The organism is Amycolatopsis sp. NPDC101161 (genome assembly GCF_044768185.1).
Taxonomy (GTDB): domain Bacteria; phylum Actinomycetota; class Actinomycetes; order Mycobacteriales; family Pseudonocardiaceae; genus Amycolatopsis.
Window position 1 is genome coordinate 204,212 of record NZ_JBIWPI010000009.1, and the last position, 54,650, is coordinate 258,861.

At 72.9% G+C, this 54,650-nt stretch carries 59 protein-coding genes and 1 pseudogene (1 of these 60 cut by a window edge); 40 read left to right on the forward strand and 20 right to left on the reverse strand.

The window, feature by feature from the left end:
• From ACIRSS_RS49520 to ACIRSS_RS49580, 13 genes and pseudogenes are all read left to right on the forward strand, one after another.
• Positions 1-475, forward strand: a pseudogene (locus ACIRSS_RS49520) (glycoprotein); the annotation flags it as partial.
• Between the two features lie 45 nt (positions 476-520).
• The gene (locus tag ACIRSS_RS49525; protein WP_400909306.1) at positions 521-2,374 is read left to right on the forward strand and encodes a dynamin family protein; all 1,854 of its coding nucleotides are present in this window, start codon (positions 521-523) and stop codon (positions 2,372-2,374) included.
• Positions 2,371-3,846 (forward strand): dynamin family protein, encoded by a 1,476-nt coding sequence (locus tag ACIRSS_RS49530; RefSeq protein WP_400909308.1) that lies wholly within the window; start codon positions 2,371-2,373, stop codon positions 3,844-3,846. Before ACIRSS_RS49525 ends, ACIRSS_RS49530 begins: the two co-directional genes overlap by 4 nt.
• Positions 3,843-5,051 carry a hypothetical protein gene (locus ACIRSS_RS49535; protein ID WP_400909309.1) on the forward strand — a complete coding sequence of 403 codons (1,209 nt, stop codon included), beginning with the start codon at positions 3,843-3,845 and terminating at the stop codon, positions 5,049-5,051. Before ACIRSS_RS49530 ends, ACIRSS_RS49535 begins: the two co-directional genes overlap by 4 nt.
• Before the next feature lie 2 nt (positions 5,052-5,053).
• Positions 5,054-6,619, forward strand: a complete 1,566-nt coding sequence (locus ACIRSS_RS49540; protein ID WP_400909311.1) for an Hsp70 family protein — start codon at positions 5,054-5,056, stop codon at positions 6,617-6,619.
• Positions 6,620-6,828: 209 nt separating this feature from the next.
• Positions 6,829-7,965, forward strand: a complete 1,137-nt coding sequence (locus ACIRSS_RS49545) for an MFS transporter (RefSeq protein ID WP_400909313.1) — start codon at positions 6,829-6,831, stop codon at positions 7,963-7,965.
• 10 nt (positions 7,966-7,975) lie between these two features.
• Positions 7,976-8,299 carry a divalent-cation tolerance protein CutA gene (cutA, locus tag ACIRSS_RS49550; protein ID WP_400909315.1) on the forward strand — a complete coding sequence of 108 codons (324 nt, stop codon included), beginning with the start codon at positions 7,976-7,978 and terminating at the stop codon, positions 8,297-8,299.
• A gap of 10 nt (positions 8,300-8,309) precedes the next feature.
• Positions 8,310-9,011, forward strand: coding sequence for an RraA family protein (locus ACIRSS_RS49555; RefSeq protein WP_400909317.1), 702 nt, complete (start codon positions 8,310-8,312; stop codon positions 9,009-9,011).
• Between the two features lie 65 nt (positions 9,012-9,076).
• Complete coding sequence (locus tag ACIRSS_RS49560; RefSeq protein WP_400909319.1) at positions 9,077-9,541, forward strand: DUF6292 family protein; 465 nt, start codon at positions 9,077-9,079, stop codon at positions 9,539-9,541.
• Between the two features lie 45 nt (positions 9,542-9,586).
• Positions 9,587-10,231 carry a response regulator gene (locus ACIRSS_RS49565; RefSeq protein WP_400909321.1) on the forward strand — a complete coding sequence of 215 codons (645 nt, stop codon included), beginning with the start codon at positions 9,587-9,589 and terminating at the stop codon, positions 10,229-10,231.
• Between the two features lie 72 nt (positions 10,232-10,303).
• Positions 10,304-10,702, forward strand: a complete 399-nt coding sequence (locus ACIRSS_RS49570; protein ID WP_400909323.1) for an ATP-binding protein — start codon at positions 10,304-10,306, stop codon at positions 10,700-10,702.
• Between the two features lie 41 nt (positions 10,703-10,743).
• Entirely contained in the window at positions 10,744-12,180 is a 1,437-nt protein-coding gene (locus ACIRSS_RS49575) for a PAS domain S-box protein (protein ID WP_400909325.1), read from the forward strand.
• Entirely contained in the window at positions 12,177-12,551 is a 375-nt protein-coding gene (locus ACIRSS_RS49580) for a response regulator transcription factor (protein ID WP_400909327.1), read from the forward strand. The genes ACIRSS_RS49575 and ACIRSS_RS49580 overlap by 4 nt, the downstream gene beginning before the upstream one ends.
• 4 nt (positions 12,552-12,555) lie before the next feature.
• Here ACIRSS_RS49580 and ACIRSS_RS49585 read toward each other — a convergent pair whose 3' ends face one another.
• Positions 12,556-12,945 carry an STAS domain-containing protein gene (locus tag ACIRSS_RS49585; protein WP_400909329.1) on the reverse strand — a complete coding sequence of 130 codons (390 nt, stop codon included), beginning with the start codon at positions 12,943-12,945 and terminating at the stop codon, positions 12,556-12,558.
• 285 nt (positions 12,946-13,230) lie between these two features.
• Here ACIRSS_RS49585 and ACIRSS_RS49590 point away from each other — a divergent pair, with 285 nt between their 5' ends.
• From ACIRSS_RS49590 to ACIRSS_RS49600, 3 genes are read left to right on the forward strand one after another with little or no spacing between them, the layout of a single operon-like run.
• Entirely contained in the window at positions 13,231-13,539 is a 309-nt protein-coding gene (locus tag ACIRSS_RS49590) for a DUF4326 domain-containing protein (protein ID WP_400909331.1), read from the forward strand.
• Positions 13,540-13,591: 52 nt separating this feature from the next.
• Positions 13,592-16,153 (forward strand): hypothetical protein, encoded by a 2,562-nt coding sequence (locus ACIRSS_RS49595; RefSeq protein WP_400909333.1) that lies wholly within the window; start codon positions 13,592-13,594, stop codon positions 16,151-16,153.
• A 9-nt stretch (positions 16,154-16,162) separates the two neighbouring features.
• A complete protein-coding gene (locus ACIRSS_RS49600) occupies positions 16,163-16,594 on the forward strand; it encodes a hypothetical protein (protein ID WP_400909335.1) in 432 nt (143 codons plus the stop codon).
• A 61-nt stretch (positions 16,595-16,655) separates the two neighbouring features.
• Here ACIRSS_RS49600 and ACIRSS_RS49605 read toward each other — a convergent pair whose 3' ends face one another.
• Positions 16,656-18,101, reverse strand: coding sequence for a phenylacetate--CoA ligase family protein (locus ACIRSS_RS49605; RefSeq protein ID WP_400909337.1), 1,446 nt, complete (start codon positions 18,099-18,101; stop codon positions 16,656-16,658).
• Between the two features lie 28 nt (positions 18,102-18,129).
• Here ACIRSS_RS49605 and ACIRSS_RS49610 point away from each other — a divergent pair, with 28 nt between their 5' ends.
• From ACIRSS_RS49610 to ACIRSS_RS49620, 3 genes are all read left to right on the forward strand, one after another.
• The gene (locus ACIRSS_RS49610; RefSeq protein ID WP_400909339.1) at positions 18,130-18,618 is read left to right on the forward strand and encodes a MarR family winged helix-turn-helix transcriptional regulator; all 489 of its coding nucleotides are present in this window, start codon (positions 18,130-18,132) and stop codon (positions 18,616-18,618) included.
• Between the two features lie 198 nt (positions 18,619-18,816).
• Complete coding sequence (locus tag ACIRSS_RS49615) at positions 18,817-19,995, forward strand: hypothetical protein (RefSeq protein WP_400909341.1); 1,179 nt, start codon at positions 18,817-18,819, stop codon at positions 19,993-19,995.
• A gap of 96 nt (positions 19,996-20,091) precedes the next feature.
• Positions 20,092-20,397, forward strand: coding sequence for a DUF1883 domain-containing protein (locus tag ACIRSS_RS49620; protein WP_400909343.1), 306 nt, complete (start codon positions 20,092-20,094; stop codon positions 20,395-20,397).
• Here ACIRSS_RS49620 and ACIRSS_RS49625 read toward each other — a convergent pair.
• Complete coding sequence (locus ACIRSS_RS49625; protein WP_400909345.1) at positions 20,366-21,961, reverse strand: amidohydrolase; 1,596 nt, start codon at positions 21,959-21,961, stop codon at positions 20,366-20,368. The genes ACIRSS_RS49620 and ACIRSS_RS49625 overlap by 32 nt on opposite strands.
• 49 nt (positions 21,962-22,010) lie before the next feature.
• Here ACIRSS_RS49625 and ACIRSS_RS49630 point away from each other — a divergent pair, with 49 nt between their 5' ends.
• The 6 genes from ACIRSS_RS49630 (at position 22,011) to ACIRSS_RS49655 (ending at position 28,378) form a co-directional block, all read left to right on the forward strand.
• On the forward strand, positions 22,011-22,487 hold the full coding sequence (locus ACIRSS_RS49630; RefSeq protein WP_400909529.1) for an MSMEG_6728 family protein: 477 nt from the start codon (positions 22,011-22,013) through the stop codon (positions 22,485-22,487).
• Between the two features lie 152 nt (positions 22,488-22,639).
• Positions 22,640-25,189 (forward strand): glutaminase domain-containing protein, encoded by a 2,550-nt coding sequence (locus tag ACIRSS_RS49635; protein ID WP_400909347.1) that lies wholly within the window; start codon positions 22,640-22,642, stop codon positions 25,187-25,189.
• Between the two features lie 22 nt (positions 25,190-25,211).
• Positions 25,212-26,354, forward strand: a complete 1,143-nt coding sequence (locus tag ACIRSS_RS49640; protein ID WP_400909349.1) for a type III PLP-dependent enzyme — start codon at positions 25,212-25,214, stop codon at positions 26,352-26,354.
• Entirely contained in the window at positions 26,347-26,706 is a 360-nt protein-coding gene (gene speD / locus ACIRSS_RS49645; RefSeq protein ID WP_400909351.1) for an adenosylmethionine decarboxylase, read from the forward strand. Before ACIRSS_RS49640 ends, speD begins: the two co-directional genes overlap by 8 nt.
• Positions 26,706-27,569, forward strand: a complete 864-nt coding sequence (locus ACIRSS_RS49650; RefSeq protein ID WP_400909353.1) for a spermidine synthase — start codon at positions 26,706-26,708, stop codon at positions 27,567-27,569. Before speD ends, ACIRSS_RS49650 begins: the two co-directional genes overlap by 1 nt.
• Positions 27,570-27,751: 182 nt before the next feature.
• Positions 27,752-28,378, forward strand: a complete 627-nt coding sequence (locus ACIRSS_RS49655; RefSeq protein WP_400909355.1) for a DUF4360 domain-containing protein — start codon at positions 27,752-27,754, stop codon at positions 28,376-28,378.
• Positions 28,379-28,433: 55 nt separating this feature from the next.
• On the opposite strand, the gene ACIRSS_RS49660 is transcribed toward ACIRSS_RS49655, so the two are convergent.
• The 3 genes from ACIRSS_RS49660 to ACIRSS_RS49670 all read right to left on the reverse strand — a co-directional run bounded on the left by ACIRSS_RS49660 (position 28,434) and on the right by ACIRSS_RS49670 (position 29,700).
• Entirely contained in the window at positions 28,434-28,853 is a 420-nt protein-coding gene (locus tag ACIRSS_RS49660) for a hypothetical protein (protein WP_400909356.1), read from the reverse strand.
• Positions 28,854-29,000: 147 nt separating this feature from the next.
• On the reverse strand, positions 29,001-29,126 hold the full coding sequence (locus ACIRSS_RS49665) for a hypothetical protein (protein ID WP_400909358.1): 126 nt from the start codon (positions 29,124-29,126) through the stop codon (positions 29,001-29,003).
• A gap of 124 nt (positions 29,127-29,250) precedes the next feature.
• A complete protein-coding gene (locus tag ACIRSS_RS49670; RefSeq protein ID WP_400909360.1) occupies positions 29,251-29,700 on the reverse strand; it encodes a MarR family winged helix-turn-helix transcriptional regulator in 450 nt (149 codons plus the stop codon).
• Between the two features lie 74 nt (positions 29,701-29,774).
• Here ACIRSS_RS49670 and ACIRSS_RS49675 point away from each other — a divergent pair, with 74 nt between their 5' ends.
• Positions 29,775-31,829, forward strand: coding sequence for an MMPL family transporter (locus tag ACIRSS_RS49675; RefSeq protein ID WP_400909362.1), 2,055 nt, complete (start codon positions 29,775-29,777; stop codon positions 31,827-31,829).
• Here ACIRSS_RS49675 and ACIRSS_RS49680 read toward each other — a convergent pair.
• Positions 31,810-32,187 carry a MerR family transcriptional regulator gene (locus ACIRSS_RS49680; protein WP_400909363.1) on the reverse strand — a complete coding sequence of 126 codons (378 nt, stop codon included), beginning with the start codon at positions 32,185-32,187 and terminating at the stop codon, positions 31,810-31,812. The genes ACIRSS_RS49675 and ACIRSS_RS49680 overlap by 20 nt on opposite strands.
• 48 nt (positions 32,188-32,235) lie before the next feature.
• Between ACIRSS_RS49680 and ACIRSS_RS49685 the strand changes: the two genes are divergently transcribed.
• Positions 32,236-33,030, forward strand: coding sequence for an MBL fold metallo-hydrolase (locus ACIRSS_RS49685; protein WP_400909365.1), 795 nt, complete (start codon positions 32,236-32,238; stop codon positions 33,028-33,030).
• Here the strand turns inward: ACIRSS_RS49685 and ACIRSS_RS49690 are convergent.
• The 7 genes from ACIRSS_RS49690 to ACIRSS_RS49720 all read right to left on the reverse strand — a co-directional run bounded on the left by ACIRSS_RS49690 (position 33,027) and on the right by ACIRSS_RS49720 (position 38,593).
• A complete protein-coding gene (locus ACIRSS_RS49690) occupies positions 33,027-33,374 on the reverse strand; it encodes an STAS domain-containing protein (protein WP_400909367.1) in 348 nt (115 codons plus the stop codon). The genes ACIRSS_RS49685 and ACIRSS_RS49690 overlap by 4 nt on opposite strands.
• Positions 33,371-34,441: a B12-binding domain-containing protein gene (locus ACIRSS_RS49695; RefSeq protein WP_400909369.1), complete on the reverse strand. Its 1,071-nt coding sequence runs from the start codon at positions 34,439-34,441 to the stop codon at positions 33,371-33,373. Before ACIRSS_RS49695 ends, ACIRSS_RS49690 begins: the two co-directional genes overlap by 4 nt.
• Positions 34,438-36,069 (reverse strand): PP2C family protein-serine/threonine phosphatase, encoded by a 1,632-nt coding sequence (locus ACIRSS_RS49700; RefSeq protein WP_400909371.1) that lies wholly within the window; start codon positions 36,067-36,069, stop codon positions 34,438-34,440. Before ACIRSS_RS49700 ends, ACIRSS_RS49695 begins: the two co-directional genes overlap by 4 nt.
• A complete protein-coding gene (locus tag ACIRSS_RS49705; RefSeq protein WP_400909373.1) occupies positions 36,062-36,457 on the reverse strand; it encodes an ATP-binding protein in 396 nt (131 codons plus the stop codon). Before ACIRSS_RS49705 ends, ACIRSS_RS49700 begins: the two co-directional genes overlap by 8 nt.
• 92 nt (positions 36,458-36,549) lie before the next feature.
• Positions 36,550-36,936 (reverse strand): STAS domain-containing protein, encoded by a 387-nt coding sequence (locus ACIRSS_RS49710; protein ID WP_400909375.1) that lies wholly within the window; start codon positions 36,934-36,936, stop codon positions 36,550-36,552.
• Positions 36,937-37,037: 101 nt separating this feature from the next.
• The gene (locus tag ACIRSS_RS49715; protein ID WP_400909376.1) at positions 37,038-38,207 is read right to left on the reverse strand and encodes a VanZ family protein; all 1,170 of its coding nucleotides are present in this window, start codon (positions 38,205-38,207) and stop codon (positions 37,038-37,040) included.
• A gap of 191 nt (positions 38,208-38,398) precedes the next feature.
• Complete coding sequence (locus ACIRSS_RS49720; protein ID WP_364466844.1) at positions 38,399-38,593, reverse strand: antitoxin; 195 nt, start codon at positions 38,591-38,593, stop codon at positions 38,399-38,401.
• Positions 38,594-38,796: 203 nt separating this feature from the next.
• Between ACIRSS_RS49720 and ACIRSS_RS49725 the strand changes: the two genes are divergently transcribed.
• The 5 genes from ACIRSS_RS49725 to ACIRSS_RS49745 all read left to right on the forward strand — a co-directional run bounded on the left by ACIRSS_RS49725 (position 38,797) and on the right by ACIRSS_RS49745 (position 43,690).
• Positions 38,797-39,717 (forward strand): NmrA family NAD(P)-binding protein, encoded by a 921-nt coding sequence (locus tag ACIRSS_RS49725; protein ID WP_400909379.1) that lies wholly within the window; start codon positions 38,797-38,799, stop codon positions 39,715-39,717.
• On the forward strand, positions 39,714-40,115 hold the full coding sequence (locus tag ACIRSS_RS49730; protein ID WP_400909381.1) for a PPOX class F420-dependent oxidoreductase: 402 nt from the start codon (positions 39,714-39,716) through the stop codon (positions 40,113-40,115). Before ACIRSS_RS49725 ends, ACIRSS_RS49730 begins: the two co-directional genes overlap by 4 nt.
• Before the next feature lie 93 nt (positions 40,116-40,208).
• Positions 40,209-41,891: a sulfatase-like hydrolase/transferase gene (locus ACIRSS_RS49735; RefSeq protein ID WP_400909382.1), complete on the forward strand. Its 1,683-nt coding sequence runs from the start codon at positions 40,209-40,211 to the stop codon at positions 41,889-41,891.
• A 110-nt stretch (positions 41,892-42,001) separates the two neighbouring features.
• Positions 42,002-43,195 (forward strand): GGDEF domain-containing protein, encoded by a 1,194-nt coding sequence (locus ACIRSS_RS49740; protein WP_400909384.1) that lies wholly within the window; start codon positions 42,002-42,004, stop codon positions 43,193-43,195.
• 165 nt (positions 43,196-43,360) lie between these two features.
• Positions 43,361-43,690: a hypothetical protein gene (locus ACIRSS_RS49745; protein WP_400909386.1), complete on the forward strand. Its 330-nt coding sequence runs from the start codon at positions 43,361-43,363 to the stop codon at positions 43,688-43,690.
• Between the two features lie 62 nt (positions 43,691-43,752).
• Here ACIRSS_RS49745 and ACIRSS_RS49750 read toward each other — a convergent pair whose 3' ends face one another.
• Positions 43,753-44,832, reverse strand: a complete 1,080-nt coding sequence (locus ACIRSS_RS49750; protein WP_400909388.1) for a mandelate racemase/muconate lactonizing enzyme family protein — start codon at positions 44,830-44,832, stop codon at positions 43,753-43,755.
• Positions 44,833-45,207: 375 nt separating this feature from the next.
• Here ACIRSS_RS49750 and ACIRSS_RS49755 point away from each other — a divergent pair, with 375 nt between their 5' ends.
• Together ACIRSS_RS49755 and ACIRSS_RS49760 are read left to right on the forward strand one after the other, a co-directional pair.
• The gene (locus ACIRSS_RS49755; RefSeq protein WP_400909390.1) at positions 45,208-46,329 is read left to right on the forward strand and encodes a S1 family peptidase; all 1,122 of its coding nucleotides are present in this window, start codon (positions 45,208-45,210) and stop codon (positions 46,327-46,329) included.
• Positions 46,330-46,430: 101 nt separating this feature from the next.
• A complete protein-coding gene (locus ACIRSS_RS49760; RefSeq protein ID WP_400909392.1) occupies positions 46,431-46,973 on the forward strand; it encodes a dihydrofolate reductase family protein in 543 nt (180 codons plus the stop codon).
• Here ACIRSS_RS49760 and ACIRSS_RS49765 read toward each other — a convergent pair.
• From ACIRSS_RS49765 to ACIRSS_RS49775, 3 genes are all read right to left on the reverse strand, one after another.
• The gene (locus ACIRSS_RS49765) at positions 46,970-47,560 is read right to left on the reverse strand and encodes a TetR/AcrR family transcriptional regulator (RefSeq protein ID WP_400909394.1); all 591 of its coding nucleotides are present in this window, start codon (positions 47,558-47,560) and stop codon (positions 46,970-46,972) included. The two genes, ACIRSS_RS49760 and ACIRSS_RS49765, sit on opposite strands and share 4 nt — an antisense overlap.
• Before the next feature lie 4 nt (positions 47,561-47,564).
• Entirely contained in the window at positions 47,565-48,434 is an 870-nt protein-coding gene (locus ACIRSS_RS49770) for an alpha/beta fold hydrolase (RefSeq protein WP_400909396.1), read from the reverse strand.
• A gap of 487 nt (positions 48,435-48,921) precedes the next feature.
• Positions 48,922-49,350: a YybH family protein gene (locus ACIRSS_RS49775; protein ID WP_400909397.1), complete on the reverse strand. Its 429-nt coding sequence runs from the start codon at positions 49,348-49,350 to the stop codon at positions 48,922-48,924.
• A gap of 50 nt (positions 49,351-49,400) precedes the next feature.
• On the opposite strand from ACIRSS_RS49775, the gene ACIRSS_RS49780 reads away from it, so the two are divergent.
• Both ACIRSS_RS49780 and ACIRSS_RS49785 read left to right on the forward strand, forming a co-directional pair.
• Positions 49,401-50,045, forward strand: a complete 645-nt coding sequence (locus ACIRSS_RS49780) for a TetR/AcrR family transcriptional regulator (protein WP_400909399.1) — start codon at positions 49,401-49,403, stop codon at positions 50,043-50,045.
• A 34-nt stretch (positions 50,046-50,079) separates the two neighbouring features.
• Positions 50,080-50,586: a VOC family protein gene (locus ACIRSS_RS49785; protein WP_400909401.1), complete on the forward strand. Its 507-nt coding sequence runs from the start codon at positions 50,080-50,082 to the stop codon at positions 50,584-50,586.
• Here ACIRSS_RS49785 and ACIRSS_RS49790 read toward each other — a convergent pair.
• Positions 50,583-51,011: a DoxX family protein gene (locus tag ACIRSS_RS49790; protein WP_400909403.1), complete on the reverse strand. Its 429-nt coding sequence runs from the start codon at positions 51,009-51,011 to the stop codon at positions 50,583-50,585. The genes ACIRSS_RS49785 and ACIRSS_RS49790 overlap by 4 nt on opposite strands.
• Positions 51,012-51,290: 279 nt before the next feature.
• A complete protein-coding gene (locus ACIRSS_RS49795; protein WP_400909405.1) occupies positions 51,291-51,623 on the reverse strand; it encodes a hypothetical protein in 333 nt (110 codons plus the stop codon).
• A 158-nt stretch (positions 51,624-51,781) separates the two neighbouring features.
• Between ACIRSS_RS49795 and ACIRSS_RS49800 the strand changes: the two genes are divergently transcribed.
• The 4 genes in view from ACIRSS_RS49800 to ACIRSS_RS49815 are tightly spaced (at most 24 nt apart) and all read left to right on the forward strand, a layout consistent with a single transcriptional unit that may run on beyond the window.
• Positions 51,782-52,471: a TetR/AcrR family transcriptional regulator gene (locus ACIRSS_RS49800; RefSeq protein WP_400909407.1), complete on the forward strand. Its 690-nt coding sequence runs from the start codon at positions 51,782-51,784 to the stop codon at positions 52,469-52,471.
• On the forward strand, positions 52,468-53,568 hold the full coding sequence (locus ACIRSS_RS49805; protein ID WP_400909409.1) for an FAD-dependent oxidoreductase: 1,101 nt from the start codon (positions 52,468-52,470) through the stop codon (positions 53,566-53,568). Before ACIRSS_RS49800 ends, ACIRSS_RS49805 begins: the two co-directional genes overlap by 4 nt.
• A gap of 11 nt (positions 53,569-53,579) precedes the next feature.
• A complete protein-coding gene (locus tag ACIRSS_RS49810) occupies positions 53,580-54,278 on the forward strand; it encodes an alpha/beta fold hydrolase (protein ID WP_400909411.1) in 699 nt (232 codons plus the stop codon).
• A gap of 24 nt (positions 54,279-54,302) precedes the next feature.
• Positions 54,303-54,650 carry the beginning of a PucR family transcriptional regulator gene (locus ACIRSS_RS49815; RefSeq protein WP_400909413.1) on the forward strand. The gene runs 903 nt beyond the window's last position, so only the first 348 of its 1,251 coding nucleotides appear in the window; its start codon is at positions 54,303-54,305; the stop codon falls past the right edge of the window.

Genomic DNA, 54,650 nt, shown 5'->3' on the forward strand with positions numbered 1-54,650 from the left:
CCAGAACGAGCAGGGCTCGGGCGGTCACGGTGGGAACCAGTTCAACGAGCAGGCTTCGTCGGGTGGCCACGGCGGCATCTTCCAGAACGAGCAGGGTTCCGGCGGTCACGGCGGCAACCAGTTCAACGAGCAGGCCAGCACGGGCGGCCACGGGAGCATCTTCCAGAACGAGCAGGGCTCGGGCGGTCACGGTGGGAACCAGTTCAACGAGCAGGCTTCGTCGGGTGGCCACGGCGGCATCTTCCAGAACGAGCAGGGCGCCGGTGGCCACGGTGGCAACCAGTTCAACGAGCAGGCCGCCACGGGTGGCCACGGCAACATCTTCCAGAACGAGCAGGCCCACCACGGCCACGGCGGCGACCAGTTCAACGAGCAGGCGTCCACCGAGCACCACGGCCACGAGCACGACCACCACGTCGACGAGCACCACCAGGACCACCACGTCGACCACCACCACGACGTCGACCACTACTGAGCCGGCGCGAGCAAGCGAGTAGCACGCAAGCAAGAGGGAGCGGTCATGCAGGAGCCGAGCGGCGGGGGGCGCATCGCCCTCGACACCCTCGACCTCGCCGTCAAGGGAGCGAAGGCCTACGGGCGGGACGACCTCGTCCAGCGCCTCACCGACGCCCGGCGCCTGCTGTCCGAACCGGACATCACCGTCTACGTCGTCGGGGAGTTCAAGCAGGGCAAGAGCTCGCTCATCAACGCCCTGCTGACCGCGAAGATCTGCCCGGTCGACGACGACATCGCGACCGCGGTGCCGACCGTCGTCCGCTACGCGCCGGAGTCCGGGGCTCTGGCGACCTACGAACCGGCCGACCCGTCGTCGCCGCCGTGGACCGAGCGGATCTCCCTCGAAGACCTGCCCACGCACGTCTCGGAAGCCGGGAACCCCGGCAACGTCCGGAAGCTCAAGTCGGTCACGGCGTCGATCAGCCGCCAGCTGCTCTCCGGCGGCCTGGCGCTGGTCGACACCCCCGGCGTCGGCGGGCTCGGCTCGCTGCACAACGCCGTCACCGTCAGCTCGCTGCCGCGGGCGCACGCCGTCCTCTTCCTCTCCGACGCCTCCCAAGAGCTCACCGGCGCCGAACTGCGGTTCCTCCGGACGGTCAAAGAACTCTGCCCCAGCGTCTTCTTCGTCCTCACCAAGATCGACCTCTACCCGCAGTGGCGGCGCATCCTCGAGCTCAACGCCGGCCACCTCGAAGCGTGCGGGATCGCCATCGACACCGTCGCCGTCTCCTCCGAGCTGCGCACCGTCGCGGCCCGCTCGGCCGACCAGGAGCTGAACGTCGAATCCGGCTTCCCGCAGCTGGTCAAGTGCCTGCAGGGCGTCGTCGGGGACGCCGAGCGGTCCGCGCTCAACGCCGTCGGCCTGCACGTCGGGTCCGCGGTCGGGCAGCTGCACGCGGCCCTGCGCGCCCGCCGCACCGCGCTCGCGCACCCCGAGCAGTCCGCCGCGCTCGTCGCGGAGCTGAGCCGGGTCAACGACCGCGTCGACGCGCTGCGCAGCCAGTCCGCGAGGTGGCAGCAGCTGCTCTTCGACGGTTTCGCCGACATTTCGTCCGATGTGGACTACGACCTGCGCGCCCGCTCCCGCGGCGTGCTGCACGAGGCGGAAGAGGCCATCGAGGACGGCGACCCCGCCAAGAACTGGGACGAGTTCGAGAAGTGGCTGCGCCAGCGCCTCGCGAACGAAACCCTCGAGAACTACACGACCTTCGTCAAGGAGGCCCGCGGCCTCGCCTCCCGCGTCGCCGAGCACTTCGAGCTCGCCGAATCCCAAGCCGTCCTGCCGCGCGAAGTCCAGGCGCCGGTGCGGGTCGTCGAGGAGATCGACATCGACTCGTCGTTCACCGGCGTCAAGACCCGCGGCACCACCGGCATGGCCGCGTTCCAGAAGGCCTACAGCGGCTTCCTGATGTTCTCCATGCTCACGAAGATGGCCGCGCTGGCCATCCCGACGCCGTTCGGGGTCGCCGCCGGCCTGCTGATGGGCCGCTCCGGTTTCCTCGACGAACGCAAGCGGCAGCTGGAGAAACGCCGCGGCCTGGCCAAGACCGCCGTGCGCCGGTTCGTCGACGAGTTCAACCTCCAGGTCGGCAAGGACTCCCGCGACGCGATGCGGACCGTCCAAAGAGAACTCCGCGACGCCTACAGCGCGCGCGTCGAAGAACTGCAGCGGTCCCTCACCGAAGCGCTGGCGAACGCCAAGAAAGCCGTCGTCGAGGACGACACCGAAGCGGCCGAGCTCAAGCGGCTGGAGGCCGACATCGAAGCCCTCGAAGTGCTCGGCCGCCGCGCCGACGAGCTCACCCTGCGCAGCGCCCCCAAAGCCGCGCCCAAGCCGGTCCCGGCGGTGACGCGATGACCCCGCTCTACGTCCAGGTCCGCGGGTTCGTCGCCCGCGCGTGCGCCGGGTACGCCGGCACGCCGGCCGAGCCGCAGCTGCGGCAGATCGCCGGCCGGCTCGCCGAGCCGCTGCGCGTCGCCATCGCCGGCCGCGTCAAGGCCGGCAAGTCCACGCTGCTCAACGCGCTCGTCGGGCAGGAGCTCGCGGCGACCGACGCGGGGGAGTGCACCCGGGTCGTCACCTGGTACCGCAACGGCCCGACCTACCGGATCATGCTGCACCCGGTCCGCGGGATGCCGCGCCAGCTGCCGTTCGGCCGCCTGTCCGGCACGCTCGGCCTCGAGCTTGGCATGGCCCCCGACGACGTCGACCGGCTCGTCGTCGACTGGCCGTCGCCGGCCCTGCGCGCGATGACGCTGATCGACACGCCCGGCCTCGGCTCGGCGCGCTCGGCCGTCTCCGGCCGCACCGAGGCGGCGCTCGTCCCCGAGGGCGACGGCGTCGGCACCGCGGACGCCGTCGTGTACCTGATGCGGCACGTCCACGGCGACGACGTCCGGTTCCTCGACGCCTTCCACGACGACCCGGCGCAGCGCCGCCCGGTGAACACGATCGGCGTGCTGTCCAAGGCCGACGAGGTCGGGCACGCCCGCACCGACGCGCTCGACTCGGCGGAGAAGATCGCCGGCCGCTACGCCCGCGACCCGCGGGTGCGGGGGCTCTGCCAGACCGTCGTCCCGGTGGCCGGCCTGCTGGCCAGCTCCGCCGCGTCGCTCAAGGAGTCCGAGTACCGCGCGTTCCGGGTGCTGGCCGCCGCCTCCGAAGCCGAGGTGACGCGGCTGCTGACCTCGGCCGACCGGTTCGCCCGCGCGGAGTCCGAAGTGGACGTTCCGGCGGCCGCGCGCGCCGATCTGCTGGACCGCTACGGCGTCTTCGGCGTCCGGCTGGGCATCGAGCTGACCGCGGGCGGCCACGTGAGCGGCGCGCGGGCGCTGTCGGGCGAGCTGCTGGCCCGCAGCGGCCTGCACCGGCTGCGGTCGCTGCTGACGTCCCAGTTCGCCGCGCGGGCCGACGTCCTCAAGGCGCGGTCAGCGCTGCAGGCGGTGGAACTGGTGCTACGGGCCTACCCGGACCGCACCGGCGGGCTGCTGCACGAGTGGGAGCGGATCGTCGCCGGGGCGCACGAGTTCGCCGAGATCCAGCTGATCGACTCGATCCGGCTGGGGGTCGTGCTGTTCACCACCGACGAGGCCCGCGACGCGGAACGGCTGCTCGGCGCGGCCGGGGTGGACGTGCCGAGCCGGCTGGGCCTGCCGGTGGACGCGGGCCGCGGCGCGGTCCGGCAGGCGCTCGGCGCGCAGCTGCTGAGGTGGCAGCGGCGCGCCGAGCACCCCGCCTCCCCGCGCGACGTCCGCGAAGCCGCCCGCGTCCTGGTGCGCACCTGCGAAGGAATCCTGCTCAGCGAAGCCCGGGCGGAGGTCCTGTCATGACCGAGCAACCCAAAGGCAAGATCAGGAAGGCCGTCACGGCCGCCGCCGGCGCCGTCGCGTCCGAAGTGGCCGGCAACGTGCTGACGCCGGGATCGCCCGGTGCGCCGCCCCCGCCGCAGCCCGAACCGGCCGCGGCCGAGACGCCGCACGCGGACACCGGCCACGAGTACGTGCCGCACGTCGAGACCAGCACCGTCACCCGGGGCGAGGACGGCTCGGTCGAGGCGCGCACCGGCACGGTCTGGCACCCGGAGACCGCCGCGGGCGCGCCGGTCCAAGACCTGCCGACCGTCGAGGAGTTCGAGCAGATCGACGTCCGCGAGGACGAGTTCGGCAACTTCGTCATCGACGCCACCGAGCGGTTCGTGGTGCACAGCCACGGCCACGACGAGGTCTACGTCGACCACCAGCACCTCGTGGTGCCCGGGGACGGCACGCCGGGCGACACGGACATCGACGTCGTCCAGGACGCCGACGTCGTGGTCCACGAGAACCCGGACGGCACGATCTCCGTCGAGCACGGCGGTTCGCTCACCTACGAGCTCACCCCCGACGCGCCGGGACACGGCGACATCGAGGTGTTCCAGGACGAATCGGTGACCCTCGACGAGGCGGCGAGCGGGCCGCCCGGGATCGCGGTCGGGATCAGCGTCGACGAGCAGGCGAAGGCCGACGACCCGTTCGGCGAGCCCGCCGGGCCGGTGATCCACCAGACCGAGACCGTGGGCGACAAGGCCCGGGGTCCCGCGGTGACGACGTCGGTCACCGTTCCGGCACCGCCCGCGGCGCCGGTCGCCGTGACCATCGGTCGTGTGTCCACAGTGGACCCCCAGCCGGCCGCGGCGGAGACGGCCGCGCTGGCCGCGTCTTCGTCGCTGGCCGAGCACCCGCCGGCGAAGCACAGCTTCGCGACGGAGCCCGAGCCGAAGCACCACGACGCCGGCGAGGTCACCGGCTCCCGGGCGCACCCGGCGGAGCGGGAGCACCCGTTCGAGCCGCCGCGGCACCCCGAGCCGGAGCACCTGCCGGACACCGGCCACCTCCCGGACGAACCGCCGCCGGAGCCGCCCGAAGCGACGCCGCCGGCGGAGCCGCCACCGGAGCACGAAGACCACCACGACCACCACCTCGCCGACCCGGACCCGGAGCGGGTCCCGGACGAGCACCCGACTTTTGACCACGCGCACGCGGATGGCGGAGGCTGACAATGGGCTACGGACTGGGCATCGACCTCGGCACGACCTTCACGGCCGCCGCCGTCGACAGCGCCGGCCACGTCGAAATGGTGTCGCTCGGCGACCGCACGGCGGCCATCCCGTCGGTGGTGCTGCTCCGGGCCGACGGCGGCGTGCTGGTCGGGGACGCGGCGAGCCGGCGCGCGGCGGTCGAGCCGGACCGCGTCGCGCGGGAGTTCAAGCGGCGCCTCGGCGACCCGACGCCGGTGCTGCTCGGCGGCGCGCCGCACTCGGTGGCGTCGCTGATGGCGCACCTGCTCGGGTACGTGGTCCGGACGGTCGCCGGGCAGCAGGGCGGGCGGCCCGACCGGATCACGCTGACGCACCCGGCGAACTGGGGACCGTACAAGCGGGAGCTGTTCGAGCAGGTGCCGCGGCTGACCGGGATCGACCGGGTCGGCCTGATCACCGAGCCCGAAGCGGCGGCGGCGCACTACGCGGCGCAGGAACGCCTCGACGACGGCGCGGTCGTCGCGGTGTACGACCTGGGCGGAGGCACGTTCGACGCGACCGTGCTCCGCAAGCGGGGCAACGGTTTCGAGATCCTCGGTTCGCCGGAGGGCATCGAGGGGCTCGGCGGCGTGGACTTCGACGAGGCCGTGTTCGGGCACGTCGACCGGGCGCTGGACGGGAAGCTGTCGCAGATCGACCCGGACGACCCGGGCGCGGTGGCGGCGGTCGTGCGGCTGCGCCAGGAGTGCGTGCTGGCGAAGGAGGCGTTGTCGGCCGACACGGAGGCGGCGGTCCCGGTGCTGCTGCCGTCGGTGCAGACGGAGGTCCGGCTGACCCGCGGCGAGTTCGAAGAGATGATCCGCCCGTCGATCACGGCGACGATCGGGTCGCTGCACCGGGCGCTGCGGTCGGCGAACCTCCGCCCGGCGGACCTGGGGGCGGTCCTGCTGGTCGGCGGCTCGTCCCGGATCCCGCTGGTGTCCCAGCTGGTGTCGGCCGAGCTGGGCCGCCCGACGGCGGTGGACATCCACCCGAAGTACGGGGTGGCGCTCGGCGCGGCGGCGCTGGCGTCGGGCCGGTCCGGGCTGGTGCAGGCGACGCGGGCCCAGCCGGTGCCGGTGCCGCCGCCGGTCCCCGTCCCGCGAGTGCCGGCACCCCGTCCCGAGACCCGTGAGCTGGCGACCCCCGGTTTCGGCGCGGGGGCACCGCCGCCGTCGCTGGGCCGGACCAAGTCCGACGCGAGCCCGGGCCGCCGGGCCTCGCGCCGCGGGGTGGTCGTGGGGCTGTGCGCGGTGGCGGTGGTGGCGATCGGCGGCGTTGCGGTGGCGGTGAGCAATTCGGGTGGGAGCGGCTCGGGAAGCACCCCGCCGGCGTCGAGTCCGGCGACCGACACGCCGACGCTGATGACGCTGCCGTCGCCCGAGGCTCCGGAAACGACGCACGCCACGGTGGCGGCACCGCACACGAACCCGCCGGCGACGACCCGGCGCAAGACCCCGCCGCGGACGACGACGCCGACGCGCACGACGACGCCGACGACGACCACGACCGCGCCGACCACGACGACGGCTGCGCCCACGACGTGATGCAGCGGGCGGTTGCCGCGACGGCAGCCGCCCGGCCCTCACAACCGCCACGCCCGGCCGGCTGCCGGGGACGGCCGCCCAGCGCCCAGACCCGCCCGTCACCGAAACGCCACTTCCGCGTCCAGGATGTGAGAGGTTTTCCAGCTCAACGAGTGAAGCCGCGCCCCGCTCCGTTGACCGCGCCTCCGGCGCCCCCGCAACTGGATCCCGTGATCACCACCCCGGCGCACCGGCCCACCACCGGCGTCCGCCAGCTCGCCCTCCTCGCCGCCGTGCAGGTGTGCGCCATGAGCCTGTGGTTCTCCGCCTCCGCCGTCGTTCCCGCCCTCCGTGTCGAATGGGGTCTCTCTCGGGAGCTCGCGATCCTGCTGACCGTCACCGTCCAGGCCGGGTTCGCCGCCGGGGCCGTCTGCTCCGCCGCGCTCACCCTCGCCGACCGGTTCCCGCCGCACCAGCTCATCGCCGGCAGCTCGCTGCTGGCCGCCACCGCGACCGGGCTCCTGCCGTGGTGCCCGCACGGACTCGCCGGCCCTTTGCGGTTCCTCACCGGCTTCGCCCTCGCCGGCGTCTACCCCGTCGGCATGAAAGTCGTCGTGAGCTGGTTCCCGCGGAAACGCGGCCTCGCGCTCGGCGTCCTCCTCGGCGCGCTCACCGTCGGGTCGGCCCTGCCCAACCTGCTGACCCCGTTGCCCTGGCGAGCCGTCCTGCTCTCGAGCGCCCTCCTGGCCGTGCTCGGTGCCGCCCTCGCCGCGGCCTTCGTCGAAGCCGCTCCAGCCGAAGCGTCGCCCTGGCACCCCCGCTACCTCCTGGAGATGGCGAAGGACCGCCGGCAGCGAAGGGTCTGCCTCGGCTACTTCGGCCACATGTGGGAGCTCTACGCGTTCTGGGCCTGGCTCCCGGCCTACCTCGCCGCCACCGGCGGCCCGCGAGGACCGGCCGCCTTCGTCGTGACCGGCCTGTGCGGACTCGCCGGCTGCCTGCTCGGCGGCGCGCTCTCGGACCGCTGCGGCCGGGCCGTCGTGGCGGTCGCCGCGATGCTCACCAGCGCCGGCTGCGCGCTGGTGTCCTTCCTCGCCGCCGGCACCGGCTGGCTGCTGCCGGTGCTGGTCGTCTGGGGCGTCGCCGTCATCGCCGACTCCGGCCAGTTCTCCGCCGCACTCGCCGAGACGGCCGATCCGCGCTACGTCGGTACCGCACTCACCGCGATGACCGCGCTCGGGTTCCTGCTCAGCGCCGGCACCATCCAGCTGCTGCCGCTCGCGGCGGACGCGCTCGGCTGGCGGGCCGCCGTCCCCCTTCTCGCCATCGGACCGCTGCTCGGCGCGCTCGCCATGCGCCGGCGGTAGCCTCGCGGACATGGCGGCAGAGCACGTGATCGTGACGTCCACGACCGACTCCGAGACCGCGGCCCGCGAGCTGGCCGCGAAGGCGATCGAAGAACGGCTGGGTGCCTGCGCGCAGGTCGTCGGTCCCGTGACCAGCGTCTACCGCTGGGACGGCGAGGTGCGGACCGACCGGGAGTGGCGCGTCGAGATCAAGACGACGGCCGGCCGCGTGCCCGCGCTGACCGAGCGCATCGGGCAGCTGCACGGCTACGACCTGCCGGAGGTGATCGCGACGCCGATCGTCGGCGGCAGCGCCGCCTACCTGTCCTGGCTCACCGCCGAAACCGCTGGCTAGATTCGGCAGCATGGAAGACCTTCGCCAGCGTTTCGAGTCCCTCACCACCGCCCACCTTGCGGACGCCTGCATCCGCGCCGGCCTCGCCGTGCGCTGCGCCCCGGCGCCGACGCGCGCGGTCGTGTCCGGCACCCGCCTGCTCGGGCCCGCGCTCCCGGCCCGGCACGTCGGCAGCGTCGACGTCTTCCTGGAGGCCCTCGAGCACGCGACCCCCGGTGACGTCCTGGTGGTCGACAACGGCGGCCGCCTCGACGAAAGCTGCGTCGGCGACCTGGTGGTCCTGGAGGCGCGCGCCGCCGGGCTGGCCGGGGTCGTGATCTGGGGCCTGCACCGCGACACCGCCGACGTCCGCGCGATCGGCCTGCCGGTGTTCAGCCTCGGCTCGATCCCCACCGGACCGCTCAGCCTCGGCCCGCGCGTCGACGGCGGCCTCGACGAGGCGGTCGTCGGGACCTGGCGCATCGGGCCGCGGGATCTGGTGGCAGGGGACGACGACGGCGTCGTCTTCCTCCCGCTGGACCGCGCGGCCGAGCTGTTCACCCTCGCCGAAGGCATCCGCGACACCGAACGCCGCCAGGCCGAGCGGATCCGGGCCGGCGAGCCGCTGCGGCAGCAGCTCCGCTTCGCCGACTTCCTCGCGGCGCGCGAAGCGGATCCGGCCCTGACCTTCCGCGCGCACCTGCGGGCCGTCGGCGGCGCGGTCGAGGAGTAACCCGGAAGTGTGATGTTCGCCCGACCGGGGTATCCCCGCGCAGCGGCGGCGCGGGAGGCGAAACCATGGACACCCTCATCGACTTCGGCAGGGACATCGAGTACCACTTCGCCCGCGGTCTGCGGGCCTACCTCGCCCGGGTCGCCCGCGCCGTCGGTGTCGGGTTCGAGTCGTGTTCGCTCGACCTCGACGTGCCCACCTCCGGCTACGTCGCGCTCGACCGCGCGCTGCCGGACCAGCCCGGGCACGACCTGGCGCTGATCTGGGACGAGGTGCACGGCTGGTCGGTGGCCGTCGAGCCCGCGGGCGGCGGCGCGCCGGAGGTGCTCGCCTACCTCGGCGGGCCCGAGGTCCTGCCGTCGCCGCGCACGGTCGCGCGGTTCCTCGATCTGCTGCGGTCCGCCGGCCTGCCCGCCGGCTCGTGCCGCCCGCCGGTGTTCCGGACGGCCGGGCGCCACGAAGACCTCGTCGACTGGCTGCCGGTCACCGGCCCCGAGGGACTGCTGCGGCCGAGCTCGCCGGGCTGGTGACGCCTAGGATGGGTCGGCCAGCGTCCCGTCCACCGAGGGAACCCCGTGACCAGCGCCGAACCGAGTCCCGTCCGCGTCCTCCTCGTTGAGGACCACGACATGGTGGCCGAGGCACTGCAGCTGGCCCTCGACCGCGCCGACGGGATCACCGTGGTCGGCCGCGCCCGCTCCCGGGCCGAAGCCGTCCCCGACGCGCGGGAACACCGGCCGGACGTCGTCCTGCTCGACCGGCGCCTCTCCGACGGCGACGCCCTCGGCGTCATCGCGGAGCTGGGGGAGACCGGAGCGCGGGTCCTCGTCTTGACCGGCGACGCGACGCCGTCGGTCGCCGTGCAGGTGGCGAAGGCGGGCGGCGCCGGGCTCCTGCTCAAGTCGTCGCAGCTCGGCTTGCTGGAGTCCGCGGTGCGCGACGTGGCCGCCGGCGGCATGGTCTTCGACCCCGAGCTGCTGCCCGAGATCTTCGACCGGCTCACCGGCCGGGCTCCCGCCCGCGGCGCGGACCTGACCGCGCGCGAACGCGAAACCCTCGACCTGCTCGCGGAAGGCGCCACGACCGAGGAGATCGGCGAGCGGCTCGGCGTCTCCCGCAACACCACCCGCAACCACGTCCAGCGCGTGCTGGAGAAGCTCGGCGCGCGCTCGAAGCTCGAAGCCGTCGCCGTGGCCCGCCGCGAGGGCCTGATCGGCTGATGCACCTGCACCAGTGACGCGGCCGGGGTTTGCATCTGGTTCCCCCGCCGGCCGCCCGGCACGCTGGACGCCGTGGACATCCCGGCGCCGCTCACGGCCGAGTGCGCCCTGACCGATCCGGCGGGCGGCTTGGCCGTCGTGCGCCGGTTCGCGCGCCTCACGCTGACGGCCTGGGCCTGCGACTCCGTCGTGGACGACGCGCTGCTGCTGCTCACCGAGCTCGCGACCAACGCCCTCCAGCACGGCGCCGGCCGCCCGGTCCTCCGGCTGAGCGTCGGGGCCGGGCACGTGCGCATCGAGGTGTACGACGACGACCCGGCGCCGCCCGTGCGGCGCTCGCCCGGTGCCGACGGCGGCTGGGGCCTCGCCCTCGTCGAGCGGCTCTCGCTGGCCTGGGGGACCGCACGCCAAGGGCTGGGGAAGGTGGTCTGGTGTGCGCTGTCCGCGCCGTCGGCCGAACTCGCCGGCTGACGCGCCGTGCCGGCCGGGCGCCCATCCGGCAGAGTTGCCCCATGGACGACGACGGGCGCGGCGAGGACCGGTTCCGGCTGCTGGTGCGCAGCGTCCAGGACTACGCGATCTTCCTGCTCGATCCCGACGGCCGCATCGAGAGCTGGAACGCGGGCGCGGAGCGGATCAAGGGCTGGCCCGCGGAGGAGATCATCGGGCAGCACTTTTCGGTTTTCTACCCGCCGGAGGACGTGGCGGCGGGGAAGCCGGCGTGGGAGCTGGAGGTCGCGGCGCGGGAGGGCCGGCTGGAGGACGAGGGGTGGCGGGTCCGCAAGGACGGGACCCGGTTCTGGGCGAATGTGGTGATCACGGCGTTGTTCGACGAGCGGCATCGGCTGGCGGGGTTCGGGAAGGTCACGCGTGACATGACCGAGCGCCGGACCGCCGAGGAGGCCCTGCGCGAGAGCGAGGAGCGGTTCCGGCTCCTGGTGCAGAACGTGCTGGACTACGGCATCTTCATGCTGGACCCGGGCGGGCGCATCTCGAGCTGGAACGCCGGGGCCGAGCGGATCAAGGGCTGGCCGGCGGAGGAGATCATCGGGCAGCACTTTTCGGTTTTCTACCCGCCGGAGGACGTGGCGGCGGGGAAGCCGGCGTGGGAGCTGGAGGTCGCGGCGCGGGAGGGCCGGCTGGAGGACGAGGGGTGGCGGGTCCGCAAGGACGGCACTCGCTTTTGGGCGAATGTGGTGATCACGGCGTTGTTCGACGAGCGGCATCGGCTGGCGGGGTTCGGGAAGGTCACGCGGGACATGACCGAGCGCCGGACCGCCGAACAAGCCCTGCGCGAACGCCGCCGGCTCGTCGGCCACCTCGTCGACGCCCAGGAGGTCGAACGGCGCCGGATCGCCTGGGACGTCCACGACGAGTCGATCCAGTCCATGGTCGCCGTCGGGATGCGCCTGCAGCTGCTCGCCTCCCGGCTGCCGGAGCCGCACGCGAGCGCCGTCACGGGCCTGGACGAGTCCGTGCAGGCTGCCATCGGCCGGCTGCGGGGCCTGGTGTCCCGGCTGCGGCCGCCGGAGCTCGACCGGCACGGCCTGGTGGAGGCGGTGTCCGGCTACGTCGACGACGTCGCGGGCCGCTGGGGGCTGGCGCACTCGGTGCGTGACGAGCTCACCGAGGAGCCGTCGCCGGAAGCCGCGATCACCGTGTACCGGATCTGCCAGGAAGCGCTCAGCAACGTCCACAAGCACGCGCGCGCCACCCGCGTCGACCTCCACCTGTCCACAGTGGACAACGGGACGTCCGTGCGGATCACCGACGACGGCGTCGGCATGGCCGGCGAGGACGCCGCCGCGGGCCACTTCGGGATGGTCGAGATGCGCGAACGGGCCGAAGCGGCGCACGGCTGGCTGTCGGTGACGAGCACGCCCGGCCGCGGCACGGTCGTGGAGTTCTGGCTGCCGGCGCTGCCCGACGTGGCGGGGCTGGAACCGTGACCGAGGTGCGGGTGCTGATCTCCGACGACGACGAGATGATCCGCGCCGTCCTCAAGGAGGTGCTCGACGCCGAGGCCGACATCGCCGTGGTCGCGGTCGCCGAAGACGCCGACGAGGCGATCCGGCTGGCCGAGCACCACCGGCCCGCGGTGGCGGTCCTCGACGTCCGGATGCCGGGCGGTGGCGGGGCCCGGGCGGCGCGCGAGATCGCCCGGTGCAGCCCGGACACGGCCATCCTGGCCTTCTCCGCCTACGCCGACCGGGCCTCGATGGCCGGCCTGGCCGCGGCGGGCGTCACCGAGTACCTGGTGAAGGGCGTGCCGAACGTGAAGATCGTCGAGGCCGTCCGGCGGCTCGGGCGGGCGTCGTGAGCGGTCAGCCGACCGGCCGGGGGCTCATCACCCCGTAGAAGTCCATCGGCAGCACCGTGAACAGCCGCCGCACCGCCCGCGACTCCCCGGGCTCCACCGTGAGGCGCGCGCCGGCGGCGTCGGCGAGGAGCTGGGCGCGCAGCAGCGAGTTCAGCCCGGCGACGGAGATGAACGTGACGCCGGAGAGGTCGACGACGACCTCCTCGACCTGGCTGCGGATGCGGGTCCGCAGCAGCTCGTCGAGGCGGCGGGCGGTGCTCAGGTCGACCTCCCCGCTCACCCGGACGAGGACGGTGCGCGGGGCGGGGCGCGAAACGCGCAGGGTCATGCGGCCGGCGTCGATCCAGCCGGGGGAAGTGAGCTCGTGGTCGGCCGAGCGAGGTTCGGGAACCATCGCGGCACACCCTTTCGTCAGGCAGCGGGGGCGGGCCGGACGTGAGGGCGAACGGGTGCCAGTCGAGGCAGCCTGCCGGCCCGGGCGCGGAACGTCCGGCAGCGGCTGACGGCTCAACCGTGAGCCTTCAGCATAGTGCACCTGCACTAGGTGGACCAGCGGGGCGCACTTTGCCGACCGGAAGGGGGGACGGACGACGATCCACACCGCGCCGCCGCCGACCGCCGGTCCGGCTGGCGTCCCCGAGCCCGGGCCGCCAGGCTGGCCACCGAGGAAGGAGCGCGCATGCCCACCACCGTCGTCAACCTCAAGGGCCACCGCGACGACCCGGAGTACGCCGACGTCGTCTACGTCGGGCGGCCGATGCACCGGGGCGGCTGGCACCTCGCCGGGTCGCGGCTCGCCAGCCCGTTCCGGCCCGGCCCGGACGGCACCCGCGAGGAGGTCCTCGCCAAGTACCGCGAGCACCTGCTGGCGCGGCCGGACCTGCTCGCGCTCCTGCCGGACCTGCGCGGGAAGCGGCTGGGGTGCTGGTGCGTCCCCGAGCTCTGCCACGCCCAGGTGATCGCCGAGGTCGCGGATCACGGGCCGTAACGAACCCCACCCCCTCCGCGAGTAACCTGGCGACACGAGGGGGTGATCGACGGTGTCCGCGCGACGACTCGGAGGCTTCGATCAAGCGGAACTGCCGGCGGCTCACCGGATCCGGTGGTGGGTCGCGGCGGTGGCGGCGGGGCTCGTCGCGACCGGGTTCGCCGTCGTGCCGTACCTGCCGTTCTTCCAGAGCTGGACGTTCGTGCGGGACCCGAAGGTCGCGAGCGTCATCACCTGGACCGTGCTGCAGACGTCCGTCGTGGCCGTTTCCGCGGTGCTGACGCTCTACTTCATCGGCCGGGCCCGCCTCGAAGCCGCCGCCTTCCGCGCGAACCAGATCGACATCCGGCTCTTCGCCGACGAGCGCCCCGAAGGCAGCCACGACCGCGAGATCGACTCCGCGGTCGAGCTGACCGCCGCGTTCAAGCGGATCCTCAACGACTCGCGGCTCTACACACCGACGCCGGTACCCGGGGTGGGGAGCTCCTACGACTTCATCCAGATCGTCGAGCACGCCGGCGACGCCGCGGAAGGCTGGTGGAAGGCCGCCACCAAGCTGGTCCGGCTCGCGCAGCCGCCCGCCGCGTTCACCGTCACCGGGACGGTCCGGCCCGGCAACACCTCCGGCCGCTACCAGCTCATCCTCGAGCTCGTCCGCGTCCCGCGGTTCGCCGCGAGCCCGCTGGTGATCGAGGACGAGAACTGGCCGCGCGTGCTGCACCGCGCGGCCAACGCGGTCGCCGCGCTCGTCATCCCGCGCAGCGCCTACGTCCGCACGAACATCCACTGGGCGGCCTGGCGGGGCGCGAAGATCCCGTACGAGCTGTTCGACGCCTACCAGCGCGCCAACCACTTCATCACCCACCGCCGCTACGACGAAGCCCTCGCCGAGTACTACCGCGCGGTGAGCCTGGACCCGTCGAACGTCTACATCAGACTCGAGATCGCCGCCCTGCAGGAGCAGCTCGACCTGCACCTCGACGCGCTCGCGACCTACGACGACGTGATCACCGTGTGCAGCCGGGGGCACCCGGCGCTGGCCCGCTGGTGGATCGGCCCGGACTTCGCGCGCCAGCCGCGGCACGCGGGCCGCGGCCGCGGCGTCGCGCTGCTGATCGCCCGCTACCGGCACGCGCTGGTCCTCGGCCACGGCGACTCCGTGGCGGGCTCCTGGTGGGTGCGGCGCACGACGGCGGGCGCGCCCGACGACGCGCGGGCGTTGCGCCGGGCCGAGCTGCGGACGGCGCTGGAGCTGCGCTTCCGCCGGTACGTCGAGCTCGACGTGCGGGTGCGGCCGTACGCGATCCCGCCGGAGAAACGCCTCGAACTGCACCGCCGCGTGCTGAAGGTGCCGGTCGAGGAGATCGTCGTCCACGAGGCCACGCCGGAGCGGCTGGCGGAGTACAACCAGCGCGCCGCCGAGATGCGGTCGTACCTCGGCGCGCTGTCGCAGTACGAGATCGAACGGCTCATCGCGGACTACCGCCGGTTCGGCAGGCGCTGGCGCAGCAGCTGGCACCAGCTGACCAACCGCGCGCTGGACCTGTCCCTGGTCTGGGCCGTGGTGCGGCGGGCGATGGCCGACGTCGAGCCGGTGACCGGCGCGGTCCCGGTGCCCCAGCCGGCCTACCCGGCCAGCCGCGTGCGCCTGGCCGACGTCTGCCCGGACCGGCGCTGGCCGCCGGATCCCCAAGCCCTCGACGACACCGTCGAAGCCGCGGGCCCGCGCAAGTCGTGGGAAGAGTGCTACAACGCGGCGAGCGTGTACGCCGTGGCGATGCTCGAAGTCGGCCCGCGGGGCGAACGCGACCTCCGCGACCGCGCGCGCAATCCGCGTCTGGTCGGCGAAGCGCGGGACGAAGTGGCCCGCCGCGCCGTCCGCGAGCTCTACCACGCCGCGACGATCAGCCACAGCGGCCGGCTGCCGGAGCGCCGGTCGTGGGTGATGGGGGAGGACCCCGACCTCGTGGCGCTGCGCGGGCACGAGCTGTTCCGGGTGTTCGAGATGGTGACGTTCTCCCCGGACCGCGCGGCGCCGCTGCGGCCGCAGCGCGTGCACGTCTGGGAACAGGTCAGCTACGTCCGGCGCCTCGTCGGCGAGATCGCCGCGTGCCGCGCGCACTTCTGGCGCGCCCGGGCCGCCGAAGCCGCACCGGACGACCGGACGCTCGACCGCTGGCGCTCGGCCGACCGCGACGCGTGGCGCAAGCTGGCCGAGCTCGCGACCGGCAAGCAGGACTGGTACACGCGCTACCAGGCGATCCGCGCGTTCCGCGCGTGGTCGGCCGACTCGGGCTACCCGGGCGCGATCGAGGGGTTCCCGCTGTACAGCGAAGAACGGCTGCACGCCCAGCTGCGCGGCGCGGCCGGCCCGCGCGGGAGGACGGGCCTGGACGCGAACATCGTCGTGCGCGAGTACGTCCGGTTGTGCGACCAGCGGCTCGACCAGCTGGCCGCGGACATCGCGGCACTGGCCGAGCCGTCCCCGGTGACGGGCTTCGCGGCGTGCGCCGACCTGTGGACGGCCCTGAGCGCGTGGTTCGACGACGACATCGCCGACGGCTCCTCGGCCGACGAGCGGCGCGAGCGGTTCCGCAAGCTCGCCCGGCCGTAGGGTGGTCCGGTGCGGACGAGGTTGCGGACACTCCGCGTCGGGGAGCGGACTTGCACGTGGCTGGCCACTATCGGCCAGGTTGCGGGCGACGGCGTCGACGTCCACCGCTGCATCAGGGTGCGCGTGTGGGGTGCTGGGAAGAACGGCCGCGCCCTGGAGGCCGACTTGCTTTCGAAGGCCATGAGCGTGGGCTGGACCCCGGCCGCGACGGACGGCTCCTACCCGGCGGCGGCCGACGTCCGGCGCCTCGTCGAGCACGCGCTGACCCTCGGCTGGGACCCCGCCGCGGTGGGCGGGACCTTCCGGCTCACCGAGGACCACGGGCTGGAGCTGCCGGGCTTCCTGATCACCGATCGGGTGCGCGACCCGCGCGCGCCGGACCCGACCGCGCGGGTCATCCGGGCGTTCGAGACTGCTGCTTCAGAACTTGATCGGCATTGATCCTGGTACGGGCGCGAGTGCCGGAAGCGCGGCCAGGACCGACAGTACCCGCCAAGTCGCCTCAGGAGCGCCGCGTGTAGCGGTGCTTCACCCCGACCGGGAAGTACTCCGGGTCGCCCGCCGGGCGCAGCACGATGTCCGGCCGCTGCCGCTCGGGCGGGACGTAGTGCGCGAACTCGCTGTTGAGCCGGCGCAGCTCGTCGCGGACCGCGTCGGCGATCGTGGCGGCGTCGGCCGTCGCGCCCGGGGCCGTCTCGACCGTGATGCGCAGGCGGCGGTCGCGGTCCTCGTCCTCGACCGACTCGATGACGAACTTGCCCGTGACCGTGTCGCTGATGCCCGGCCGCTCCAAGCCGACCGTCACGTTTTCCGGGTAGACGTTCGCGCCGAAGAACGACACCGTGAAGAGCGACCGGCCGAACACGTACACGAACGGCAGCTCCGGCCCGGGCGGCGGCGTGAAGCCGTGGCGGGCGCAGAAGTCCAGCAGCTCGGCGTGCGGCAGGACCCCGCCGTCGTCGGCGATGTGGTAGCGGATCAACGGGATCCCGCCGTCGCCGGTGAAGACGAGCGTGCCCTCGTGGACCTCGAAGAAGCGGCTCGCCGGGTCGTACTGCACCAGCGTCGGGAGCCGGGCGTCGCCGAAGACTTCGCGCGCCAGCTCGGGGCGGTCGGCGAAGAAGCGGCGGATGCTTGCCGACAGCGGCGTTTCGGTGCCGAGGACCCCGGCGTCGGCCGTGCCGTACAGCGACGCGACGTCCCGCACCGGGTCGGCCACGCCGGCCCGCCGGGCCACCAGCTCGCGCCACTGCTCGCTGAAGACCTCGCCGGCCAGCACGAGCTTGATCGCGTACGCGGCCCAGTCGACGCCCTCCGCGACGCCGGTGTCGACGACGTCCTTGACGAACGGTGGGTAGCCCAGCAGCACCACCTGCTCGAAGTGCGGCGCCAGTTCCGGGAGCACGCGCAGGATCTCGGCCTTGTTGTTGCCCGGTGCCACGACGGTGATCGGGCAGCCCTTGGCCGCGAGGTGGCGCACGCACGCCGTCGTGAAGAGGCCGCCGACCCACGTGCCGAGCGGGAAGCAGACGACGGCGAGGGTGCGGCGCCGGTCGGCTTCGAAGGCGTCCACCAGGACCGTTTCGAACCGGCGGGCGACGTGCAGCTCGTCTTCGAGGGCACGCGGCCAGATCGTCGGGTGGCCGCTGGAGCCGGACGAGACGGCGATCATGTCGAGCCCGTCGAACGTGCCGCCGCGGCACAGCTCGGGCAGCGGGTACTTCCGGTGGTAGCCGTCCTTGTCGAGCAGCGGAAGCGTCCGGAAGTCGGCCATGGTCCGGATGTCCCCGGGCGCGACGCCGTGCTCACGGAGGAACTTCCGGTACGCGGGCACGGTTTCCGCGGTCCGGCGGAAGAGGTCGAGGACGTGGTCGCCGTCCGGAGGCTCGGGCGGGCCGAAGAAGGTGTCGAACGCCTGCCGCACGCGGGTCTGCCGGCCGAGGTCCATGATCGGAGCATAGCGGCGGGCACGTGTCATGATGTGCGGCGTGAGCACGTCCGCGGAGCAGGAGCCCGCCGGCTCGCCGTTGACCCTCTACCTGGTCAAACGGCTCGAGCTGGCGATCAGGGCCCTGCTGGACGACGCGCTCCGGCCGGTCGGGCTCACGACGTTGCAGTACACGGCGCTGTCGGTGCTGGAGGCCAGCGGCCCGCTGTCGTCGGCGCAGCTGGCCCGCCGCTCGTTCCTGCGCCCGCAGACGATGCACGAGATGGTGCTGGCGCTGGAGAAGCGCGGCCTGATCGCCCGGACGCCCAAGCCGGACAACCGCCGCGTCCTGCTGGCCGGCTTGACGGACGCGGGCCGCGCCCTCCTGGCCGGCTGTGCCCCGGCGGTGGCGGAGGTGGAGGGCGCGTTGCTGGCGGAGCTGAGCCCGGCCCAGCGCGCGACGTTCCGCGAGGGGCTCCAGCACGGAGTGCTCGCGCTGGGTGCCCTGTCGTCGCAGCGGCGTTCTCAGGAAGGCTGATTCCGCGCGGCCTCCTACCGGCGTACTGGTGACGGCCAAGTGGCGGAGGTCTTCAGGCTTGCCGATAGGCCGGTCGAGTGGTCGCCGAAGAGGGCGCGTTCCCCGGGTGTGGGAAGGGGCGTTGAGGGGTAAGTCCCAGACCTGCTTTCCGCATGTGGAGGTTCGCCGACCGTGACCAGGGCTCGCGACAAGGGTGGCGTGAGAACCGCCACCCGGCGCGTGCTGGTGGTCTTCGCAGCAGCGGCGGGGTTGTGGCTGGTGTCTTGGCTGTTGTCGGGGCACGCGGAGGCGGCGGGCCGGGACGCGGATCCGCTCGGCGCGGTGGTGGCCGGGGTGCTGGGGGAGCCGCCATCCGGTGGCGGCGGTCCGGTGGCTGATCCGGTTTCGCACGCGGTCGCCCCGGCGACGAAAGCCGTGGCCAAGACGGCGCCGCGAGTTCTGGAGCCAGTTGCGCGCGCCGCCACGCCGGTGCCGCCAGTGGTTGCGCCGGTGGCGCGAGCTGTGCCGCCAGTGGCCGAGCCGATTTCGCAGGTCGTGCGGGCGGCAGCGCCCGTAACCGCGCCCGTTTCGCATGTGGTTTCCACTGCGGCGGCGTTGGTCGAGCCAGTTTCCCAGGCAGCAGCGCCCGTGACCGCCATCGTGCCGCGTGTTGTCGCGCCAGCGACCCAGCCGGTCTCGCAGGTGGTTGCCGCCGCCGCGCCCGTGGTTGAGCCGGTCTCCCGGGTCGTGCAAGCGGCGGCTCCCGTGGTCGAGCCGGTCTCGCAGCTGGTGGGCGGCGCCGCGCCGGTGGTGCGCTCACTCAAGCCGGTCCTCGAACCGGTCTCCCAGGTCGTACGTGCCGTCCAGCCGATCCTCGCGCCCGTCGATCGGGTCATTCGCGCGGCTGCTCCCGTGCTCGACCCGGTCGGGCAAGCCGTCGAGCCCGTTGTGCGCCCGATCGAACCGGTCAGCGGAACCGTCGTCACCCCCGTCGGTGACCCCGCTGCCGCGACCCCGGCCACCAAACTGCTGCTCTCGCCCCCGGCTCTCCAGGTGAAAAACCAGCCACCGGCGGCAAAACCCGAGCTACCACCGACCGAACCGCAAACCACCACCGCCACACCGGCCGCCCACGCCCAGCCCTGCACCCGCACCGAAGCGCGTCTCGCCGCGAAAGCCCAGGCCACAAAACACATCGCGGCGCAGACGCCCGGCCCCTCGCCGGCGCCGAGGTCCCCGGCGGTTCCCGCCGACGCCGCCTGCGGGACGGGTCCGACCATCCCGCCCGCCTTCCTGACCCCCGACCACGGACCCCGGGCGACCCGGGCGTTCACGCGGTCGCACGGGCACTTCGTGCCGCTCTGGCGCCCCTGCAAGCCCGGTACCGGCCCCGGCTGATCTCGCCCCGATCAACTTCGCCGTCGCGGTTCGCGGCGCGTTCCGCGCTGCCCGCGACCAGTCACCACCACTACCCATGCGTGAAAAGGGGCGAAAATGGAAGCGAATGTGTTCGATCTCGGGAAAGTGCGAAGAGACTCGGTGGTCACCATCCGGCTGGACGCGATGGCCAACGTCAGGCTCCTGACGAAGGTCAACTTCCAAGCCTACCGGCGCCGGCAGTACTACCGGATGCACGGCGGGGTGGCCACCGCACCGATGTTCAAGATCCACATCCCGGCCAACGCGCACTGGTTCCTCGTGCTCGACGTGGAAGGGCTGGAGAACCTGCCGCTGCGGCCCCGGGTGAGCGTCGAACCGGAGCCCGCCGTCATGGCTCGTGGACGCACCGGCCCCCGGTGAACGTCATCGCGACCTTCGCGGCCCCGATCTCCCGGTCGGGGCCCGCGAAGGGGTCGCGGTCGAGCACCACCATGTCGGCGCGGTGGCCGGGCCGGATCACGCCCGTGTCGTCGAGGTGGTTGACGTGGGCCGAACCGGCGGTGTACGCGGTGATCGCCGCGGCCAGGCCGATCCGCTGGTCCGGCAGGAACGCGGGGACGTCCTCGCCGTACGGGACGCGGTTGACCGCGACGTGGATGCCCTGCAGCGGGTCGGGGCTGCTCACCGGCCAGTCGCTGCCGGCGGCCAGGGTGGCCCCGGCCTGCAGCAAGGCGCCGAACGGGTACTGCCACGCTGCCCGTTCGGCGCCGAGGAAGGGGATGGTCAGCTCGTCCATCTGAGGTTCGTGCACGGCCCACAGCGGCTGGATCGTCGCGGTCGCGCCGAGCCGCCCGAACCGCGGGACGTCGTCGGGGTGCACCACCTGCAGGTGCGCGAGGTGGTGGCGCCGGCCGGTGCCGTTCGCCGCGCGGGCGGCTTCGACAGCGTCGAGCGCGTCCCGCACCGCGCGGTCGCCGAGCGCGTGGAAGTGCACCTGGAAGCCGTGCGCGTCCAGGAGCGTCACGTACTCGCGCAACGCCACCGCGTCGACGAAGCTCAGTCCATTGTGGCCGGTGCCCAAATAGGGGCCGAGCAGTGCCGCGGTGTGGTTCTCGGCGACGCCGTCCAGCATGATCTTGACGGTCTCGGCGCGGAACCCGCTGCGGCGCAACGACTCCCGGCGGTCGAGGAGCTCCGGGAGCTGTTCCGCGCCGCGGGCGCGGTCCCACCAGAGCGCGCCGGTGACGCGGGCGGTCAGCAGCCCGCGTTCCGACGCGGTCGCGTACGCCCGCGACGGGTCCGGCATGCCGCCGTACTCGCCGAGCAGCGCGTCCTGCCAGGCGGTGACGCCGAGCGAGTGCAGCAGCCGCTGCGCCCGCAGCAGCCCGGCGAGCTCGTCGACCTCGGTCACCGGCGGCAGCAGCCGGGTGACCAGGTCCATCGCGCCCTCCTGAAGGACGCCGGTGGGGCCGTCGGCGTCCCGCTCGACGCGGCCGTCCGGCGGGTCCGGGGTGTCCGCGGTGATGCCGGCGCGGGCGAGCGCGGCGCTGTTCAGCCAGGCGCCGTGGTGGTCGCGGTTGACCAGGACGACCGGCCGGTCCGCGACGACGGCGTCGAGCAGCCGGCGGTGGGGGAGGCCGCCCGCGAAGGTGTCCAGGGACCAGCCGCTGCCGGTGAGCCACTCGAGCCGCGGGTTCGCCCGCGCGTACGCCGCAACGGCGTCGAGGCAGCTCACAACGCTCGTGGCGCCGGTGAGGTCGCACTTGCCGAGCTCGACCCCGCCGCCGACGGCGTGGATGTGTGCGTCCTGGAACCCGGGCAGCAGCAGGCGCCCCCGCAGGTCGACGACCTCGGTGCGCGGGCCGAGGTGCGGGGCCGGGTCGGCGCCGACGGCGGTGATCCGGTCGCCGCGGACGGCCGCGAACCCGGCCCGGCCGCCGGCCGTGAGCACGGGGCCACCGGTGAAGACGAGGTCGGCGTGCATGCCCTCGATCTTCCCGCATCGACGGGCCGGCGCGGGGTACCCGGCCGGGATGCAGACGTTCCTGCCGTGTGCCGACTTCACCGCCAGCGCCCGCGCGCTCGACCGCCGCCGGCTCGGCAAGCAGCGCGTCGAGACGCTCCAGGTGCTGCGCGCGCTCGTGATCCCGGGCTACGGCTGGCGCCACCACCCGGCGGCGAAGATGTGGACGGGGTACGAGGAGGCGCTGACGCGCTACGGCCTCGAGGTGTGCGCGGTGTGGTGCGAGCTGGGTGCGGCGGACACGTGCGCGGTGAAGCTTTCCGACGAGTTCGCGCACGCGATCGGCCGCACGGCGGTCCGCACCCAGGCCGAACTCGCGGCCACCGGCGACTTGCCGCCTTGGCTGGGCGACGAAGCCCTGCACCTCAGCCACCAGTCCGCACTGGTGCGGAAGGACCCGGAGCACTACGCGGCGCGGTTCCCGGGGGTGCCGGACGACCTGCCGTACGTCTGGCCGGCGTCGGACCGGCCGCCACGCGCCGCCTGAGCGGAGCCCGCCGGCCGGAATCCGCACCGGACCTGCGCGTCGAGTGGTCCGTCAAACAATCACCACACCGACCAACGGCGGATTTACAACGTTGTACCAACGATGTAAAAGTTATCCCCGCACGAGCTCGCCCGCCGTGGAAGGGGCCACCGATGTCCTCCCGAGAACGCGCTCACCTGACCCGCCGGGACCTGCTCCGGCTCGCCGGAGGCACGACCGCCGCCGTCGCCGCCGCGCTGTGGCTGCCCGGCACCGCGGCCGCCGCGGGCACCTTCAGCCCGATCCGGCCGCCCGCCACCCCGCTCATCGTCCGTTCGCCCTACCTGTCCACCTGGCAGCCCGCCGACAACCTCGCCGGCACGTGGTCGAGCTTCTGGACCGGGCACATCACCGCGTTGTGCGGCCTCGCCCGCATCGACGGCGCCGCGTACGTCTTCGCCGGTCAGCCCGCCCTGCCGGCCGGGCCCGCGCTCACCCCGATGACGCAGGTCAGCCTGCAGGTCACCGGCACGCGCTCGACCTACGTCCTCACCGGCGGCGGCGTGAACCTCACCGTCACGTTCTTCTCGCCCGTCGACCCGGCGAACCTGCAGCGCCAGTGCGTGCCCTTCGGCTACGTGACCCTCCAGGCCGCGAGCGCCGACGGCCGCGCGCACGCCGTCGACCTGCACTTCGACACCTCCGCCGAGTGGGTGCACGGCGACACGTCCACGCCGGTCACCTGGACCCAGCAGCAGTCGGGCGGCTACACCCTGCTCAGCTGCACCCCGGCGAGCCCGGGCGTCCTGCAGGAGAACGGCGACCAGGCGAGCTGGGGCCGGCTCGTGCTCGCCGCGCCGACGTCCGGGACCAGCTGGCAGATCGGGCAGGACACCGTCGTGCGCGCCGCCTCGGCGGGCCAGGGCGCTTTGCCCGACACCAGCGACACCGCCCAGCCGCGCGCGATCAACGACCGCTGGCCGGTGCTGGCCTTCAACAAGGACCTCGGCACGATCCCGGCCGGCGGCACGTCGGCCCCCTTCACTCTGTCGATCGGGCACGTCCGCACGCCCGCCGTCCGCTACCTGGGCACCCAGCTGAACCCCTGGTGGACGCACTACTGGGGCAGCTGGCCGGACATGACTGTCTGGTTCGGCAACGACTACGCGGCCGCGCTGTCCGCCGCGACCGCGATCGACCAGCGCCTGCACGACGACGCCGTCGCCGCGGCCGGCGGCGGCACCACCGGTGAGCACTACGCCGGGATCTGCGCGCTGGCACTGCGCCAGGCCTTCGGTGGCACCGAACTCGTCGACCGCGGCGGCGCGCCGTGGGGCTTCTTGAAGGAGATCTCCTCCAACGGCAACATGTCCACAGTGGACGTCACCTACCCGGCGTTCCCGGCCTACCTCTACCTGTCCCCGGCCTACCTGCGCTTGGTCCTGGAGCCCCTGCTGGACTACGCCGAGCGCGGCGGCTGGCCGATGCAGTTCGCCGAGCACGACCTCGGCACCCACTACCCGGACGCGACCGGCCACAACGACGGCAACGAGGAGAGCATGCCGGTCGAGGAGTCGGCCAACCTGCTGATCATGGCGGCCGCGCTGGTCCAGCGGCTGCCGTCGGCGGACGCCGTCGCCTTCGCGACCACCCACTACCGGATCCTGCGGCAGTGGGCCGAGTACCTGATCGGCAACACCCTCGACCCCGGCTTCCAGAACCAGACCGACGACTTCACCGGCTTCATCGCCCACAGCGCCAACCTCGCGCTGAAGGGCATCATCGGCGTCGGCGCGATGGGGGTCATCGCCGCGGCGACCGGCAACACCGCCGACGTCCAGCGCTACCGCTCGACGTCCCGCAGCTACATCAGCCAGTGGGTGACGCTCGCCCAGGACTCGTCGAACCAGCACCTCAAGCTCGCCTACGACCAGGCCGGCACCTGGAGCCTGAAGTACAACGGCTTCGCCGACCGCGTGCTCGGCCTCGACCTGGTCCCGCTCGGCGTCGCGGCGCAGGAGGCGGCCTGGTACCAGGGCCGCGTCGGCGCCCACGGCGTCGTGCTCGACCCGCGCAACAACTACACGAAGGCCGACTGGGAGCTGTGGACCGCGGCGTGGCTCACCGACCAGCCGAACATCCGCAACTCGCTGGTCGAAGGCGTCTACAGCTACGCGAACGTCACGCCGCAGCGGGTGCCGTTCAGTGACTGGTACGTCGTCGCCGACGCCACCCAGCGGGGCTTCCAGGCCCGCCCGGTGGCCGGCGGCTACCTGGCCCTGCTGACGCGCCCGGCGGCGTCGGCCACGCTCTGGCGGAAGCTGCAGAACCAGCGGTCGGGCAAGGTGCTCGCCGTGTCGAACATGTCGCTGGCCGACACCGCCGAAGTGACCCAGTGGTCGGACAACGGCACGGCCGACCACCTCTGGACGGTGGTCGACAACGGCGACGGCACCGTCCGGATCGTCAACCGCAACAGCGGCAAGGTCCTCGCGGTGCACGACCAGAGCCTCGACAACGGCGCCCACGTCCAGCAGTTCCAGGACAACGGCACCCCCGACCACAACTGGCGGATCGTCGACGCGGGCGGCGGCTGGTCGAAGCTCGTCAACGTCCGCAGCGGCAAGGTGATGGCGGTCGACCAGCAGTTCACCGCGGACGGCGCCCAGGTGACCCAGTGGGACGACAACGGGACACCGGACCACCTGTGGCGGTTCGTCTGACGCGGTTTGCGACACTGGCGCCGTGTGCGCCGACCCCCTCCGCCGGTTCCTCGACGAACGGGACCCGCCGACCCCGTGCCTCGTCGTCGACACCGACGCCGTCGCGGCCCGGGCGCGCGAGGTCCGGGCGGCGTTCCCGGGCGCGCTGATCCGGTACGCGGTCAAGGCCAACCCGGCGCCACCGGTGCTCGACGCGCTGGTGGCGGCCGGGCTCGGCTTCGACGTCGCCGGGCCCGCCGAGGTCGCGCTGTGCCTGGAGCGCGGCGCGGACCCGGCGGACCTCGCCTACGGCAACCCGATCAAGAAACCCCGGGACATCGCGTACGCCTTCGAGCGCGGCGTCCGCGAGTTCACTTCGGACGCCGCGGCCGACGTCGACCACCTGGCCGCGCACGCGCCCGGCTCGGCCGTGTCGATCCGGGTGCTGCTCGACGCGCCCGACTCGGTGACGCCGTTCGGCCGGAAGTTCGGCTGCGAGCCGGCCGAGGCCCTCGACCTCGTGCTGCGGGCGGCCGCGCGCGGGCTGCGGCCGGGCATCGCCTTCCACGTCGGGTCGCAGCAACCGGACGCCGGCGCGTGGGAGATCGGCATCGCCACGGCGGCGAAGCTGTTCGCCGAGGCCGCGGCGCAGGGTGTCGCGATGACGCGGCTCAACCTGGGCGGTGGCTTCGCGACCACCCACCGGACCGCGGTGCCCACCCTGGCCGCGTACGCGGCGACCATCGAGTCGGCGCTCGATACCTATTTCCCCGGTGAGCGACCCGAGCTGATGCTGGAGCCGGGCCGGGTGCTCGTCGCCGACGCGGGCCTGCTCCGGACCGAGGTCGTGCTGGTCGCGCACCGCGGCGAGCGGCGCTGGGTGTACCTCGACATCGGCCGCTACAACGGGCTCGCCGAGAGCGAGAACGAGGCGATCGCCTACCGGTTCGAGCCGGTGGCGGCCCACGACGGCCTGAGCGGGCCGGTGGTGCTCGCCGGGCCGACCTGCGACGGCGACGACGTCCTCTACCAGCGGACGCCGTACGAGCTGCCGCTGTCGCTGACCACCGGCGACCGGCTCGACCTGCCGGGCACCGGCGCCTACACCGCGAGCTACGCCTCGGTCGGGTTCAACGGCATCGAGCCGTTGCGCACCCACTGCCTCGGGCGGTGGGGCGATGCCTGAGATCGGCCGGTTCACCGGGCGCCACGTGCTCGCCGAACTGCACGGCGTCGACCCGGGCCTGCTCAACGACGCGGTTCGCCTCGGCGAACTGCTGCGGGCGGCGGTGACGGAGGCGGGCGCGACGGTCGTCGACGTCGTGGCCAAGCGGTTCGTGCCGCAGGGGGCCACGGTGATCGCGCTGCTCGCCGAGTCGCACGCGTCCGTGCACACCTACCCCGAGCACGGCTCGCTGTTCGCCGACGTCTTCACCTGCGGCTCGCGGGCCGACCCCGAGCACGCGCTGCGGCTGCTGGCGAAATCGCTGGACGCCGCTTCGGTCCACCTGTCCGTCCTGCACCGCGGAGAACGCTGATGCCCCTGATCCACGAACCGGTCGGCGCCGGCCTCACCCGCGTCTGGGAGGTCGGCGACGTGCGCTTCCACGAGCGCACGCCGTACCAGGAGGTGCTGATCGGGACGACGGCGCAGGGCATTGCGCTGTTCTGCGACGGGGAACGGCAGAGCACCGAAGCGAGCCAGCTCGTCTACCACGAGGCGCTGATGGTGCCCGCGCTCCTGCTGGCCGAGCGCGTGCGGCGGGTGCTGATCATCGGGTCGAGCGAGGGCGTGGCCTCCGAGCTGGCGGTCGCCGCGGGCGCCGGCCACGTCGACCACGTCGACATCGACGAGCGGGCCGTGCGGGCCTGCGCCGAGCACCTGCCCTACGGCTACACGACCGCCGACCTCGCCCGCGGCACCGGGTCGATCCGGGTGTCCTATGAGGACGGCTGGGCGTTCCTCGCCGCGGCCGAAGACCGCGGCGACACCTACGACGTCGTCGTGATCGACCTCCCGGACGAGAACACCGACCCGGACGCGCAGCACAACCGCTTGTACGGCACGGACTTCCTCGGCCGGTGCGCCCGCGTCCTCGCGCCCGGCGGGGTGGTGACCTGCCAGGCGGGCTGCCCGACGCTGTGGCGCAACGAAACGCTGCTCGCGGCGTGGCGGCGGTTCCGCGAGGTGTTCGGGACGGTCCTGTACTTCGGTTCCGACGAGCACGAGTGGGCGTTCCTGACCGGCCGCGCCGACGTCGTCGACGACCCGGGCGCGCTGGTGGCGCGGCGGTTCGCGGAGCGGGGGAGCGGCGCGGCCACGCTGGACGCCGAAGCGCTGCTCGGCGGGACGATCCCGCCGTACTCGCTCCGGCACGCCAGTGGTCCGGACCAGCCGTGACCGATGATTGTCCGACCTAATCGAGTATTCAAACGATAAAAACCGGGAAATGGATTTCCCGCACTCCGCGTTGTCGTGTTACTCCGTTCAGTGGCCGTCGAAAAGGTTGCGATCGCGCTACGATCCGTTCCGCGCGCGATCATCGTGATCAAAAGGCACCGTGGCCCATTTGGAGGAGCGTCATGCTCGGTATGTTGGTCGTAGCCGGAATGGTTCTGTCCGCCCTCGCCGCACCCGTCGATTCCCCGGCGACGTCGGCTCCGGCCGAACGGATCACGCTCGACGTCAAGACCATCAACGGGTCGGGCTGCCCGGCGGGCACGGCCACGGCGACGGCCGACGTCGCCTCCGACAACACGTCGTTCACGGTGCACTACACGAACTTCACCGCCAAGGCCGGCGGTGGCGCGTCCGCGCTCGACGCCCGGAAGAACTGCCAGATCAACGTGCTCGTCCATGTACCGCAAGGGTTCACGTACGCGATCGCCGAAGCCGACTACCGCGGTTTCGCGCACATCGAGAGCGGGGCGAGCGCACTCGAGCAGGCCAACTACTACTTCACGGGCACGGCGCCGACGGCCCGGGTCCGCCACACGTTCCCCGGCCCGTTCCACGGCGTGTGGCGCGCGACGGACACCACCGACGTGGCGGCGCTCGTGTTCGCGCCGTGCGGTGAGGACCGCAACCTGAACATCAATGCGGAACTGCGCGCGGACGCGGGCACATCCGGGGGAACGAGTTACATCGAAATGGATTCCGAACACGCCAGCGTGGACACGATTTACCACTTCGCGTGGAAGACCTGCTGAATTGCGGGAAATGGCCCGCTCATCGGAACCGGGCCGGTGAGCGGGCCGCTTCGCACTAGACGTGGGTGACCAGGAGTGTCACTCCCGCTTCGCCGCCGCAGTCGACGAAGACCGGCCCGACGCCGTTGCCGATGTGCTGCGCCACGTTCGCCTTGGCGACGAAGTGGTCCGGCCCGGCGTCGACGATCCGGATGTTCTCCAGCGCCGGGTGCTCCGGGAAGCCGCCGAGGACGGACTTCAGGCCGGTGCCCCCGCCGCAGCTGCCGGTGATGGTCACTTCCTGGCCGCGGTGCGTGGTCGGGTTCGGCGTCACCTCGACGGTGGCCCGCGCTCCCTTGGGCGGCTGAGTGGTCATGGTCCCCTCCGTGGTCCCCGCGGCCGCCGACGTGCTGCCGGCGATCCCGATGGTCACCGCCGTGACGAGCCCGGCCGCGGCGGCCAGCCCGGTCACCGTGCGGGTGGTCCTGCTGCGCATGGTGTTCTCCTCCCTGGATCCGGGGTTCGCCGGATCTGCTTCGTCAGTCGCCGCGGGACGGGCCCGGGGTTCTCGGCGAAGGGGAGTGAGACGTGGATCACAGTCGGCAGGGAGCCACTCGCACGTCCACAAGGGACGGAGGGGCCGCTAGTCGAGCGCGCCCGACGCCGGCAGGTCGGCCGGTTCGCCCTTGGCGGCCGGGGCCAGCGTGCATCGTCGTTCGAACCGCTCCATCAGGACGGTAGCGATCAGGAGGGCCACTGGGGTGCTCACCGCGATCCACATGCCAGAAGAGCTACCCAGGCCCGCCGGAGATGAATCGCCGCGATGACGGCGGCGGGGGCCGTCGGTGGCCGCCGAGGGCCCGCTGATCCGAGCCTGGCCTGGGCGGAGCCGGTCAGGTCACCGGTTGGTCTCGATCCGCGGACAGCCGGGTGATCACCTGCAGCAACCCGGCCCGGAACGCGGCGTCCTCGCTCAGGTCGCCGAGCACCGCGGGCTCGGCCCGCACCGCCCGTTCGTGCACCGCGCGGCCGCGGGCCGTCAGCCGGGTGACGTGCCGCCGGGCGTCCGCCGGGTCCGGGGTGCGCGTGACGAACCCCGCCTTGGCCAGCCGGTCGAGGGTGCGGCTGATCGTCTGGTCCGTCACCTGGCAGCGCTGGGCCAGCGTCCGCTGGGGGAGCGGCCCGTCGCGCAAGGTGTGCAGCGCGATCAGCCCCGCGTGGGTGAGCCCCAGGTCGTCGAGCACCGCCGCCCAGCGGTGCTCGACCAGGCGTGCTGCCACGGCCAGGAGCCGGCCGGTCGGCCACGTGCTCAGGTCGGGTTCGGGGGTTGTGCTCACCGTCACTCCGGGTCGTCGTGCAGAATGTTCAGCTTGCTGAACAATTGGGCGTGTTCGCCCTCGAAAGGACCTTAGCGACCATGGACGACAAGCCGCGCCGGCTCCGCTGGCTGATCCCCGCCCTCCTGGTGATCGCCTGGCTCGGGCTGGGCGGGTTCGGCGGCCCGTTCGCCGGGAAGCTCGGCGAAGTCGCGAAGAACGACAACGCCGCCTTCCTGCCGCGTTCGGCCGAGGCCACCGAGGTCTCCGACGAGCAGAAGGCCTTCAGCCCGCGCCAGGTGCTGCCCGCGACCGTCGTCGCCGAGCGCACCACCGGCCTGACCGCGGAAGACCGCCGGTTCCTCGACGCCAAGGCCCAGGAACTGGGCACCGTGCCCGGCGTCGTCGGCCCGCTCGGGCAACCCGAGAAGGCGCCGCGCGACGACCAGGCCGTGCAGCTGGCCGTCCCGATCCTCGCCGGCGGCAACCCCGCCGACGTCGTCAAGGAGGTCCGCGCGAAGCTGACCGGAGCGCCGCCGGGGCTCACCGTGCTGGTCACCGGGCCCGCCGGGCAGATCGCGGACCTGGTGACGGCGTTCGGCGGCATCGACGGCATCCTGCTGCTCGTTGCCGGCGGCGTCGTCGCGCTGATCCTCATCGTCGTCTACCGGAGCCCGCTGCTGCCGTTCCTCGTGCTGCTGTCGGCGGTGTTCGCGCTCGGGCTGGCCAGTCTCGTCGTCTACCTGCTGGCGAAGAACGACGTCCTCGCGCTCAACGGGCAGAGCCAGGGCATCCTCTCGATCCTCGTCTTCGGCGCGGCGACCGACTACGCGCTGCTGACCGTCGCCCGGTTCCGGGAACAGCTGCGGGACACGCCGAGCCGCTTCGACGCGCTGAAACTCGCGTGGCGCGCGACGCTCGAACCGATCGCCGCGTCCGCGGGCACGGTCATCCTCGGGGTGCTGTGCCTGCTGTTCAGCGACCTGAACTCGAACAAGGGCCTCGGGCCCGTCGCGGCGATCGGCATCGGTGCCGCGCTGCTGGCGTCCACCACGTTCCTGCCCGCCGTGCTGGCGCTGTGCGGCCGCGGCGCGTTCTGGCCGTTCAAGCCGGCGCTCGGCTCGCCGCACCCCGAGACGTCCGGGATCTGGGGTCGCGTGGCCGGGCTGGTCGGCCGCCGCCCGCGCGCGGTGTGGGTGACGACGGCGCTCGTCCTCGGTGTGGGTGTCGCGTTCCTGCCGCAGCTCAAGGCGTCCGGCACCGCGCAGTCCGACGTCTTCCTGACCCAGGTCGAATCCGGCACCGGGCAGGACATCCTCGGCAAGCACTTCCCGGGCGGCCTCGGCGCGCCCGTCATCACGATCGCCGACGCGGACGCGGTGCCCGCGGTCCTCAAGGCGTCCACAATGGACGGAGTGGCGCAGTCCGTGCCGCTGCCCAAGGTGGTGAACGGCCGCGTCCAGATCCTGTCCGTGCTGAACGACCCGGCCGACTCCGAGGCGGCGGTCGCGACGGTCGGGCGGCTGCGGGACGCCGTGCACGCGGTCCCCGGCGCGAACGCGAAGGTCGGCGGCCCGACGGCGATCCAGCTCGACACGCAGAAGACGTCCGAGCGCGACCGCGCGCTGATCATCCCGATCGTGCTGCTGGTCATCTTCCTGGTGCTGGCCCTGCTGCTGCGGTCGCTGCTCGCCCCGCTGCTGCTGATCGCGACCGTGGTGCTCTCCTTCGCCGCGACGATGGGCGTGTCCGCGGTGGTGTTCAACCACATCCTGGACTTCCCGGGAGCGGACCCGGTGGTGCCGCTGTTCGGGTTCGTCTTCCTGGTGGCGCTGGGCATCGACTACAACATCTTCCTGATGACGCGGGTCCGCGAAGAGGCGCTGACCCGGGGCACGCGCGACGGGACGCTGCGCGGGCTGTCGCTGACCGGCGGCGTGATCACCTCGGCGGGCGTGGTGCTCGCCGCGACGTTCTCGGCGCTGGCGGTGATCCCGATCCTGTTCCTCGCCCAGATCGCGTTCATCGTCGCGTTCGGCGTCCTGCTGGACACGTTCCTGGTGCGGTCGCTGCTGGTGCCCGCCCTGACGGTCGACGTCGGGCGCCGCGTCTGGTGGCCGTCGAAGCTGGCGAAGGCTACGAAATCGCCCGCTTGAAGTCCGGGCACTCGACGAGCGGCACGTGGTCGCAGCCGGCCGCGTGCCGCAGGCTGTCGCGCATCCGGGTCAGCCGGCCGATCGTGTCGTCCAGCTCGATCGCCTTGGCCGCCATCCGCTCGCGCAGCGCGTCGTCGCTCGGGGTCGCCACCAGGAACCGGGCGATCTCCGCGATCGTGAACCCCGCCCCGCGGGCGCAGGCGATCAGGTCGAGGCGGCCCAGGACGTCCGGGTGGTAGGTGCGGCGCAGGCCGTTGCGGCCGGCCGGTTCGACGAGCCCGCGCTTCTCGTAGAACCGCAGGGCCGAGGGCGCCAGCCCGGACTTCTCGGCGACTTCGGCGATGTCGAGCAGGGTCATCAAGGCCTCCTTGACTTGAAGCGTAGTTCAAGTCGGACGATGGCGGCCATGAAGATCCACCACCTCAACTGCGGGTCCGTGCGGCAGATCGAAGCCCCCGGCCTGCCGCCCGCGCCCGCGGTCAACCACTGCCTGCTCGCCGAAACCGACCACGACGGTCTCGTGCTCGTCGAAACCGGCCTCGGCCTCGACGACGTCCGCGACCCCGCCGCCACCCTGGGCGGCGACTGGGTGACGATGGCCCAGCCGCTGCTCAGCGAAGACGAGACCGCCGTCCGCCAAGTCGCCCGGCTCGGCTTCGCGCCCGAAGACGTGCGGCACGTCGTCGTCACGCACCTCGACGTCGACCACTGCGGCGGCCTGCCCGACTTCCCGGCCGCGCGGGTCCACGTCCTGGCCGCCGAGCGGGACGCCGCGCTGGCCGAAGCGCCGAGCTTCCGCTACCGGCCCGCGCACTGGGCGCACGGGCCGCAGTGGGAGACTTACGAGCCGCCCTCCGGCGACGACTGGTTCGGCTTCGCGTCGGTGCGGCTCAGGGGCGTGCGCGCGGACATCCGGCTGGTCCCGCTCGGCGGGCACACCGCGGGCCACGCCGGGGTCGCCGTCCACGACGGCTCGCGGTGGCTGCTGCACTGCGGCGACGCGTACTACTACCACCGGGAGCTCGAGGTGGCCCCGATGCCGCACCCGGTCCTCGACGTCGTCCAGACCCGCTCGGAAATCCACCACGACCTGCGCCTGGGCACGCAGGCGCGGCTGCGCGAGCTCGTCCGCGGCCACGGCGACGAGGTGACGGTCTTCAGCGCCCACGACCCGTGGGAGCTGGCCCGCCTGCGCGCCTAGGAGTCGAGCCGGGCGCGGGACTGCCGGGTTTCGCCGGTGAGGTACGCCGTCGTGCCCGTCAGGGCCAGCAGCCGGTCCAGCGACGCCGGCCGGTTGTCCAGGTGCAACCGGGCGCCCGCGCCCGTCACCGCGCGGTGCACCAGCAGCAGGGTCGACAGCCCGGAGGAGTCGCAGAAGGCGAGCCCGGCGCAGTCGAGCCGCACGTCCCGCACCCCTGGGTGGTCGGCCAGCCGGTCGGTGACCAGCCGCAGCAGCGACCCGGCCGTGGCGAACTCGAGCGGGCCGGTGATCGTGACGCGGGCCGGTTCGCCGTCCGGCGCGGCCCACGTGCAGGTCAACGTCATGCCGAGACCGCCGATCCGGCGGCCGGGCCCGCCACGTGCGTGCGTGCCGCGCGGAGCAGGCCGGTGGCCCGCGGGAAGTCGCGCAGCTCCGCCTCGAGCAGCTCGAGGGCGGGAACGAGCGAGGCGGCCGGGACGCCGCGCGCGGTGAGGATGCCGGCGGTCCAGCTCAGGAAGCCGCTGAACAGCTCTTCGTCGCCGACGTACAGCGCGGTCGCCAGGAACTCGACGATGTGCGCGAGGTCCTCGGCGGTGTGCTGGCGCTGCAGGTCGGTGTAGGCCCGCATGGCCGGGACGCGCTCCTCCAGCCCGGCCAGCACCGCCTTGACCAGCCGGGCCGCGCTGCGGCTGACCAGCGTGTACTCCTGGTCGGCCAGGTGCGGCAGGTCGTCGAGCGGCTGGTGCCCGGCGTGCGGGCGGGGGAGCGGCTCGGTCAGCCGGTCGGCCGCCGAGCGCGCGTCCGGCGCCCACGCCTCGGCGCCGAGCAGCCGGGCGTACCGGCCGTCGGGCCCGAACGCGGCACCCCCGGCGATGACCGGCGTCGCGGCCGCCTGGCACGCGGTGATCGTGGCGTGCGCGGTCGGCAGCCGGGTCGCGATCGACCCGGACAGCGCGACGGCGTCCGGCCCGGTGCGGTGCAGGTGGGCCACCAGGTGCGGGGCGGGCACCTGCGCGCCCAGGTAGTCGACGCGGAAGCCGCGCAGCCGCAGCACCTCGGCGAGCAGCCGGGCGGGCATCGCGTGCCACTCGCCGTCGACGCACGCGACGGTGATCCGGCCGAGGTGCGGCTCGGGCCGCTTCAGCACGTACCCGAAGGTCGCGATGACGCGGTCGTTGATCGCGGTCGCCGCGTGCTCCTGCGCCACGGTCAGGCGGTTGGCCGCCCACTCCTGCCCGACCTTGCGCTGGACCGCGCCGATCACGTCGAGCAGCAGGCTCTCCGGGTCGGCGCCGGCCCCGAGCGCCTGGACCACGACATCACCGGCGGCGTACTCGTCGCCGGTCGTGACGGCGTCCCAGAGCCGTTCGGCGTGCTCGGCCACCCCGGGCGTGCGGGTGGGGGTGCTCATGCCGTGTACCTCCCGCGACCGTGGCCGCCGACCGCGGCCAGGTGCTGGCCGCGCGGCGCGGTGATCGCCAGGACGGCCATGTCGTCGTGGGCGCCGCGGCCGATCCACTGCGACGCCAGCATCTGGATCCGCTCGACGACGGCGTCGGCGGGCATGTTCGCGCACTCGGTGAGGGACTGCCGGAGCCGGTCCTCGCCGAACATCGCGTCCCCGAGCGGGCCGCCGCGCGCCTCGACGATCCCGTCGGTGTAGAGCAGGCACGTCTCGCCGGGGTCGAGCGTGACGTCGGCGCCGGACGACTCGATCTCGGGCAGCACGCCGATCAGGCTCCCGCGGGTGTCGGCCTCCTCGACCCGGCCGTCGGCCCGGACGATCAGCGGCGGCGGGTGGCCGGCGCAGGTGACCCGCAGCCGGACGGTGGCGCCCTCGCGGCGCGCCGAGGCGAGCACGAGCGTGACGAACCGGGCGTTCCGGCCGTCGGCGAGCGTGCGGTTCAGCAGCTTCAGCAGCCGCTCGTGGTCGTCGGCCATCGGCAGCAGGGCGCGCAGCGTGGTGCGGATCTTGCCGGTCAGCACCGCGGCCTCGAGGCCCTTGCCGCAGACGTCGCCGAGCACGGCCAGCGACCCGTCGCCCTCGGTGGTGACCGCCGAGTGCACGTCGTAGAAGTCGCCGCCGATGCGCTCGCCGTCGCGGGCCGGGCGGTAGCGCCCGGCGAACTCGACCCCGCCCAGCTGCTCGAGCGTCGGCGGGAGCAGCTCGCGCATGAGCGTGTCGGTGATCGACGCCTGCAGCGCGAACACGCGCGCCGCCGACATCGCCGCGCCGGCCCGCGCCGCGAACAGCCGCGCGAAGAGCTCTTCGGAGTCGGTGAACGACGCCCGGTCGCCGCGGCGGAGCAGCACCAGCGCGCCGGCGGGGACGCCGTGGCCGGGCAGCGGCGTGACGACGATCGAGCCGACCGGGCCGAAGCCCGCCGGCAGCACCCAGGTGGGTGCCGCGTCCGGGTCGAGCCAGCGCGACGGCACCGGCGGGAAGCCCTGCAGCGCCTCGCCGAGGCCGGGCAGCTCGTCCGGGTCGATCTCCAGGCGGGACCGCGTCGGTTCCCCGTCGCGCAGGCACGTGACGGCCGGGTAGCTCCCGCCGGTGGTGGGCGCCACGACCAGGGCGGCGTCGGCGAGGTGCTGCGCGGCGAGCCGGGCGGCGACCTCCATGCAGCGGTCCAGGTTGAGCGAGCCGAGCAGCGCGGCGGAGGCGTCGCTGAGGAACGCGGTGCGCTCCCGCTCGCGGGCGAGGGAGTCCCGGGCCGCGCGGGCGTCGGTCTCGTCGACCAGCCACCACGTGACGGACTCGCCGTGCCGGATCGGGTGGGCCGCGAAGGACCGCTCGCCGACGTCGCCGCGGACGACCTCGTCGCCGTGGTGGCCGTCGTGGGCGCCGGCCAGCCAGTCCGCCACGGTCTCGGCGAGCCGGCGGCCGGGCTCGGCCGCGGGGAAGAGCGTGCGGGCGGCTTCGTTGAGGGCGAGGACGACCCCGGTGGTGTCGGCGCAGACCGCCGCCACGGGCGCGGCCGCCCAGCCCCGGTCGCCGGTGTCCGGGACGGCCGGCGCGGTGCGCGCCGGGTCAGCCACGCGCACCCGCGGGGTCGTCGGTGGTCAGCTCGGCCCACAGGGTCTTGCCGCTGGGCCGGCGCAGCTGGCCCCAGGCCGCCGCGCAGCGCTCCACCAGCAGGAGCCCGCGGCCGCCCTGGTCGGACGGCGTCCGGCGGCGGGCGGGCTCACCCCCGCCGTCGTCGACCTCGATCCGCAGCTTCGCGGCGCCGGGCAGCAGGCGCACGTGGTAGGGCGCGCGGCCGTGGCGCAGCGCGTTCGAAGTGAGTTCGTCGACCACCATCACCGCGGTGCTGACCACGTTCGCCGGGAGCTCCCGCAGGACCGTGCGGACCCAGTGGCGGACCTTGGCCAGCTCGGTCAGCTCGGCGGTGATGCCGAGCTCGTGCCGGATCGGTCTCCGGTTCACGTCCGCCTCCTTCGCCGCGCCGGGCTCCGGGGAGAACCCTGCCCCTTCTTCATGCCCGGATCCGGGCCCGCCGACACGGGTATCGGAGGAGGTCATGCTTCTTCGCCCCAGGAAGCGCGGACCGCGGCGACGCTCGGGTGCACCGGCATGACGTCGCCGAGGCGGAGCAGCTCGATCGGCCGGAGCACGGCGGGCACGGTCGTCACGACCGCCAGCCGGCCACCCGCCGCACGCAGCCGGCTGCCCAGCAGCAGCAGGACCTGGAGGCAGCTGGAGTCGCAGTACTCGACGTCGGCCATGTCCAGCACGACGCGGTCGGCGCCCGGCTCGGCCGGCAGCGCTTCGGCCAGCTTCGCCGAAACCGCGAAGTCGAACTCACCACGCAGGGTGATGATCCGCGGGTCCCCGCCTTCGCCGACGTCGAGCGACCAGCCGTCACCGGAGTACCGCTGCCGAGGCCGCGTTGCGTCGGTCGTCATGCAGGCTCCAGGATGGGGGATCGGGAACGCGGGCTGGCGGCTCAACCTGCTTCCGACGCAATCTACCAGCGCCGCCGGGCCCAGGCAGCCCGGTGCCCCGGTCACCGTCCTTTGAGGACTTCCTCCCGGCGGGCCGGTTCGGGGGCCGTGCCGGGCTCCGGAACGTCCGGCACGATGGCCGTGTTGACCGTCCGCGTCAGCCGTTCGTAGGGCGCCCGGTGCTCGCCGTCGAGCAGCACGGCCAGCGGCGTCCAGACGCCCACGACGAACACCGACGCGGCCAGCGCGACCGGCAGGAGCAGCCGCTCGGGGTGGCTGCCGAGGTCCCAGTGGTCCAGGTCCAGCACCAGCCACGTCAGCCACAGCGGCGACAGCAGGACGCCGTTGCGGACGAGCAGCGCGATCGGCCCGGCCCGGCGCCGGCCGCGGCGCACCACGCGCAGCAGCATCGCCCGCTTCCCGGGCGTCGACCCGGTCACCGCGGGCAGCACCACGAACCAGACGAGGGCGAGGATGACGACCGGTGTGTCCCGGTGCGTCAGGTCCTCGCCGAACAGCGTGAGCAGGCCGAACAGGAAGCCGAGCAGCGCGGCGAACCCGAGCAGGTCGGTGGCCAGCGCGAAGAGCCGCCGGGTGAACGTGACCTTCGCGGCGTAGCGACGCCGGTCGTGCTCCGGCTCGGGCGAGGGCAGCAGACGGCCGAGCGGCCCGGCGACGAGCCAGCCCACGACGACGCCGGCGGTGTTGAGGATCAGGTCGTCGACGCTGAAGAGCCGGTACGGGCACGGGTAGACGAACCACAGGCCGGTCAGCTGCGTCAGCTCGAAGAACAGCGAGACGCCGAAGCCGATCAGCGTCGCGGGCACGAGCCGCATCCGCTGCGCGTAGCGGACGTAGAACCCCAGCGGCGCCAGCATCACGACGTTGAGCGCGGTGGTCCAGACCGCCGGGTTGTGCAGCAGGGCGCCGGGGCTCCAGTGCCCGCGGGCGCGCTGGGAAACGACTTCGACGAAGTAGAAAGGCCGCAACTGCGGAGAACTCGCGTACGTGTGCCCCGCGCAGTACGCCGGGTCGGCGGGCAGCGGCAGCACCGTCTGCATCGCGATCGCCAGCAGGTAGAAGAGGAACGCGTAGAAGACGAACGTCGGCCAGCCGCCGGCGCGGCCGCGCCGGCGGTAGCTGACGAACGCGGCGGGCAGCATGACGGCCAGTACTAGGAACGGAAAGAGGATCAGGGCCGTCCGCACGGGGACGAGGTAGGTGGCGACCACGGAGCCGGTGGTACCCAGCCGGACGGGGAACGAAGCGTGCTTCCCCCGGACGGCTGGGCGCGCACCGGATCGGGCTCAGCGCACCGCGGGTCCGGACACCGTGGCCGGCGCGGCGGGGAGGCCGGGTCGCGGCCCCCCGCTGCGCCGGCTGATCTCCGCACCCGGCGCCGCGGGGTGCGGCCGCGTCGGGCTCACTGCGGGGGCGCGTCCTGCTGCCCGCCGCCCTGGTTGTGCAGGTAGTCCTTCACCTTCTCGGAGCCCTGGTCGATCTTGTCGGCGTGCTCGCCGAACCGCTGCTTGGCGGCGTCGGCGGCCTTGTCCACGCCCTGGTCGGCCTGGTCCGGGTGCTTGCCGAGCGCTTCCTTGGCCTTGTCGAACAGGTTCATCGGTGCCTCCGTTCGGAATCCGATCTTCGGACACCCCGAGGAGACCACCGGCGCAACCGGCTCGCAACCGAATGGCCGCATTCCCTCACCTGTCGTGGGTATTAGCGCCCCTTTCCCGGGTGAAAGCTCTTCGGCGGGGTTTGGAACCGGCGTGTCCGGGTAGCGGCCGATTCCTTTCCGGCGTGGGCCCGGTCGGTACGGGCATGAGCACTTCCCCGAAAGAGAAACGCGTGGTCGCCGTCGTCGGCGCCACCGGGCGGCAGGGCGGCGGGCTGGTCCGCTCGATCGCCGCGGACCGCGACGGTGACTTCACCGTCCGGGCCGTCACCCGCGACGCGGGTTCGCCGCGCGCGAAGGAACTGGCCGGGCTGGGCGCCGAAGTCGTCGCCGCGGACCTCGACGACCCCGCGTCCGTCGAGGCGGCTTTCACCGGCGCGTACGGCGCTTTCTGCGTCACCGCGGCCCAGGAACACCCACCGGAACGGGAAACCGCGCACGCCGCCACAATGGCCGCGGCCGCCCGGGCCGCCGGTGTCGCGCACGTGGTGTGGTCGACGTTCGAGGACACCCGGACGTTCGTCGCGCCCGGCGACGAGCGGATGCCGGTGCTGCCCGGCGGTTACCTGGTCCCGCACTACGACGCCAAGGGCGCGGCCGACGCGGAGTTCGACGCCGCGTCGACGACCTTCCTGCGGACGGCGTTCTACTGGGAGAACTTCTTCGACGGCGGCCCGCACCGCGGCGAAGACGGAGTTCTCACCTTGGCGCTGCCGCTGGGTTCGGCGCGGCTGCCCGGCATCGCGGTGGCGGACATCGGCCGCTGCGCCCACGCGATCCTCCGCCGTCCGGAGCTGGCCGGGAAAACGGTGAGCGTCACCGGCGAAAACCTCACCGGTGCCGAGCTCGCGGCCGCGTTCGCCGAATTCCTCGGCGAACCGGTGCGGTTCCAGGACGTCCCCGCGAGCGTTCTTCCCGCCGAATTGGGCAACATGTTCCGGTTCACCCAGGACTTCGAAGCCGCGTACGCGGGTGCGCGCGATCCGGCCGCGGTCCGCGACCTCCACCCCGGCCTGCTGACCTTCCGGCAGTGGCTGGCCGAAACCCCGGAAAGGACGTTCCGATGACCCTGTCCCTGTCCGAAGCCGCCCGTGAAGTGCTCGACGGGCCGCACACGGCCGTGCTCGCCACCTCGAACGCCGACGGCCGGCCGCAGTCGTCGGTGATCTTCGTCAAGCGCGACGGCGACACCGTCGTCTTCAGCACCATCAAGGGGCGGCTGAAGACCCGGAACATGGAACGCGACCCGCGGGTCAGCCTGCTGGTGTCGGCCAACCCCGGCCGGTGGGTGGAGCTGCGGGGGACCGTCGAGATCGCCGACGACCCGGAAAAGGTGCTGCTGCACGAAATGTACGACCGGTACATGGGCGGGAAGACACCGCCGCCCGAGCCGGACGCGCAGCGGGTGATCGTCCGGATCGTCCCGGAAAAGCAGTACGACTGGCCGCCGGCGGAGGCCGCTTGAACCAGCCGGGGCCCCAGGCCGTATACCGGGTGAGGATCGCCGGTCCCGCCGCACGGGCCGGGCGGTCACCGCCGCGATCGACGTGAGGCCCGCATGTTTGGAAAGCCCGTCCCGGCCACCCCGGCCGCCGTACCCCTGCCCGACTTCGGGTTGCCCCGGACCGGGCGGCGGCACGCCGTCGCCGGGGTGGTCGTGACCGTGCTGGCCGCGCTGCTGGTGCTGTTCGCGTTGCTGTCCCCGGACGACCTGACGTCCTTCTCGGCCGAAGCGCTGGTGCGGGTGCCGGTCGAGGGGGTCGTCGCCGCCGCGTTGCTGCTGGTCCTGCCGCCGCGGCCGCGGCGGGTCGTCGCGGTGCTCACCGGGCTGGTGCTCGGGCTGCTCGTCGTGCTGAAGGCGCTGGACACGGGCTTCTACGCGACGCTGGAGAAGCCGTTCGACCCGGTCTACGACTGGAGCTTCTTCAGCGCCGGGGTCGAGTTCCTCGCCGGGCAGATCGGCGAAGCGGGCGCGATCGCCGCGCTCGTCGGCGCCGGGGTGCTCGCGGTCGCCGTCGTGGTGCTGATGGTGCTGGCGGTGCTGCGGCTGAGCCGGATCGCCGCCGGGCGCCGGACCGGCGCGACGCGGGTGGTGGCGGTGCTGGGCGTGGTCTGGATCGTCTGCTCGGTGCTGGGGGTCGAGATCGCGCCGGGGCAGCCGGTCGCCGCGCAGAGCGCCGCCGCCCTCGCCTACGGCGACCTGCGCCAGGTCGGTGCCGACCTGCGCGAACAGCGTCCGTTCGGCGAGGTCGCCGCCGAGGACGCGTTCCGCACCACCCCCGGCGACCAGCTGCTCACCGGCCTGCGCGGCAAGAACGTCGTGCTCACCTTCGTCGAGAGCTACGGCCGGATCGCGCTCGACGACCCCGCGATCGCCCCGAAGATCGGCGCCACGCTCGACGCGGGCACGGCCGAGCTGCGCGCGGCGGGCATCGGCGCCAAGAGCGCGTTCCTGTCCTCCTCGACGTTCGGCGGCGGCAGCTGGCTCGCCCACTCCACCGTCGAGTCCGGCATGTGGATCGACAACCAGCAGCGGTACAACAAGCTCCTCGACAGCGACCGGCTGACCCTCGGCGGCGCCTTCCAGAAGGCGGGCTGGAAAACGGTCTGGGACGTCCCCGCGCACACGAAGGACTGGCCGGAGGGACAGCGGTTCTACCACCCGGACGCCTACTACGACTTCCGGAACATCGGGTACAAGGGACCCGGGTACGCCTACGCCACGATGCCCGACCAGTACACGTTCTCGATGCTGCGGCGCAACGAGCTCGCGAAGAGCGCGGACAAGCCCGTGATGGCCGAGGTGGACCTGGTCTCCAGCCACGCGCCGTGGTCGCCGCGGCCCTGGCTGGTGGACTGGAACCAGGTCGGCGACGGCTCGGTCTTCGCGCCGCAGCCGGCCGCGGGCGAGGCACCGGAGTCGGTCTGGAAGGACCCGGCGAAGATCCGCGACGCCTACCGCGACGCCACCGACTACTCGCTGAAGACGGTGATCTCGTTCATGCAGCACTACGGCGACGACAACACCGTCCTGGTGTTCCTCGGCGACCACCAGCCGCCGGTCGTCACGCCGCAGGGCGCGGTGCACGACGTGCCGATCACGATCGTCGCCAAGGACCCGAAGGTGCTGGACCGGATCTCCGGCTGGGGCTGGACGGACGGCCTGCACCCGGCCGCGCAGGCGCCGGTCTGGAAGATGGACTCGTTCCGCGACCGCTTCCTGACCGCGTTCGCCCGCTGACCGTCCACTGAGGACACTCCGTCCGGTGGCTTCCGGGGACGCGCCCCGTGCGCCTATCCTGGAGCCGCCGGGCGGGGGAGCCCGGCCGATCCACGGACACGGGAGGGTAAGTGGATCAGCAGGGGGAGTCTCGTTTCGCGTACCGCGGCGCGCCGCCCGGGGTCGTGCCCTACTACCTGGCGATCGAGGCCGGCGCCGTCGCGCTGCTGGTCCTGGCCGTGCCCTCGACGAAACCGGCCCCGCGGGAGTGGTTCTTCTTCGCCGTCCTGCTCGCCTCGGCGGTCGTGCAGACCGAGCTGTCGGCGAAGGCCGAGCGGATGCGCCGGTTCCTGTCCCGGAACCCGCACGTCAGCGTCGCGTCGGTGTGGTACTTCGCCGGGGCGCTCGTGCTGCCGCCGGTCCTGGCCGCCGTCCTAGCGGTGCTGGTCTACGGCCACCTCTGGGGGCGCACGGCGGGCGGGGTGCCGGGCAGCCGGCTGTACCGGGCGACGTGCTCGGCCGCGACGCTCGTGGTCACCGTCTTCGCGGCCGGAGCCGTCGCCGGCGTGGCCGGGCCGATCGCGTCCGGCCTGACGCTGGGCCTGGTCAACACGCTGCTCGTGATGGTCGGGTTCAAGCTCCACGAGCCGGGCCGCCCGTTCCTGTCCTTGGCGGGATCGGTGTCGGAGAACCTGCTCGACGCGGCGACGCTGTGCCTCGGCATCGTGGCGGCGGCGCTGCTGCCGGTGCAGCCGTGGCTGGTCCCGCTGCTGGTGCTGCCGGTCGTGCTGCTGCACCGCGGCGAGCTCGGGCGGCGGCTGGAACTGCAGGCCCGGGACCCCAAGACCGGGCTGCTGACCAGCGGTGAGTGGCGGGCGCGGGCAGAGGCCGAGCTGAGCCGGGCGGCGCGCGCCGGCGGTGACTGCGGGATCCTGATGCTCGACCTCGACCACTTCAAGCGCGTCAACGACACCTACGGGCACCTGGCGGGCGACGACGTCCTGCGCGCGGTGGCCGACGCGGTCCGGGGCGAGGTGCGGGTCTACGACTCGGTCGGCCGGTTCGGCGGCGAGGAGTTCGTCGTGCTGCTGCCGGGCATCGGGCAGGTCCACTCCGTCGCGGTCGCCGAACGGATCCGCGACGCGGTGGCGGGACTGGCCGTCGTGGCGGCGGACGGCACGCGGATCGCCGGGCTCTCGGTGTCGGTCGGGGTGGCGGTGCACCCGGCCGCGGGCCGCGCGGTGGACGAGGTGCTGGGCGCCGCGGACAAGGCCGTTTACGCGGCGAAGAACGCCGGCCGCGATCGGGTTTGCGTCAGCCGTTGAGGAATTGCGGCCCCGGCCGCCATCCGTCCAGGGTCGCGGGCTAGCCCGGATGGAGCAGCGTGGTGACTTTCCGCTGCGCGCATTCACTGGCCCGATGAATTGCCGGTAATTCTTCCGCGCTTCTACGCTTCATAACGTCGGGTTTCTCCGCGTTGAGGAGTGTGCATGCGAAGGAAATTGGCGGTTCTCGGGGTCGCTGTGTTTTCGTTGTTCGGGTTGTCGGTCGTGCCCGCGGCCGCGGCCGGCGGCGACTTCGCGCCACCCGGCTGTTTCGGCGAGCGCTACGGAACCCTCTTCGGCGAGGGCGTTTCGGTGAGCTGCTTCCCCGGTGAGGGCTACGGGTACCGCGTGCTCGCGCAGTGCACGAACGGCAGTGCGTTCTGGTTCGTGGCCGGCGATTTCGTGCCGTACGGATTCGGTCCGGCGGTGGCGGAATGTTCGGGCGCGCTGCTGGTCCCGGCGCGGGTGGTGGCCTACCGGGTCGACGAAATCTGATTCGCGCGCGGAACCGTCCGGTCGCCCATTCCCGGGTGGCCGGGCGGTGCCGTGTCCGCGTTTCACGAGGTGCGCCGGTCGTCCATCGCGTCGCGGTCCCAGTCGATTCCGAGCCCGGGCGTTTCCGGGGGCACCGCGTGCCCGTTTTCGACTTTCAGCTCGGTGCGCGTGATCGCGCGCAGCTGGGGGATGTGCTCGACGTACCGCCCATTCGGCACGGCCGCCGCGAGGCTCACGTGCAGTTCCATCAGGAAGTGCGGGCAGACGTCGACGGTGAAGGCCTCGGCCAGGTGGGCGACCTTGAGCCACGGCGTGATGCCGCCGACGCGCGCGACGTCCGGCTGCACGATGGACGCGGCGCCGCGGTGCAGGTAGTCGCGGAACTGCGCGACCGAGTACAGCGACTCGCCCACGGCGACCGGGATCGCGGTCGCGGCGGCGAGCCGGGCGTGCCCGCTGACGTCGTCGGCCGGCAGCGGCTCCTCCAGCCAGAAGAGGTCGAGCGGGGCGAAGGCGGCCGCCCGCCGGACGGCCTCGGCGGCCGTCATCGATTGGTTCGCGTCCACCATGAGGTCCAGCCGCGGCCCGACGGCTTCGCGGACCGCGGTGAGCCGCTCGAGGTCGTCGGGCTTGCCGATCTTCACCTTCACCCCGCCCCACCCGGCGGCCGCGGCGGCTTTCGCGCCGGTGACGAGCTCTTCGGTGGTCAGGTGCAGCCAGCCGCCTTCGGTGTCGTAGAGCGGAACGCGCGGCCGGAACCCGCCGGCGACGCGCCACAGGGGTTCCGCGGCCCGCCGGCATTTGAGGTCCCACAACGCGGTGTCGACGGCGGCGAGGGCGAGTGAGGTGATGGCGCCGACGCTCGTCGCCCGCGTGGCGGCGAAGAGGTCCCGCCACAGCGCTTCGACCAGCCGCGAGTCCCGGCCGAGGAGCCGGGGGAGCAGGTGGTCCCGCAGCAGGGCGACGACGGAGCTGCCGCCGGTGCCGATCGTGTAGGAGTAGCCGAGGCCGGTGTTCCCGTCGGCGGTGGTGAGCTCGACGAAGACGGTCTCCTGCGAGGTGAACGCCTGCACGGCGTCGGTCCGGGTTTGTTCGACCTCGACATCGACCAGAAAGACTTCAGCGCGCGTGACGACGGTCAACGGTTCCCCTGACGCAAGATCCTATAGGAAATACGATTCTTGCCGGGTGAGGCGTGGGCTGTCAACGGCCGGTCTCTCGGGGGACGGTCATGCACGTCTGCTGCCCCGCAGACTCTGGTTCCCGCCGCGCCCCGCACCCACGTGCTGTACTTGGTCCAGACCTTCGTCGGCGCGGACGGGTGACACCGGTTCGCGCTTTTCTCGCGCGCACGAAAACCCTTCTCCCGCAATGCATCCACGCCGGAAGTCCGCAATGGACGGTCGTTCGCCTCCGCGAATTCCGGACAGAAGACCGGACATTTCTGGACCGCCCACGCAACCGCCCGCACACTCGGCCCACGGTGTGTTTCTTTCCCCCTGCCCGAAGGAGACCTCATGCGTCGAAGAATCGCCCTCGCCCTCGGCGGCGCCGCCGTCCTGACCGCGTCACTCGCGTCCTCCTCGCTCAGCCCGGCCGTCGCGTCGCCGGGGTTGATCGCCGCCATGCAACGGGACTTCGGCCTGACCGCCACCCAGGCCGAAACCCGGCTCGGGCAGGAAGTCACCGCCGCGCGCGTGATGCCGGCCGCCCAGAAGGCCGCCGGTGCCGCGTTCGGGGGTGCCTGGTTCGATCCCGCGCTCGGCAAGCTCGTCGTCGGCGTGACCGACCCGGCCGCGGCGAACGCCGTCCGGCAGGCCGGCGCCGAAGCCGCGCCGGCCAAGGTCAGCGCCGCCAAGCTCGACGCCGCGAAAGCCGCGATCGACGCTTCCGCCAAGGCGAACCCCGCGCCGGCGGCGGTCAGCGGCTGGCGCACCGACCCGCGCGCCGGCAGCGTCGTCGTCACCCTGCGGCCGGGCGCGCACGGTGCCGACGTCGACGCCTTCCTCGCGAAAGCCCGCCAAGCCGGCCCGGTCACCGTCGCGACGACTCCGGCCGCCGAGCCGTTCTCGGCCGGCACCGTCGGCGGCGACCCGTACTACATCAACGGCAACACCCGCTGCTCGATCGGCTTTTCCGTGCAGGGCGGCTTCGTCAGCGCCGGGCACTGCGGCGGCGTCGGCAGCTCGGTCGTCGGCTGGGACGGCTCGGCGATGGGCACCTTCGCCGGCTCCTCCTTCCCCGGCAACGACTACTCGTTCATCCGGATCGGCAACGGCTGGTGGACCGCGCCGGTCGTGCTCGGCTGGGGCACGGTGAGCGACGCGCTCGTCCGCGGCTCGTGGGTCGCGCCCGTCGGGACGTCGGTCTGCCGTTCGGGCTCGACGACGCACTGGCACTGCGGGGTCGTCGAAGGGCTCAACGAGACGGTCAACTACTCCCAGGGCGCCGTCTACCAGGTCACCCGCACGAACGTCTGCGCCGAACCGGGTGACTCCGGCGGCTCGTTCATCACGGGCGACCAGGCCCAGGGCGTCACCTCCGGCGGCTGGGGCAACTGCAGCTCCGGCGGCGAGACGTGGTTCCAGCCGGTGAACGAGATCCTGCAGACCTACGGCCTGTCCCTCGTGACGGCGTAGGGAAAAATCTCCGGCGGCGGCCGATGAATCCGGCGGCCGCCGCCGGTAGGTACCGGTGAGGCCGCGCCACCAGGGCGCGGCGAAGACCACCGGGAGCAGTCATGAGCGTGATCGTCGTCGAGTTCCTCACCCTGGACGGCGTCGTCGAGGACCCGGACGGCTCCGGGGGCACGGCCACCGGCGGCTGGGCCTTCCGGCACGGCCCGGAAGCCGTGGCGGGGGACAAGTTCCGGCTCGGCACCCTCCTCGAGACCGGCACCCTGCTGCTCGGCCGGAAGACGTGGGAGCTCTTCTCGAAGATCTGGCCCGGCCGCACGGACGAGTTCTCCGTGCGGCTCAACAACGCCGCCAAGCTGGTCGCCTCGACCACCCTCACCGACGTGTCCGCCTGGCAGAACTCCACGCTCCTGCACGGAGATCTCGTCGCCGGGGTGGAGCGGCACGAGGGCGACATCATCGTGATCGGCTCGCTCGGGATCGCGCAGACCCTGGCCCGCCACGGCCTCGTCGACGAGTACCGGCTGCTCGTCTTCCCGACCGCCGTGGGAGCGGGCCGGCGGCTGTTCGAATCCCCCGCGGACCTCACCCTCGAGTCCACCACCCGGGTCGGAGCCGCGATCCTCAGCACCTACCGGACGCGCTAGGTCCGCAAGAGGCTCGCGAGCCAGCCGCCGAGGACCTGCTGGACCTCGGCGCGGGTCCGCCCCGGGTCGTCCGCCGCGGCGATCATCCGGGCCGCTTCCATCACCGCGCTGAGCACGAGCTGGGCCAGGGCCCGGACGGGCATCTCGACGATCAGCCCGTCCGCCCTGGCCTGCTCGAGCACGGCGACGATCAGGCCGAGGCCGTACTCCGCCTCGATCTCGCGCCAGACCTCCCAGCCGAGCACCGCGGGCGCGTCGGTGAGGGAGATGCGGCGGACCTCCTCGCGCAGGCACGCGTCGAGGAAGACGCCGAGGCCCTGCAGCATGCCGGTCAGCGGGTCCGCGCCGCCGGCGAACGCGGCCTGGACCTCTTGGGTCAGTTCGCGTTCCAGTTCTTCGACGACGGCGCGGAACAGACCCTGCTTGTCGGCGTAGTGGTGGTACAGCGCGCCGCGGGTGACGCCGGCGGCGCGGGTGATCTCGTCCGCCGGGACGGCCTGGTAGCCGCGGGCGGCGAACAGTTCGCGCGCGGCGGCGACCAGCGCGGCCTTGGTGCCGGCGGAACGGTCCTGCTGGGTACGTCGCACCCGCCTAATCTGCCATGACGCCCGCGAACTCGACGATGTGCCCGGCCAGCGCGGCGGGCTGGTCTTCGGAGATGAACGTGTAGGTGTCCGCGATCTCGACGAGCTTCGCGTCCGGCAGCAGCGCGGCGAGCCGGTGGGCCAGCCGGATCGGGAAGAGCTTGTCCTCGGTGGCCCACGCGAGCAGCACCGGCCGGTCGAAGGTCCGCAATGCCTCGGCGGCGGCGAGGGTGTGGCGCGGGTGCACGTCCCGCAGCAGCTTGCGCAGGTCGCGGCGCACCCCGGCCGACTTCCGCAGCTGCCCGAGGTAGGCCTGCGCGACGGCGTCCGGCAGCGGCCGCTTGGTCACCCAGCCGAAGAGCAGCGGCAACGGGTACAGCGCCTTGATCCGCAGCAGCTGGCCGAGCACCGCCATCGACCCGGGGATCCGCGCGATCGGCGGCAGTGCTTTGAAGATGGGCGGGAAGAAGTACTCGAAGCAGTCGGACGGAGTGAGCACGACCCGCCCGACCCGCTCCGGCCGTCGGCTGAGCATGATCTGCGTCAGCGCCCCGCCGGTGTCGTTCGCGACGAGGGTGACGTCCCGCAGGTCGAGCGCTTCGAGGAAGTCGGCGATGAGGTCGGCGGCGCCGGTGGGGGAGAGGTCGGCGTCCGCGCGCATGGGGAGGTCGTGCGAGCCGAGCGGCAAGTCGGGGGCGAGGCACCGGAACCCGGCCCCGGCGACGTCCGGCACTACCTTCCGCCACAGTTCCGCGTTCGTCAGCACGCCGTGGACGAACACCACGGGGGCGCCCTCGCCCCGCTCGAAGTACCGCACCTCACCGGCCGACAGCCGGATCCGGCGCTCCTGACCCAAGGACTCGCTGCGTGTCGTCATACGGGCAGAATACATACATGGTGTATGTATGTAAATGAGTCCGGGATCGGCGAGGGTGAAGGGGGCTGCGGGGCTGGCTCGGTTGGCCGTCCGCGCCGAGGCTGCCCGGGCTTGGTGGAAGGGCGCCGGGGCGGACAGCCGGTGCGCCTCGCGGCCCGGCGGAAGGGGGCCGGTTCGGGCGGCAGGCCGCGCCGGGGGCCGACCGCGGCTCGGGGAAGGGGCGACTCGTGCAGCCGTTCGCGCCGAGGCTGTCAACTGCTCAACCCCGCGCGCTGCCAGGCCGGGCCGGTCGCCTGCGCTACTCGAGGCGGTAGTTGCGGTGATGCCCCGGGACTTGGCTTCGGGGAAAGGTCGGATCCGGGGGCATCACCGCCCGCGGGACAGCTGACACGGTGTCCTGCGGTGGACTCACCCTACGAACCGCCGGCGCGCCTGACCAGGGCCTCGATGCGGTGTCGAAGGTTTGTCGCCCGGTCGGTCACCGGACCTACCGAGAGTGGAGCGGCGCGGGTTCGTCGGGCGGCCGGTCGCCGTGGCGGTGGACGATCCTCCATTCGCCCTCTTCTCTCCGGTACACGTGGGTCACGCGCAGGGTGTACGTCGCCGGTTTCCCGTTGAGCGTCACGGCGTTGTGCTCGTAGCCGATCGTGTAGGCGAGGTCTCCGCTCGCGCCGGCCGCGACGACCTCGAAGCGGTACTCGCGGGAGTCGGAGAACTGCGCGGCGACGCGGCGGAAGGCGTCGCTCACGTCGGCCCAGCCGGTGCGGATCGGCAGCCAGGCACCGAAAAGGCTCACCGGGTCGGCTTTCGACCACAGTGCGGTGCGGGGTCCGGCGTCCCCGTTGTGCATGGCCTGTTCGGCGGCGGTCTGCCGCGGCAGCATCTCGGCCAGGAACTCCTCGGTGGGTGATGGCATGATGACTCCAATGCAGTCGTGCTGTTTTCAATACAGTGAGGATGTATCGGATGGGCGAGCCGGTCAAGAGGCGGTACGACTCGAGCCGCCGGCAGGAGCAGGCGCGGGAGAACCGGCGGCGCATCCTGACCGCTGCGCACGACCTGTTCGTCACGAAGGGTTACGGCCGGACGACCATCGCCGACGTCGCCGCCGAGGCGGGCGTGGCGCCGGAGACCGTCTACTCGGCGTTCAAGAACAAGCCGGCGCTGCTGCACCGGACCTGGGACGTGACCGTCGGCGGGGACGACGAGGACGTCCCGATGCTCGACCGGCCGGAGCTGCGGACCCTGTTCGCCGAGCCCGACCTGCGCACCCGGCTCACTGCGTTCGCGGTCTTCAACACCGCCACCATGCGCCGGACCGCGCGGCTGCACCTCGCCGTGCGCGGCGCGGCGGCGAGCGACCCCGCGGCGGCGGCGATGCTCGCCGAGATCGACCGGCAGCGGCTGGAGAGCATGGACGGGCACGCGCGCGAGGCCGCGGCCACCGGTCAGCTGGCGGTCTCCGAAGAGGAGTGTCGCGACGTGCTGTTCTCCACGACGGACGGGACGCTGTGGCACCACCTCGTCGAGGAGCGCGGGTGGTCCGACGAGCGGTACGCGGCCTGGCTCGGCCGGCTTTGGGTGGCGTCGTTCGTGCTACCCTTCGGTTGAAACTTCAACCGATTTCCGCGCACGGGGGCCGTCGATGTCGATCTTCCGTCTGAACCACGCCGTGCTGTACGTCCGGAACGTCGCCGAAAGCGTCGCGTTCTACCGGGACGTGCTGGGCTTCGACTACATCGAGGGCGGCGACGTCCACCGCGGCGCGGCCTTCCTGCGCGCGCCCGGCTCGACGAACGACCACGACCTCGGCCTGTTCGAGCTCGGTGCGCACGCCGCCGACTCGGGCGCGGGGGAGACGTCGGTCGGGCTGTACCACCTGGCGTGGGAGGTCGACACACTCGGCGACCTCGAGCGGCTCGCCGGCCGCCTCGCCGAGGCCGACGCGCTGGTCGGCTCGTCCGACCACGGCACCACGAAGTCGTTGTACGCCAAGGATCCCAGCGGGCTGGAGTTCGAGGTCGTCTGGATCATCCCGCGCGATCTGCTGACCGAAGAGGACCGGGCGAAGAGCGGGCCGCTCGACCTCGCGCGGGAGCTGGCGAAGTACGGTCCCGACGCGCGCAGCGGCGTCGGGATCTCGCGCCCCTAGGCCGTGACGCGGGTCCGCGCCGGTTCCGACGAGGTCCGGTGCAGGGCCGGCAGGTTGCCCAGGGCGAACCGGCCCGGGCCGATGAAAGCCACGGCGAGCAGTCCCCAGCAGAACAGCGTCGCCGCCTCGCCGCCGTTCTGGATCGGGAGCAGGCCGGTCGGCAGGTGCACGGTGAAGTACGCGAAGGCCATCGAGCCGGAGCCGACCACCGCGGCCGCGCGGGTACCGAGGCCGACGCACACCAGGGCGCCGCAGACGAGCTGGATGACGGCGGCCCACCACCCGGGCCACGCCCCGACGGCGGCGGGTGCCTTCGCGCCGAGCACGCCGAAGAGCGTTTTCACGCCGTGGCAGGCGAACAGGAAGCCGATCACGATTCGGTAGAGCCCGATGACGTGGTCGCGGGCCGGGTCCAAGCGGTGCACGGGCGCCTCCGGGCGGCATCGGGCCGGCCGGTGGTTGCGGCCGGCCGGTGCGGGTTCGGTGGAATCAGATATACCGCTCGTGAGAAGTTGACACACCCCCCGAAAGTTGCTTAACCGGTTTTCCGAATGAAATGCGGAACCGGGGTTGACCCAGTGGTCTGGACCTCTGCGTCCCCTTGTGGTAGAACGGGAAACCGCCAGACGGGTGATCTTCGCAGAGTGGTCCAGACCAGCTCGTCGAGTGGTCCGTGTTTCGCGATTGTTTCCGATTCTTTTCGATTATCGGCGCGGTAGGGCCCGCTGGGCTTCGGCGATCAGCTCGGCCACCCGCGGCGCGTCCGCGATCGCGTAGAGGTCCGGCACGAACGGCGCCCAAGTGCCGGCTTGCGGTCTGTTGGCCAGCTGCCAGCGGATCCACCGGCTCGTGCCGAAGGTGATCGTCCCGATGCCCCGCTCGTCGGGCTTGACTCGCGGTGGCCCGAGTCGGCTGAACCGCACCCAGCGGTACTCGGCCCCGGTCGGCCACTGCGCCGCGAAGATGATCCGCCGATCGGTGACGAGGTAGGTGGTCGCAAAGGCGCGGGTGCAGCGGATTTGTGCACCGCGATCCACGTGTCGAAGATGCCGAACACCGCAACCGTGCCCATCAGCGAGGTGAAACGCTCCGGAAGCCAGCGTTTCGGCCGCTCGGGTCCTGCCTGTGACGGAGCCCGCACGAACATGTTCGTCCCGAACGTGCTCGTAACGAACATGTTCGCTACAGTGGGGTCATGGCTCCGGAAAGCACCTACAACCGCCGGGAACGACCGGCCAAGCCGGCGTTGTCCCGCGAAGGGATCGTGGCGACGGCCGTCGCTGTCATGCGCGCCGAAGGCGTCGAGCGGGTCACCATGCGACGGCTCGCCAAGGAGCTGGACACCGGCCCCGCGTCGCTCTACGTGTACGTCAAGGACACCGAAGAACTGCACGCCGCGGTGCTCGACGAACTGCTTGCCGAGGTCCGGCTCGACGGTGCGGGGGACTGGCGTGAACGGCTGTGGGCCGTGCTGGACTCCTACCGGTCGGTCCTCTTCGCGCACCCGAGCCTGGCCCGCGTCGCGCTGGTGACCCGGCTGAGCGGGCCGCACTACCTGGAGCTCGTCGAGGCGGTGCTCGCGCTGCTCGACGAGGGCGGCATGGCGCCGGGGCAGGCCGCCTGGGCGGTCGACATCCTGCTGCTGACCGCCACGGCGACCGCCGTCGAGCACGGGAGCCGCCGGGAGAAACCGGGGGCCGCGCGCGAGCACGACGTCCTGGTCGAGTCCGTGGCCACCGCTTCGCCGGACACCCACCCCCACATCGCCGCGCTGGCCGCCGACCTGGTGTCCGGTTCCGGCCCCACCCGCTCGCGGTGGGCGTTCGACGCGCTGCTCAACGGCGCGCTCGCCACCCCGCGCTCCGAACCCGAGGAGACCCGATGACCCGGATCGCCATCGTCGGCGGTGGCCTCGGCGGCCTCACGCTGGCCCGCGTCCTGCACACCCGCGGGATCGCGTCGACCGTCTACGAGCTGGACGCGTCGCCGACCGCCCGCGACCAAGGCGGCACGCTCGACCTGCACGAAGAATCCGGGCAGCGCGCCCTCGCCGAAGCCGGCCTGACCGAGCAGTTCCGGGCGATCGCGCGCGAAGAGGGCGAGGCGCTGCGCATCCTCGACCGCCACGGTGTCGTCCGGTTCGAAGAGGCCGCCGACGCCGCCGGCGGCACGCGGCCCGAGGTCGATCGCGGCGCGCTCAAGCGGATCCTCGTCGAGTCGCTGCCGGACGGCGTCGTCCGGTGGGGCACCAAGGTGACCGCGGTGGACGCCGGCCGCCTCACCCTGGCCACCGGCGAGGTCGTCGAGGCCGACCTGGTCGTCGGCGCGGACGGGGCGTGGTCCAAGGTCCGGCCGCTGCTGTCGGCCGCCGTCCCGGGCTACTCCGGACTGTCGTTCGTGGAAGCACATCTGTCCGATGTGGACACCCGGCACCCGGCCGCCGCCGCGCTCGTCGGCCCGGGTTCGATGTTCGCGCTGGCCGACGGCCTCGGCCTGATCGCCCAGCGCAACGGCGGCGGCCGCATCCGCGTGTACGCCGCGGTCAAGAACGACGACCCGGCGGCGGTCGTGGAGCTGGCCGACCGTGACCGTCTCCTCGACGCCTTCGCGGGCTTCGACGCCGGGTTGCGGGCCCTCCTCGAAGACAGCGACGACCCGCTCATCCCGCGTCCGATCCACGCGCTGCCGGTCGGCCACCGCTGGGCCCGCGTGCCGGGGGTGACCTTGCTCGGCGACGCCGCGCACGTGATGTCGCCCTTCGCGGGCGAGGGTGCGAACCTCGCCATGCTCGACGCCAGCGAGCTGGCCCTCGCACTCGCCGCGCACGACGACGTCGAAAGCGCTCTCTCGGCGTACGAAGCCGAGCTGTTCCCGCGAGCGGAAGAAGCCGCCCGCGAGTCGGCGGACAACCTCGAAGCCTGCTTCCGGCCGGACGCGCCCGCCGCGATGGTCGAGCAGATGCTGGCCCACACGCACTCCTGAAAGGACACCCGATGACCCGGACACTGCGTCCCCACCCGGGACTGGACATCCCCCTCGTCGACACCGGCAGCGGTGACCGGACGGTGCTCGTCCTGCACGGCGGCGCCGGCCCGCAGGGTGTCGAGCCGATCATCGAGCACTTCGCGCCGCACGCGCGGGTGCTCGCGCCGACCCACCCCGGGTGGGCGGGCACGCCGCGCCCGGACTGGTTCTCCGGCGTCGACGACCTCGCCGTGACCTACCTCGACCTGCTGGACGACGAGGACGCCCGCGACGTCCTGGTGGTCGCGAGCTCGTTCGGCGGCTGGGTCGCGTCCGAAATGGCCGTCCGCGACCGCGGCCGGCGGATCGGCGAGCTGGTCGTGCTCGACGGCATCGGCCCCGACGTCGAAGGCCACGAAATCAGGCTGCCGCAGCCGCCGCCCGGCGCGCCGGGACCGGACCCCGCCGACCTGGCGGCGATGCGGGCCTACACCGGGCCGCGGATCGCCGACCCGAAGCTGCTGCGCCGCCTCGCCCGGGTAAGGATCCCAGTGCTGCTGATCTGGGGCGAGGACGACGTCGTCGTGCCGCCGGAGTTCGGCAAGGCCTACGCCGCCGCGTTCGCCGACGCGCGGTTCGAAGTCGTCGCCGGCGCGGGGCACGTGCCGCACGTTCAGGCTCCGGCCGAAACGTTCGCCTTGATCGACGAGTTCGCCGGACGAGCTTGATCGTCCACCCCGTAGAGTAGCTCCATGGTGGACGAAGAAGTCGTCTCGGACCGCATCCGCCAGATCGCCGCCACCCTCGCGGACCGGGCGGTCGAGCTGGCCGGGGAGCTGGTCCAGCTGTACGCGGCCGACCTGCCGCAGCTGGTCAACGACGACGAGCGCATGGTGAGCCTGCTGTCGGCGAGCGTCTACCAGAACATCGAGACCGCGCTGCAGATCTTCCAGCACGGCATCGACCCCGCCAACGTCGAGCCGCCGGCCGCGGCCGTGGAGTACGCGCGCCGGCTGGCGCAGCGCGGCACCCCGGTGTTCGACCTGATCCTCGCCTACGACCTCGGGCAGGCCGCGATGCTCGACTTCGGGTTCCAGGAG

Bases quoted from the DNA above. Each gene is read 5' to 3' on its own strand.
- ACIRSS_RS49650 (WP_400909353.1), top strand. From the start codon at position 26,706: ATGCCCCTGATCCACGAACCGGTCGGCGCCGGCCTCACCCGCGTCTGG.
- ACIRSS_RS49760 (WP_400909392.1), top strand. From the start codon at position 46,431: ATGAGCGTGATCGTCGTCGAGTTCCTCACCCTGGACGGCGTCGTCGAG.
- ACIRSS_RS49805 (WP_400909409.1), top strand. From the start codon at position 52,468: ATGACCCGGATCGCCATCGTCGGCGGTGGCCTCGGCGGCCTCACGCTG.
- ACIRSS_RS49710 (WP_400909375.1), bottom strand. From the start codon at position 36,936: ATGACGACCGACGCAACGCGGCCTCGGCAGCGGTACTCCGGTGACGGC.
- ACIRSS_RS49730 (WP_400909381.1), top strand. From the start codon at position 39,714: ATGACCCTGTCCCTGTCCGAAGCCGCCCGTGAAGTGCTCGACGGGCCG.
- ACIRSS_RS49630 (WP_400909529.1), top strand. From the start codon at position 22,011: ATGCAGACGTTCCTGCCGTGTGCCGACTTCACCGCCAGCGCCCGCGCG.
- ACIRSS_RS49610 (WP_400909339.1), top strand. From the start codon at position 18,130: ATGATGTGCGGCGTGAGCACGTCCGCGGAGCAGGAGCCCGCCGGCTCG.
- ACIRSS_RS49775 (WP_400909397.1), bottom strand. From the start codon at position 49,350: ATGCCATCACCCACCGAGGAGTTCCTGGCCGAGATGCTGCCGCGGCAG.
- ACIRSS_RS49810 (WP_400909411.1), top strand. From the start codon at position 53,580: ATGACCCGGACACTGCGTCCCCACCCGGGACTGGACATCCCCCTCGTC.
- ACIRSS_RS49540 (WP_400909311.1), top strand. From the start codon at position 5,054: ATGGGCTACGGACTGGGCATCGACCTCGGCACGACCTTCACGGCCGCC.
- ACIRSS_RS49800 (WP_400909407.1), top strand. From the start codon at position 51,782: ATGGCTCCGGAAAGCACCTACAACCGCCGGGAACGACCGGCCAAGCCG.
- ACIRSS_RS49530 (WP_400909308.1), top strand. From the start codon at position 2,371: ATGACCCCGCTCTACGTCCAGGTCCGCGGGTTCGTCGCCCGCGCGTGC.
- ACIRSS_RS49735 (WP_400909382.1), top strand. From the start codon at position 40,209: ATGTTTGGAAAGCCCGTCCCGGCCACCCCGGCCGCCGTACCCCTGCCC.
- ACIRSS_RS49590 (WP_400909331.1), top strand. From the start codon at position 13,231: ATGCCCACCACCGTCGTCAACCTCAAGGGCCACCGCGACGACCCGGAG.
- ACIRSS_RS49605 (WP_400909337.1), bottom strand. From the start codon at position 18,101: ATGGACCTCGGCCGGCAGACCCGCGTGCGGCAGGCGTTCGACACCTTC.
- ACIRSS_RS49725 (WP_400909379.1), top strand. From the start codon at position 38,797: ATGAGCACTTCCCCGAAAGAGAAACGCGTGGTCGCCGTCGTCGGCGCC.
- ACIRSS_RS49635 (WP_400909347.1), top strand. From the start codon at position 22,640: ATGTCCTCCCGAGAACGCGCTCACCTGACCCGCCGGGACCTGCTCCGG.
- ACIRSS_RS49685 (WP_400909365.1), top strand. From the start codon at position 32,236: ATGAAGATCCACCACCTCAACTGCGGGTCCGTGCGGCAGATCGAAGCC.
- ACIRSS_RS49585 (WP_400909329.1), bottom strand. From the start codon at position 12,945: ATGGTTCCCGAACCTCGCTCGGCCGACCACGAGCTCACTTCCCCCGGC.
- ACIRSS_RS49655 (WP_400909355.1), top strand. From the start codon at position 27,752: ATGCTCGGTATGTTGGTCGTAGCCGGAATGGTTCTGTCCGCCCTCGCC.
- ACIRSS_RS49555 (WP_400909317.1), top strand. From the start codon at position 8,310: ATGGAAGACCTTCGCCAGCGTTTCGAGTCCCTCACCACCGCCCACCTT.
- ACIRSS_RS49575 (WP_400909325.1), top strand. From the start codon at position 10,744: ATGGACGACGACGGGCGCGGCGAGGACCGGTTCCGGCTGCTGGTGCGC.
- ACIRSS_RS49690 (WP_400909367.1), bottom strand. From the start codon at position 33,374: ATGACGTTGACCTGCACGTGGGCCGCGCCGGACGGCGAACCGGCCCGC.
- ACIRSS_RS49675 (WP_400909362.1), top strand. From the start codon at position 29,775: ATGGACGACAAGCCGCGCCGGCTCCGCTGGCTGATCCCCGCCCTCCTG.
- ACIRSS_RS49625 (WP_400909345.1), bottom strand. From the start codon at position 21,961: ATGCACGCCGACCTCGTCTTCACCGGTGGCCCCGTGCTCACGGCCGGC.
- ACIRSS_RS49680 (WP_400909363.1), bottom strand. From the start codon at position 32,187: ATGACCCTGCTCGACATCGCCGAAGTCGCCGAGAAGTCCGGGCTGGCG.
- ACIRSS_RS49785 (WP_400909401.1), top strand. From the start codon at position 50,080: ATGTCGATCTTCCGTCTGAACCACGCCGTGCTGTACGTCCGGAACGTC.
- ACIRSS_RS49720 (WP_364466844.1), bottom strand. From the start codon at position 38,593: ATGAACCTGTTCGACAAGGCCAAGGAAGCGCTCGGCAAGCACCCGGAC.
- ACIRSS_RS49535 (WP_400909309.1), top strand. From the start codon at position 3,843: ATGACCGAGCAACCCAAAGGCAAGATCAGGAAGGCCGTCACGGCCGCC.
- cutA (WP_400909315.1), top strand. From the start codon at position 7,976: ATGGCGGCAGAGCACGTGATCGTGACGTCCACGACCGACTCCGAGACC.
- ACIRSS_RS49560 (WP_400909319.1), top strand. From the start codon at position 9,077: ATGGACACCCTCATCGACTTCGGCAGGGACATCGAGTACCACTTCGCC.
- ACIRSS_RS49660 (WP_400909356.1), bottom strand. From the start codon at position 28,853: ATGCGCAGCAGGACCACCCGCACGGTGACCGGGCTGGCCGCCGCGGCC.
- ACIRSS_RS49620 (WP_400909343.1), top strand. From the start codon at position 20,092: ATGGAAGCGAATGTGTTCGATCTCGGGAAAGTGCGAAGAGACTCGGTG.
- ACIRSS_RS49745 (WP_400909386.1), top strand. From the start codon at position 43,361: ATGCGAAGGAAATTGGCGGTTCTCGGGGTCGCTGTGTTTTCGTTGTTC.
- ACIRSS_RS49695 (WP_400909369.1), bottom strand. From the start codon at position 34,441: ATGAGCACCCCCACCCGCACGCCCGGGGTGGCCGAGCACGCCGAACGG.
- speD (WP_400909351.1), top strand. From the start codon at position 26,347: ATGCCTGAGATCGGCCGGTTCACCGGGCGCCACGTGCTCGCCGAACTG.
- ACIRSS_RS49755 (WP_400909390.1), top strand. From the start codon at position 45,208: ATGCGTCGAAGAATCGCCCTCGCCCTCGGCGGCGCCGCCGTCCTGACC.
- ACIRSS_RS49525 (WP_400909306.1), top strand. From the start codon at position 521: ATGCAGGAGCCGAGCGGCGGGGGGCGCATCGCCCTCGACACCCTCGAC.
- ACIRSS_RS49780 (WP_400909399.1), top strand. From the start codon at position 49,401: ATGGGCGAGCCGGTCAAGAGGCGGTACGACTCGAGCCGCCGGCAGGAG.
- ACIRSS_RS49770 (WP_400909396.1), bottom strand. From the start codon at position 48,434: ATGACGACACGCAGCGAGTCCTTGGGTCAGGAGCGCCGGATCCGGCTG.